Origin of the sequence: Arthrobacter sp. NPDC090010, from assembly GCF_044748305.1 — a bacterium.
GTDB lineage: Bacteria > Actinomycetota > Actinomycetes > Actinomycetales > Micrococcaceae > Arthrobacter_E.
Genome location: NZ_JBIVFT010000002.1, coordinates 252,332 through 308,437, shown reverse-complemented (window position 1 = coordinate 308,437; position 56,106 = coordinate 252,332). Strand labels below are relative to the sequence as shown.

Below are 56,106 nucleotides of genomic sequence, written 5' to 3'. Positions count from 1 at the left end.
TATCTGCCTCTCGATCCCGCACCCCGTCCGGTGGAGGTGCTCATCGCCTGGCCCCATCGTCCGATTCCGCCACGGGTATCCGCCGTCGTCACCTGCCTGAAGACGCTCCGGGGTGAGATCGTGACCAGTATGGAGTGACTTGAATTCCTAATATTCCGTGGTTTCTCCTCGGAAATATCCGCTTGAGTCGAGGTTTGGGCGGCTTCATCATGGCTGATGAGAGGTAGGCCACATCCGGTGGCTTCGCTGCAGAGGGAGTCATGCAATGGAGAGCGTCGTAGGATGGGCCGAGATGCCCGTGGCTGAGTGGTTCGATCCAGGGGCTGCCATGCAGGATCCGTATCCCCAGTTTGAGAGGCTCCGTGAGCTGGGACCAGTCGCGTATGTCCCGGCCGTCGACAGGGTCTTTCTGACTCGGCACGAGGTGATCAGCGACGCCGAGCGTAGGCCGGAGATTTTCAGTTCTCAGTCGGAGAGCAACCTGACAATGGTCCGAGCCCTGGGGAGCCGGCCGATGCTCCGCAAAGACGATCCGGGGCACGCCGAGGAACGTGCCGCGATCAACCCGACGCTCAGGCCCAAAGCGGTGAAGGGGCTGTGGTCACCTCGTTTCGCTCAGAATGTCGAGCGCTGGATCGACCATCTGCTGGAGATCGGCCCGCAAGAAGCAGATCTCAACCGCGATTTCGCGGCGCCGGTGGCCAGTCAGAACCTCATCGACCTCCTGGGGTTTCCCCAGGACGTCTCGGTGGACGCCATGGCTCGATGGTCCACCTCGTACATCGCAGGGATCGGCAATCTTCTCGACGATCCCGAAATCTGGCGTCGCTGCGAGGAGAGCCAGACGGAGGTCGATGCACTTCTCGATGATCTTCTCCCACAGCTGCGTCGCACGCCGAACGGATCGATCACCTCTCATCTCCTGGACGTCGGTCTGCCGGAGGAGTCCGTGCGAGCGAACGTGCACCTGACGATCTCGGGTGGCATGAATGAACCCCAGCACATGATCACCAATCTCGTGTGGGCCCTTTCCAACCACCCGGATCAGCGGACAGCAGTCCTATCCGGCGACGTTGCCTGGGGGGATGCTTTCGAAGAGACCGCGCGCTGGCAGTCGCCGATCGGCATGATCCCGCGCGAGGTCGTGAGAGATGCCGAGTTCCATGGTTTTCACCTGTCGTCCGGGACCAATGTCGGACTTCTGCTCGCGAGTGCGAATCGCGACGGCGTCGTCTTCGTGGATCCCGACAGATTCGACGTGCGGCGGACAGCGCGTGGGCATCTGGCCTTCGGCAGTGGAGTCCACATGTGTGCGGGACGCTGGGCCGCCAAGGCGGCCATCGCCGACCACTCGCTCCCGATGCTGTACTCACGGATTCCGGGGCTCGACCTCGACTTGAGCCGGGAAATCGTCTGGAACGGCTGGGTGTTCCGCGGCATCACCTCGTTGCCTGTCACCTGGTAGGCGACGACACAGAGTCCGGGCGGTACCCCGCTCTACTTTTCTCGCTAGATCTCAGACAAGGACGTCAGAACATGGCAGAGACCATCAGGGCAGCGGGGGAGACCTCCGCTGCCGAACGGCGCAAGGTCGTCGCAGCCTCGATCGTGGGCACCACGATCGAGTGGTACGACTTTTTCATCTATGCATTTGCAGCGAACCTCGTGCTCGCCCAACTTTTCTTCCAACCGGCCGGACCGGCCATGATGCAGATCATCTCTTTGGTGACGATCGGTCTGTCTTTCCTGTTCCGTCCACTCGGTGCTTTTCTTGCCGGGCACTTCGGCGACCGACTCGGGCGACGCCCCATGCTGGTCATCACCCTCTTGCTCATGGGCATAGCCACCACGGGTATCGGCCTCCTGCCCACATACGGCGACATCGGAGCGACTGCTCCCGTCGTCCTGATCCTGCTGCGTGTTCTGCAGGGTCTCTCCGCTGGAGGCGAATGGGGCGGGGCGGTGCTCATGGCTGTCGAACATGCTCCGGTCCGTCGGCGGGGACTCTACGGGATCTTTCCGCAGCTGGGGGTCCCGCTCGGCATGCTGCTGGCCTCGGCGATGCTGGCATTGGTCCAACAGCTGGCTCCTGGACCGGCCTTCGCCGCTTGGGGTTGGCGCGTGCCGTTCCTCTTCTCGTTCCTGCTCATCGTCGCCGGTTTCCTGATCCGGCGGTCTGTGGACGAATCCCCGGTATTCAGTGAGATCGCCAGGACACGTCAGCAGGAGTCGGCTCCGATTGCGCAGGTGTTCAGGCGGTGCACGCCGTTAGTTGTGCTGAGCGCCCTGTTCTTCGCCGGCAACAATTCGGTGGGGTACATGCTGACCGGCGGTTACGTTCAAGGACTCGCGTCGCGACCGGCCGGCCAGGGCGGACTCGGCTACGACCCGGTGCAGGTTCAGATGGCTGTTCTTGTGGCCGCCCTGGTGTGGGCGGCTTCGACGCTCGCCGCCGGCGCTCTCAGTGACCAGTTTGGCCGGAAACCGGTTGTCATGGTCGGTTGGGTGGTCCAGGCGGTGGGAGTCATCCCCCTGTTTCAGCTGGTGTTCACCGGTGGCGTGTCGGGCGTGCTTTTCGGTACGTGCCTTCTTTCGCTGGGTCTGGGGCTGACTTATGGACCGCAGGCGGTCTGGTACGCGGAGACCTTCCCGGCGTCCATCCGGTTCTCAGGGATTTCGATCAGCTATGCACTGGGCGGCGTGATCGGCGGAGCCTTCGCGCCTACGATTGCGCAGATCTTGCTGCAGTCCTACGGGAGTACCTGGGCGATCGTCGTCTACCTCCTGGTCATGACCGGAATCGGTGCCCTGGTGACTTCATTGCTCAAGGACCGGACCAGAGTTCCTCTCGATCTCGAATCCGAGAGGAACGGGACCTGGAAGGACTGGGACGTCAAAGGCGGCTCCCGCGCCGTCTGACCAGGTGAACGGCCCCTCATGGTCCGCGTGGGGCCGGCCCCTGCGGACCGTCTTGGAAATGACATAGTGGTGCCATGTCGACTCAGTCCGATCTCGCGGTTCTCTTCCGCACGCTTCATGTCCCCGGTACACCTCTGGTCCTGCCGAACGTGTGGGACGCCGTGTCGGCCCGTTTGGCGGAGGAAGCCGGAGCCAAGGCCATCGCCACGACGAGCGCCGGGCTCGCCTGGTCTCTGGGCGCTGCGGACGGGCACCGGCTGAGCCGCGATGACGCTCTTCTGGCGGCGGAGCGGATCATCACGGCCGTGGACGGACGGCTTCCGGTGACGCTCGACATCGAGGACGGCTTCGCCGCCACCTCGGACGAGCTCATGGTGACGATCCGCAGAGTGGTGGACCTCGGCGCCGTCGGCATCAATCTGGAGGACTCGCTGCGTCCCGTGGCTGAGCAGTGCGAACGGATCGCGGCGGCCCGCGCCGTCGCGGACGCCTCCGGAGTTGCGCTGTTCATCAACGCCCGCGTCGACACCCACCGACTGCTCGGGGACCGCGAACGCTGGCTCGCCGAGAGTCTTGAACGCGGCCGGAGGTATGCGGCGGCGGGTGCCGACGGCGTCTTCCTGCTCGGAACCCTCGACGCCGACGCGGTGCGCAGCGTCGCGAGTGGGCTGCCGGTTCCATTGAATGTCGCCGTGGACGAGCAGACGCTTGACGTCGGTGCGCTGGCCGCGGCCGGCGTCGCACGGGTGAGTGCCGGTTCGGCGATCGCGGAGGCGGCGTATGCGCTCGCGTCACGCGCGAGCCGTGAACTGGTGGAGCAGGGAACCTCCGCGACCTTGGCGGGCCGCACTTCCTGGTCCGCCCTGAACGGCCTGTTCGGCTGATCAGGACCTGGGCGACACCCAGGGGCCGGTCGAGCCGGCGGAGCGGGCGGCGAGAAGCGTCACTCCGAGCAGCAGGAGGGCGGAGCAGATCAGGACCCAGCGGCTGAGCCCGGCCTGAATGAGCAGGACGCCCACCAGCCCTCCGGCGAACATGGCCAGGACCGACAACATGCGTCGGCCCGCTCTGCTGTTCTTCCCGCCGGCCAGGGTGCTGTCCGAACCGATCCCCGTGATGGTGAGGGTCAGCACCGTCGTGGTGAGATCCGGGACGGCCAGGGTGCGGGCGGTTGCGTTCTGAAGGCCCATCGCGATTCCGAGCAGAAGGATCAGGACTCCCAGGAGGGCTCCCTGGTAGGACTGCCCGGTGGCGGGTGCGGGCACGACGAGGGTGAGAACGACGGCGAGGAGCAGCAAGCCGCATTGCGTTGCCGCGGCCGTGCGAAGATGCCGTCCACGGTGCTCGCCGGCCGCTGCTGTGATCCTGCCGCCGAGGAACGCTCCGAGGAAAAAGGCGGCGACGGCCAGCAGAGACGCCCACCAGATGAAGCCCGGGGCCCCGCCCAGGGCGAAGGAGAGGAACACGACGTTGCCCGTCATGTTCGCGACGAACACCCTGCCCAGTTCGAGGTAGCTGAAGGCGTCGACGAGCCCGGTCACGACTGTCAGGATCACGAGCATCGGAGCCAATGGCCCATGCGGGTCATCGGCCCGGGGTTTGAGCATCCGCCACGCTTCCAGCCAGTGGTACTTCATGGCATGGTCCGGGACGCCGGCGGCAAAGGGCGATGGGGGAGTGTCACGCTGCGATTGTACGCAGCGGAGAGGAATCGCCGGTGCCCCGGGGGCTGATCTCTTCAGCCCTGCTGGTATTGCCCCAAGCCGTCGCGATGAGATGGTGGTCTCATCACCAAAGGGAGGAGCAGAACATGGCGAAGCTCATCTACTCGATGATCACCTCGCTCGATGGCTATGCCGAGGCGACAGAGGGCGGTCTCGGAGACGGTGCCGAGGATCCGGAGGTGCACAGCTTCATCGGGGACCTCTTCCGCGACGTGGGCACCTACCTTTATGGGCGGCGGATGTACGAGACCATGGTCTTCTGGGAGACCGCCCACACCCTGCCGGATGCGCCGCCGCACATCGTGGAGTACGCGCGGGACTGGCAAGCCGCGGAGAAAGTGGTCTATTCGACGTCGCTGGAGTCCGTCTCGAGTGCGAAGACCCGCATCGAGCGCAGCTTTGACCCTGATGAGGTCCGGCGTCTGAAGGCCGAGTCGGATCACGACCTCACGGTGGACGGTCCCAACCTCGCAGCCCAAGCGATCAGGGCCGGTCTGGTGGACGAATACCACCTCTTCGTCACCACAAGCGTGGTCGGTGGCGGGAAGCGGTTCTTCCCGGAGAACGTCCGGCTGGACCTGATCCTCGACGGCACCCGTTCCTTCGACAACGGCCTGGTGTACCTGAAGTACCGGAAGCGCTGAGCATGCAATGCGGGCCCGGTCCACAGACCGGGCCCGCATTGCATATCCGGGTGCCCCTGGAGGGAATCGAACCCCCGACCGTCGGATTAGAAGGCCGCTGCTCTATCCTCTGAGCTACAGGGGCCTGCCGGGAAAGCCCGGCGGCGCATCGAGTCTACCCGAATCTGTGGATGGACGGCTCGGGACGTTGTCCACATGAGAGGTCCTCTTCGCTGCTGCGGTGGTTTTCTGCTCCAGGCTGGCTGTATCAGCCATTCGAGAGGAGAGAACATCATGGCGGACAGCATCACGATCCGGGGGTTCGTCGCCGGCGAGGTCAGGCCAGGGGTCACCAGCGGCGGCGTCAACACGGCGAGCTTCCGGATGGGGTCCACGGACCGGCACTATGACCGTGCGACCCAGCAGTGGGTGGACGGGGAGACCAATTGGTTCACCGTCCAGGCGTACCGGCAGCTTGCCGGGAACATCGCAGGCAGCGTCAGGAAAGGGCAGCGAGTGGTCGTCCTGGGGCGTCTGAAACTGCGCCAGTGGAGGAACGACGAGGGGAAGACGTTCCACGTCGCCCAGATCGAGGCGGAGAGCATCGGCCATGACCTCAGCTGGGGCACGGCCAACTACCAACGGAACTCGTCGTTGGCCGCCGTCGTAGCACTCGCCGCGGCGAAGGATCCCGGCGAGGACGGGCCGGATGAGGCTGTGGAACAGTCGGACGGTGCTGTCCTGGTCGACGGGATGCGCGTCGATCCGGCAACGGGCGAGGTCGCAGGGCATCGAGATGCGGAATCGGTTGGTGGGCCAGGCGGCGGAGACGGACCGGTGACGGATTCGTCCCGGGATGCGGTTACGTCGGAGCGCGGTGGTGAGGAGACGGAGTACAGCGACGCCGCCTGAACAGGCCGGCCGAGTCGGAGGTGACGCCGGGTGGTCACGGAGTGAGGGACAGCGGGCGTTCCCTCCGCCCGCTGTCTCTTCAGTCGAGGCCGCTGTCCCTGCAGCCGTGGCCACTGTCTCTTCAGCCGGACATGGCAGAATGGCGCATGATGCAGCGAGCTACTTTCCCCCAGCCCAGCGCCATGGCGGTCACAGGTGACGCCGTGGTCTCACGCCGGATGTCCCGTGCCATGGGCTCAGTGGGACTCGTCCTGGCTGCGTTGATGCTGGCCGCTTGCTCGTCGTCGCCGGTGGTCGCTTCGGATGGCGCCTCCGGCTCCTCCGAAGGAAGTTCTTCTGCGCAGTCGGTTCCGGCATCGCATCCCGTCGAACCCACCGCCACACCTCCAAGTGCGGCGGAACAGGCTCGTCGTGCGGTTCAGGAGGCCGTGCAGAAGAGCCTCGGAGGTGTCTCCAACCCGAGCTCCGACGCCCTGCGCGCCGCCATCTCCGGGGCCGCACCCAAGGGTGCTGCGGTCCAGGTCAGCCACTCCACCACACCGACAGGGCTGCAAGCGGACTCGCTGGTCGGGGCTGCAGTGGTGGCGAAGGGAAGCTGTGCTTTCGTCTACGTGAGGGATGGGAAGATCAGCTCGGCGTTGCTTCCGGTGCTCGCGGACGGAAGTTGCTTTATCGGGGACCAGCACTGACGATCCAGAGACTGCGCCGGCCGGTGCCTCAGAAACGAAATAGGACTTAGCCGGGCTGACGCACTAGATTTAAGGTCATGGCGGAATTCATTTACACGATGACCAAGGCCCGCAAGGCCGTTGGTGACAAGGTCATTCTCGATGACGTCAGCATGTCGTTCTTCCCCGGTGCCAAGATCGGCGTCGTGGGACCCAACGGTGCTGGCAAGTCGACCATCCTGAAGATCATGGCGGGTCTGGACACCCCCTCCAACGGCGAGGCCCGGCTGAGCCCCGGCTACTCCGTCGGCATCCTGCTCCAGGAGCCTCCCCTCAACGAAGACAAGACCGTTCTCGGAAACGTCCAGGAGGGCGTCGCTGAGATCTACTCCAAGGTCCAGCGTTTCAATGAGATCTCCGAGGAGATGGCCAACCCGGACGCCGACTACGACGCTCTTCTGGAGGAGATGGGCAAGCTCCAGGAAGCGATCGACGCCGCTAACGCCTGGGATCTCGATTCCCAGCTGGAACAGGCGATGGACGCACTCCGTTGCCCGCCCGCCGACGCTGACGTCAAGGTGCTCTCCGGTGGTGAACGCCGCCGCGTCGCGCTCTGCAAGCTGCTCCTCCAGAAACCCGACCTGCTGCTGCTCGACGAGCCCACCAACCACCTCGACGCCGAGAGCGTGCTCTGGCTGGAACAGCACCTGAGCAGCTACGAAGGTGCCGTCCTGGCCGTCACCCACGACCGTTACTTCCTGGATCACGTGGCCCAGTGGATTTGTGAGGTCGACCGCGGGCGCCTGTACCCCTACGAAGGCAACTACTCCACTTACCTGGAGAAGAAGCGCGCCCGTCTCGAAGTCCAGGGCAAGAAGGACGCCAAGCAGGCGAAGCGCCTGGCCGAGGAACTCGACTGGGTCCGATCCAACGCCAAGGGTCGCCAGACCAAGTCGAAGGCCCGTCTGGCCCGGTACGAGGAGATGGCGGCGGAGGCTGAACGGACCCGCAAGCTCGACTTCGAAGAGATCCAGATCCCGCCGGGACCGCGCCTGGGCAACCTGGTCATCGAAGCGGATAAGCTCCGCAAGGGTTTCGATGACCGCGTCCTGATCGACGGCCTGTCCTTCTCCCTGCCCCGCAACGGGATCGTGGGTGTCATCGGCCCCAACGGCGTCGGCAAGTCCACGCTCTTCAAGACCATCGTCGGCCTCGAACCCCTCGACGGTGGCGATCTGAAGATCGGCGAGACCGTCAAGATCTCCTACGTCGATCAGAGCCGTGGTGGCATCGACCCCGAGAAGACCCTTTTCCAGGTCGTCTCCGACGGCCTGGACTTCATCCAGGTCGGCCAGGTCGAAATGCCCTCCCGCGCCTACGTCGCAGCCTTCGGTTTCAAGGGCCCGGACCAGCAGAAGAAGGCCGGAGTGCTCTCCGGTGGTGAGCGAAACCGCCTCAACCTGGCGCTGACTCTCAAGCAGGGCGGCAACGTGCTGCTGCTCGATGAGCCCACCAACGACCTCGACGTCGAGACGCTCAGCAGCCTTGAGAACGCGCTGCTCGAGTTCCCGGGCTGCGCCGTCGTGGTCAGCCACGACCGCTGGTTCCTGGACCGAGTGGCCACGCACATCCTGGCCTACGAAGGCACCGAGGAAGACCCGGCGAACTGGTACTGGTTCGAGGGCAACTTCGAGTCCTACGAAGAGAACAAGATCGAGCGCCTGGGCGCAGAAGCGGCCCGTCCGCATCGCGTCACGCACCGTCGTCTGACCCGCGACTGAGCGCATCACGCACAGCACAAGGGCCGGTGACCACGGGAACCCCGTGGTCACCGGCCCTTGTGCTGTGCGTTCTTGGATGCAGGACAGTCCTGAGAGCCTCAGAGCTCCGGAATGCGCACCATGCCCTCCTGCGCCACGGATGCCACCAGAAGCCCCTGACGGTCATAAATCCGTCCCTGGGCCAGACCACGCGAATTCTGGGCGCTGGGGGAGTCCTGGACATACAGGAGCCACTCGTCGGCGCGCACCGGGCGGTGCCACCACATGGCGTGATCCAGGCTCGCCACGCTCATCCCCGGCTTGCTCCAGGCGAGCGAGTGGCGGCGCAGGATCGGTTCCAGAAGGGTGTAATCGCTCGCGTAGGCCAACGCGGCGCGGTGAAGGGCGGGATCGTCGGGCAGCCGGTCGAAGGTCCTCATCCACACGGCGTTGCGGCTGCTGACCTCAGGGTCTGCGGAGAGGTAGAGCGGCGCGTCGATATGCCGGATGTCGAAAGCGCGTTCCAAGGCCCAGTAGCGCGCCACCGGGTGATCGATGCCGGCCAGCAGATCTGCGGTGGTCGGCAGCGACTCGGGCTCGGGCAACCCCGCCGGCATCGCCTCGGAATGCTCCACGCCGTCGTCTGGCGTCTGGAACGACGCGATCATCGAAAGGATCGGGACCCCGCCCTGATAGGCGTGGACACGCCGCGCCGAGAAGGACTTTCCGTCCCGTAGCCGCTGCACACCGAAGGTGATGGTCTCGTGAGAGTCCCCGGCTCGGAGGAAGTAACCGTGCATGGAGTGGACAGCACGCTCCGGGTCCACCGTCCGCCCCGCCGCCATGAGCGACTGGGCCAGGACCTGACCGCCGAACACCCTGCTGCGAGGCTGCTCGTGCACAGGCCCTACGAAGATGTCCTCGTCAGTGCGGATGCCGTTGAAATCGTCCAGTTTCAGGAGCTTGAGCAGCTCCTGGGTCGCCTTACGGCCGGCCTCCATCGGCCTGTCGCCGGGGACGGAGGAATTCAGGGTCTCGCCACTCATGCTGCTGACTCTACTCAGTGCAATCGGAGCCCATCAAGCGAGCCGACGCAGCCCCGGCAACCGTCACGGAACCGGACGAAGCCGTCGCTGAGGTGCGTCGACACGGTGTCCGAGGACGCATCTGGAAGAATGCCATGACATGAGTGCACGTGCCGGTTTGAGTTTCCCTGTCCAGATCCGCTTCGGAGACATCGACAGCTACGGTCACGTCAACAACGTGGTCTACCTCTCCTATCTCGAGGACGCCCGCGTCCAGCTGATCCACCGAACCCTGGGCGGAGATGCCGGCGCCGGTGCCGTGGAGGAGGACACGTTCCATGATCTGGTGGGCGTGGAGAATTTCACCCTCGTGGCCCGGCATGAGATCGAGTACGTGCGCCCCTTGCTGTTCCGTACCGAACCCGTCCAGGTGAACATCTGGGTCACGGGCATCGGCGGTTCCAGCTTCGACTTCGGCTATGAAGTGGCCGAGCCCGATGGTTCTGCCGTGTACGCGCTGGCGGCGTCCGCAATGGTCCTGGTCGGCCGTGAGAGCGGAGCGCCTGTTCGGCTCAGTCAGGCGCAGCGCCACGCCCTGGAACGGTGGAGCGGAGAACCGGTGCCATTCCGGCGTCGCGCAGCGGCGACCCGCCGGTGACCGGCTCAGACTGAGATGTATGACACGGGCCGCCCCGCAGAGCGGTGCGCGACGGTAAAGTCCTTGGGGTGCAAGCACCCACCGTCTCCGTCCCGGAACAGCTCGAATTCAGTGATGCCCGCGACCTCGCGGACCTGAAGAACTTCGTCACCCGTGCGAAATCGATTCAGGATTCAGGGGTGCGTCTGCAAGCCTCCGGGCCGGTGCTCCTGGCATCGGTCTGCGTGTTGCGCCCAGCGCTCCTCGGGGAGGCCACTCCGACGGTTCTGGGGCTGCGAACCATTGCCCTGACGACCGGCGTCGAACTCGACGTGACCGTCCCGCTTTCGGCAGTCCTGGACCGGATCGCCCGTGACCCGGAGGCTTCGCATCTGGACGTCCCCCCGACCACCGTCCGGGAATCGTGGGCCGGTGTGAGCGTCCCCAAGGGGCCCTGGGAGCCGGTTGCCTCGATCGGGGCCGCCGCCCTGCGCACCGCGGCGGAGGACGGAATCTCTCGTGTCGCAGGCGTCCTGCCGGACAGTCCGGGTGCCTTGATCGTCAACAACGCCCGGGCGACGGTCTGGGGCGAGGAGTTCGACGGCGCGTGGAGCCTCGCACCGGGCGCGGATCCGACGGCGTATCGAGGCTTTCCCAGGGGTGCGGCCTTCGCGGCTCACACGCTCGGTTTCCTCACCGAGGGGAGCGCGGCCCTGCTCTTCCGCCACGGAACCTGGTGGCGGCTGAGCACTCCGGCCGGGCACGTTCTGGTACGCCGCGCAGCGCTCCTGCAGGACTGAAACGTGCGGGACTGAAACCTGCAGAACCGAGACAGAACAGGAAACGGTCCTGGCCCAGGGGCCAGGACCGTTTCCTGTGAAGAGATCCGCCAGGACTCAGCTGGGGGTGTTGAGCAGCGAATGCGCCGCCCGCTCCATGTAGTCCCAGAGTGTCGCTTCGTGCAGGGGAGGCAGCTCCAGCGCATCCACCGCCTTGCGCATGTGAAGCAGCCAACGGTCCCTGGCCTCCGCCGTGACGGCGAACGGCATGTGCCGCATGCGCAGCCGGGGATGGCCGCGCTCTTCGCTGTAAGTGCCCGGGCCGCCCCAGTACTGTTCGAAGAACATGGTCAGCCGGCGCTTGGCCGGGCCCAGGTCCTCCTCGGGGTACATCGGCCGGAGGAGTTCGTCCTCAGCCACACCCTCGTAGAAGACATCCACGAGTCTGACGAATGTTTCATGGCCGCCGATCAGCGCATAGAAGCTGTCCGTGTAATCGGGCTGGGAGAACGGATCATTGCGCATGAGCTGCGGGCGTCCTTCCGGGGTGAGCATGGAGCGTCAGTTCCCTTCCTGCGTCGCGGGGTCCTCCTGCGGCGGGACATAGTTGCCCTGGGAGCGATTCCCCACCCTCATGATCTCACCATTGCGCAGGTACCAGATGGTGCCGTCCTCCGCCTCGACCTTGGTGATGCGCAGGCCGACCGCCTTGACGGTCCCTTCCACCTCACTGGTGACGATGTGATCGCCGATCCCGTACTGGTCCTCCAGGCTGATGAAGATACCCGCCAGGTAGTCGCGGATCAGCTGCTGCGATCCGAAACCGATGGCGATGCCGACCACTCCGACGCTGGCGAGCAGGGGCGCGATGTCGACCCCGAAGGCCTTCAGCACGTAGAAGATGACGATCACAGTGATGACCACGGTCACCACGCTCGTCAGGAGAGAGCCGATGGTGCGGGCGCGCTGCTCCCGGCGCTGACTCTCCAGGGCTTGGAGCGCGGGCGCCACCCAGCGGAACCGGCCCTTGTTGAGAACCCCGATGCCCTTGGCGATCCGCCGGCTCACCCTGCGGATCAGAAAGGTCGAGAGCGCCCAGACCAGCACTCCGACAAGGATGACGGTCCCCACCTCCCAGAAGTTGACGGGTGCTCCCGTCATGACGATCGCCGCCTCTCCTCCGGAACCTGTCCTGACTGTCATGAAGTCCTTCCTGCTGCTGATACTGCTGATCCGCCGTGGGCTGAACCCATGGCTCCCACAACCCTAGCGTCGTAGCCTGAACGCATGCGCATAGCCATTCTGGGAGGAACCGCATTCCTGTCCGCGGAGCTGGTACGCCAGGCCGTGGAGGCAGGACACGAGACGCACGTCCTGGCGCGAGGAGCCAGTGGTGCCGTGCCGGACGGTGCCCGGTGGCACCGGGGCGACCGGGACTCCGGACCGGCCGCCTTCGACACGCTGCACGGTGAGTTCGACGCCGTCGTCGATGTCACCAGGCAGCCCCATCACGCGGCCTGGGCGCTTGAGGCCGTGGGGGCGAGAGCGGCCCATTGGACCCTGGTGTCGAGTTGTTCGGTTTACGCCGAGCATGACCGGCCCGGCGGGGACGAGTCCGAAGAACTCCTGGAGCCGCTCGCCGCAGGGCAGCCGATGACATCCATGGAGGAGTACGGGGCTGCCAAGGTCCGGTGTGAACTGGAGGTCCTGCAGTCGCTCGGTGAGCGGGCGCATGTGAGCCGCCCGGGTCTCCTCGTGGGTCCGGGCGACCCGAGCGACCGCTTCGGCTACTGGCCTGCGCGGCTGTCCCAGGGCGGACGGCTCCTCCTGCCGCGTGGAGAAGTGTCCAGCGTGCAGTACCTCGATGTGAGGGACTATGCGGCTTTCCTCCTCCGGGCGGCGGAACAGAAGCTCACAGGAATCCTCAATGCCTCCGGGGTCTCGCGTCCCTGGGTGGACGAGGTGGCCGAATGGCTGCGGCTCTCCGGCTTCGACGGCGAGCTGACGGTGGCCGAGGACTCCTGGCTCGAACAGCACGAGGTGCAGCCCTGGGCGGGCCCGGACTCGCTGCCGGTGTGGCTCCCTGCCGGGTACGAAGGTTTCATGACACGCACCGCGGACGGTGCCTTCGCAGGCGGCCTGCATCAGAGGCCGCTGGCGGAGACCTGGGCGGACACCTTGGCGTGGGAGCGTTCCCAAGGCTTGGAACGGACCCGGAAGGCCGGGCTGAGCCGGGACGCGGAGGAGCGGCTTCTCGGCCTTCTGGACTGAAACGCGCCGGCCCCGTCAGGCGCGCGACGCCGGACGGTGGTGCACGGGGAAGTTCACGCTGTTGGCGATGAAGCACAACCGGTTCGCTTCATGGTGCAACTCGTCCGCGAGAGCCAGCTGAGAGGGGTCGGAGACGGTCACCTGGGGGTTCAGCGTGACTTCTTCGAACTGCCCGCTTCCGTCCCGGTTGAGCCGCATCGTTCCCGTGGCGTGATCCCGGTATGCGGTGACCACCACCCCGCGCTGAACCGCGACGTGAAGGTAGGACAGCATGTGGCACTGTGCCAGGGCCGTGAGGAGGAACTGCTCGGGGTTGTACCGTTCCGGATCCCCGTGGAACGTGGGATCCGCTGACCCGGGCAACTCGGGCAGGCCCGGCAACTGCACCACGTGATTGCGCGAGTAGCCCCGGTAACTTTCGGTCCCCGTTCCCAGGTTCCCGGTCCAGTCGACGGTCACGTCGTAGTGATGAAGATCGATCGCCATGCACTCAGCCTAGACGCCGGGCCGGAACGACGGCGGGTGGCCACCCCGTCTGAGGTGACCACCCGCCGTCGTCGAGCCGTTTCAGTTGCCGTGGGCAGGCTCAGAGGTCCGCAGCCTGAGCGCGCAGAGCGCGTTCCACGGCGTCACGGCTCTCCAGCAAGGTCCTGCGCAGAGCGGCGTTGTCGCCGTTGAGACCGTCGAGGAACTCGTTCGTCCGGTCCACGGTGCCCTGGACCGTCTGGTACGACGGGTAGAGCCCCACGAGGATCTGCTGGGCGAGGGCGAGCGTTCGGTCCTTCACCACGGACGGAACCGCGTCGAAGAACTTCTCGGCGTAGGGTTCCAGCAGGGCGGAGTCGTGCACCCGGGTGAAGCCGCTGACCGCGGATCCCTGCAGCGCATTCGAAAGCGAGCCCTCCACCACGATCTGCTGCCACGCCTCGGCCTTGGCTTCGGGCGTCGCGATGGCGGCCTTGGCCAGAGCTGCCGCGTTCTGGCCACTCGCGGTGTTGTCCCGCTCCAGTTCCGCGTCGATCTCGGCGCGTCCGGCTCGGCCGCCGACCACCAGCGAGGTGAGGAGCTCCCAGCGCAGATCCTGTTCGACGGCGAGTCCCGGGATCTCCCGGCTGCCGTCCAGGATCTCCGCGACGCCGTCGAGCTGTGCCTGGCTGCGGGCATGCAAGGCGAAGGCCTTGGTGAACTGAAGCTGGTTGTCGCTGCCGGCTGCGGCGTTCTCGGCCAGGACCAGTAGAGCGTCCGCTGCGTCGATGATGCTCTGCTCCCGGTGCTCGGGAGCGACATAGAAGCCCAGCGTGGTCGCCAGCTGCCGGAGCTGGACCAGGATCACCGAGGAGTCCGTCTCCGCTCCGATGTTGTTCAGGATGAGCTTGAGGTACTCGCGTGCCGGGGCTTCGGCATCCCGGGCCGCATCCCAGGCGGAGGCCCATACGAGGGTCCGGGGGAGCGACTCGGAGAAGGCGGAGAGGTGCTCCTGGGCGTAGGCCCAGGACGCGGGATCGAGGCGGACCTTCGTGTAGGCCAGGTCATCATCGTTGATGAGAATCAGGCCCTCGTGGCGGTGCCCCACCAGTTCGGGCACCTCGGTGCGTTCGCCGTCGACGTCGAGTTCGAGGCGACGGGTGCGCTTCAGGCGGCCGTCTTCATCCTGACCGTAGACGCCGATGGCCAGGCGGTGCGGGCGCAGGGTCGGGTGCTGCTCCGGAGAAGTCTGCAGGAGGGTGAAGGACTCGATGGTGCCGTCCTCGGTGAGCGTGAGCTCGGGGCGGATGGTGTTGACTCCTGCCGTCTCCAGCCAGAGCTTCCCCCAGGTGCCGAGATCGCGGCCGCTGGCCGCCTCAAGTTCCACCATGAGGTCATCCAGCACGGTGTTCTTCCACGCGTGCTTGGCGAAGTAGGCACGGACACCTGCCATGAACTCCTCCTGGCCCACCCAGGCGACGAGCTGACGCAGGACGGAGGCGCCCTTGGCGTAGGTGATCCCGTCGAAGTTGACCTCGACATCCGCCAGATCGTTGATCTGAGCGAAGATCGGGTGCGTGCTGGGCAGCTGGTCCTGACGGTAGGCCCACGACTTCTCCACGGAGGCGAAAGTGGTCCAGGCGTGGGTGAAGGATGTGTTCTCCACTGCAGCGAGGTGCGACATGTACTCGGCGAAGGACTCATTGAGCCAGAGATCGTTCCACCAGCGCATGGTCACGAGGTCACCGAACCACATGTGGGCGAGCTCATGGAGTACCGTGATCGCACGGCGCTCCACCTGGGCCTGCGGAACCTGGCCGCGGAAGACGTAGCCTTCCAGGATGGTGACGGCTCCCGCGTTCTCCATGGCACCGGCATTGAACTCCGGGACGAAGAGCTGGTCGTACTTCTCGAACGGATACGCGATGCCGAACTGCTTCTCGAAGAACTCGAAGCCCTGGCGGGTCAGTTCGAAGATGTTCTCCGCATCCAGATACTGCATGAGGGACTTCCGGGCGAAGACACCCAGAGGGACAGTGCGGCCCTCAGCGTTGACGAGCTCGCTGCGGACCGACTGATAAGGCCCGGCGATCAAAGCTGTGACGTACGAGGAAAGGCGCGGGGTCGGCGCGAAGCTCCACCTTGCGCGGGCCCCGCCGTCCTCGCCGGCCGGCTGGGGCTCGGGCTCAGGGGTGGGGGAGTTGGACACCACGTCCCAGTGGGCCGGGGTCGTCACCGTGAAGGTGAACGTCGCTTTCAGATCCGGCTGCTCGAACACGGCGAACATGCGGCGGGAGTCCGGGACCTCGAACTGCGTGTACAGGTAGACCTCGCCGTCCACCGGATCCACGAAACGGTGCAGCCCCTCTCCGGTGTTCATGTACGGGGCCTCGGCCACCACCGTGAGTTCGTTCTGGGTGGCCAGCCCGGGAAGCTGGATGCGGATGCCGTCGGAGACCTCGGCAGGGTCCAGCTCACGGCCGTTCAGGGAGATCCTGGAGACTGAATCGGTCACCGCGTCGATGAAGCTGCTGCTTCCCTCGACGGCACTGAAGCGCACGGTGGTGGTGCTCCCGAAGACCCGCTCGCCTCGTGTGAGATCGAGATCGACGGCGTAAGAGTCGACCGAAAGCACGGAGGAGCGCTCCTGTGCCTCGGCCCGGGTGAGGTTCATTCCTGGCAAGATGTGCGCCTTTCCTTGCATTCCTGGGGAGAAGCGGCCCGAGGCCACCGTGAAACTAGTGTTTCACAACTATGCCCGCTGACCGCTCGTCTCCGCCAGAGGGTAGCGTGAAGAACTATGGAGAACCCAGGCGAGGACGAAACGAGACGCCGTCGTGACGGCTCCGTGGACTGGAAGACGCTGCGCTTCGCCCTGGGCTTCCCCCTGCTGGTGGCGGCAGCGTTCGCGCTCGCGTCCGGTACCTTGACCGCTCGTCTGCCCTCCGCCGTCGCATTCCGCTGGGAAGCCTCCGGAGGGGTCGCCTTCACGGACTTCGCGTCCTACCGGCTCGTGTCCGCGCTGCTCATCGTCGTCCCGCCATTGCCGTTCCTCCTCCTGGCCGCCATCACGACCTTCCCTGTCCTGATGCGCAGGATCATGCTTTCCATCGGCATCTCCCTGAGTCTTTTCCTCTGCACCGCTGCGGCTGCGGGGCTGGCCGGGCAGCTGGATGTCCCGGACGCCCACGCGTCGCATGTCGACGAACTCGTGCTCCTCCTGGGTACTGGTGGTGCCGTGGCTCTCGGGCTGCTGGTGCACTACGTCTATGCCCCGGCAGCTCAGTGGGACCCCAAGGATGACAGGGCGCTGCGCGAGGAACTGGAAGCCCTCGCGTATCCAGAGCTCGCCGCGGCCGCCCGTCCGGTCTGGGCCAGGCCTCGTAGTTCCGTCCTCGTCATGGCCGCCTTGCTCGGCGTTTTCCCGGCGGCCTTCCTGAGCATTCTGAGTCCGTGGATCGGCCTCGCCGTGCTCGTGCTGGATCTCCTCTGCTGCATTCTGCTGCTCCTGAGAATCACCGTGACCCGGAAGGGTCTCGGGATCAGGGTCGGTGGATTGGCTCCGGCGGCGTGGGTTCCTGCTGAGCGGATCTTCACAGCGGAAGCGTTGCGCGCCAAGGCTTCGGACTACGGCGGCTGGGGCCCCAGAAGCGGGCCATGGGGCCGGAGTCTTCTGGTCACGAGCGGTCCCGCTGTCATGGTGCGTCTGCTCCCAGTGGAGCAGGGGGAGAAACTGGTCTTCTCCGCCCCGAGTGACGAGACTGCGGAACGGCTCGCGGCCGCCCTCCGCAGCCTGAACCGCCCCGCGTAACGCAGCCGGCCGACGGGTAGGCTTGGAGGCGACAAGTTCCCCTCGAAATCCACCGGAGCCCCACGTGACCGACACCGCCGTCAAGCCCCGCGTCCACATCGCCACAGACCACGCCGGAATGGAGCTGAGCGCCCACTTGGTCGAGCACCTCTCGGCGCAGGGCTACGAGGTGATCGATCATGGCCCGGCCGAATACGACGCACTGGATGACTACCCGGGCTTCTGCATCAACGCGGCTCTTGGCGTCATCGCCGATCAGGAGGCGGGCGTGCATGCCCTGGGCATCGTGCTGGGCGGTTCCGGCAATGGCGAACAGATAGCAGCCAACAAGGTCAAGGGCATCCGCGCGGCTCTGGCGTGGAACGATGCGACGGCGCGGCTGGCCCGCGAGCATAACGACGCCAACGTCGTCGCCGTCGGCGGCCGTCAGCACAGCGTCGAGGAGGCGACCGCTCTCATCGAGGCATTCCTCACTGAGCCGTTCAGCCACGACGAGCGCCATGTCCGCCGTATCGGAAAGATCGCCGACTACGAGCAGACCGGGCAGGTTCCGGCCTAGTGCCCGAAGGGCATTCGGTCAGGCGACTGGCCATCCAGTTCAATGATGTCTTCTCCGGCAGGCGTTTGGCGGTGAGCAGTCCTCAGGGGCGCTTCGCCGCCGGCGCCGCGCTCTTGGACGGCCGCACCTTGGAACAGGCACAGGCGCACGGCAAACAGCTCTTCCTCGGTTTCGAGGGTGGGCTGTGGCTGCATGTCCACCTCGGGCTCTACGGCGCCTGGGAGTTCGGCGGGGACGGCACATTCCGTGGCGCTTCCAGCATCGGCGCTCCTCGCCGTATCGGCGAACGGGAGAGCCGCGACGACGGCGGTGGCGACTACTCGGGCCCTCCGGTCCCGGTGGGGGCGGTTCGCGTGCGGCTGGTCAGTGATCATGGCTGGGCGGATCTGCGGGGCGCGAGCCGTTGCGATGCCATCACGGAAGCCGAAGCCGCGGCGGCGCGGGCCAAGCTGGGCCCGGATCCACTGCACAGGGGCTTGCCGGGCCACGAGCAGGATGGCCCGGAGTTCGGACGTCGGCTCCGTTCGCGACGCACCGCGGTAGGCCAGTTGCTGATGGACCAGTCCGTGGTCGCCGGAATCGGAAACATTTACCGTGCTGAGCTGTTGTACCGGGCGGGGATCGATCCCTTGAGGCCCGGGACGGCCCTGACTGCCGCTGAAGCGGAGGCTCTCTGGGTGGATGCGGAAGATCTGCTGGCCGACGGCGTCCGGGACGGCCGGATCATCACGACCGCGCCGGACAGCTGGGCCGGGGAGAACCCAAGAGATGACGAGGCATTCCACGTCTATCAGAAGCAGGGAATGTCCTGCCTTCGCTGTGGGACCGCCATCGCGCTAAAGGAAATGGCGGGCCGAAAGCTCTATTGGTGCCCTGGCTGCCAGCTCTGATCTGAGAACACGGGGTCACTTAGGGCCCAATAATCCCATCCGATCGGGCCCTAAGTGACCCCGCGTTCCGCGATTAACAACGAAACCCTCCGGTCCTGAGACCGAAGGGTTCGCTGTAACGGAGAGGGGACGACGGGAATCGAACCCGCGTAATCAGTTTGGAAGACTGAGGCTCTACCATTGAGCTACGTCCCCGTTGCGGGTTTGAGCTTAACAGCCGACGGGGCCGATGGCAAAACGGACGCTCCCGGGGTGCGGTGATCCCGATTTAGGGATTGACCGCCCGAGGCCTATAGACTGTCCTCTGCACTACCGGGGTGTAGCTCAGCTTGGCTAGAGCGCCTGCTTTGGGAGCAGGAAGTCGCAGGTTCAAATCCTGTCACCCCGACTCTGCGCACACATGAGCCATCGGTGCGTTCTACAGCAATCCGGCGGCGCAGAACTGAATCCAGACACCAAATCAGGAGAACGAACGCCGTGAAGAGCGCTGTCGAGAACCTCACGCCCACCCGGGTCAAGCTCACCGTCGAGGTCCCTTTCGAGGAACTCAAGCCCAGCATCGACGAGGCTTACAAGACCATCGCCACCCAGATCCAGGTCCCGGGTTTCCGTAAGGGCAAGGTTCCGTCCAAGCTGATCGACCAGCGCGTCGGCCGCGGCTACGTCCTGGAGACCGCCATCAACGACGGCCTCAATGGCTGGTACCAGCAGGCGGTCACTCAGACGGAGATCAACCCGCTGAGCCGTCCCGAGGTCGAGATCACCGAGGTTCCGGATCCGTCCGCAACCGACGGCGAGCTGAAGTTCCAGGTCGAGGTCGACATCCGTCCTCAGGTCGAGCTGCCGGATTACGCAGGCCTCAAGGTCGAGGTCGCCGCCGCAGAGGCCGGCGAGGACGACGTGGTCAAGGCTCTGGACGAGCTTCGTGGCCGCTTCGGCACCCTCGTCGCCGCCGACCGCCCGGCCGCCGACAAGGACTTCATCACCATCGACATCACCGCCAGCATTGACGGCGAAGAGGTGGACACCGCCAGCGGCCTGTCCTACCAGGTGGGTTCCGGCACCATGCTCGACGGCCTGGATGAGGCTGTCACCGGCCTGTCCGCCGACGAGGACGCCGTGTTCGACACCAAGCTGGTCGGCGGCGAGCACGCAGGCAAGGATGCCCAGGTTAAGGTCCTCCTCACCGCTGTCAAGGAGCGCGAGCTCCCCAAGGCTGACGACGACTTCGCTCAGCTGGCTTCCGAGTTCGACACCATCGAGGAGCTCCGCGCCGACCTGGCGACCAAGGCCTCTGAGGGCAAGCTCGTCGAGCAGGGCGTGGAAGCTCGTGACAAGGTCCTGGACAAGCTCGTTGAGCTGATCGAGGTCCCGGTTCCCGAGTCCGTCATCACCGAGCAGGTCGAGCAGCACTTCTCCGCAGAGAACAACTCGGGTGAGGATCACGACACCGAGGAGCACCGTGCCGAGGTGACGGCCAACTCGGAGCGCGCCTTCAAGAACGAGATCATCCTGGACGCCATCGCGGACAAGGAAGAGGTCGGTGTTTCCCAGAACGAGCTCATCGACTACCTGGTGAGCACCTCTGCCCAGTACGGCATGGACCCGAACCAGTTCGCCCAGATCATCGACCAGGCCGGCCAGGTGCCGCTGATGGTCGCCGAGGTCCGCCGCCGCAAGGCGCTGGCCGTCGTTCTGGGCCAGGCGGAGGTCGTCGATTCCGAGGGCAAGGCCGTCGATCTGAGCGATTTCGTCAAGAGCCGTGACGAGCTGGCCGCCGAAGCCGCCGAGGTGGCTGCTGAGGAAGCCGAAGACGCCAAGGCCTGACTGAGCACGACGTCGACTGTTCAGCGTCGTCGGACGCTGAGAGCCTGTGAAAGCCGCCGGGGAGACCCCGGCGGCTTTCGGCGTTCCTGGCGGCCCGGTGCGCCTAAAGCGAACAGGGCCGTTTTGGCGAACAACAGGCCGTGGAAAACGGTTAGTGTCCAAGTAACCGAAATCCGTTTGCAGCCATCCACGAAAGAGGTAGGCAATCATGTCACAGCAAACACCGGCACCGCGCATGGCGAGCGTTGACCCTGCAGGGCAGGACAACTACATCTACAACCGCCTGCTCAAGGAGCGCATCATCTGGCTCGGATCCGAGGTGCGTGACGAGAACGCCAATGCGATCTGCTCCCAGCTCCTGCTCCTCTCCGCTGAAGACCCGGAGAAGGACATCTACCTCTACATCAACTCCCCGGGTGGTTCGGTGACGGCCGGCATGGCCATCTACGACACCATGCAGTTCATCCCGAACGATGTGGTCACCGTGGCAACCGGCCTGGCCGCCTCGATGGGACAGTTCCTGCTCTCCTCCGGCACCAAGGGAAAGCGTTATGCCACCCCGAATGCCCGGATCCTCATGCACCAGCCGTCCGGCGGGATCGGCGGCACCGCCTCCGACATCAAGATCCAGGCCGAGCTGATCCTCCACATGAAGAAGGTCATGGCCGAGCTGACCGCCGACCAGACCGGTCAGAGCGTGGAGACCATCCTCAAGGACAACGACCGCGACAAGTGGTTCACGGCGAAGGAGGGCCTGGAGTACGGCTTCTTCGACAAGATCGCCGAGCACGCGGCCTCGGTCCCCGGTGGCGGCGGAACCAACAAGTAACGGACAGATTCTCAAGGAGACACTGCAATGAACTACAACTTCGGTTGGTCCGCCGGGAACCTGCCCAACAACCGCTACGTGCTGCCTCAGTTCGAAGAGCGCACGCCGTACGGCTTCAAGCGCCAGGACCCCTACACCAAGCTCTTCGAGGACCGCATCATCTTCCTGGGCGTCCAGGTCGACGACGCGTCCGCCGATGACATCATGGCCCAGCTGCTGGTCCTTGAGTCCACGGATCCAGAGCGTGACATCACGCTGTACATCAACTCCCCGGGTGGTTCGTTCACCGCCATGACGGCGATCTACGACACGATGCAGTACATCCGTCCGGAGATCCAGACGGTCTGCCTCGGCCAGGCTGCCAGCGCCGCCGCGGTCCTTCTGGCAGCCGGCACGCCGGGTAAACGGCTCGCCCTGCCGAACGCCAGGGTCCTCATCCACCAGCCCGCCCTCTCCGGCGGTCAGGGCGGACAGGCGTCGGATCTGGAGATCCAGGCGAATGAGGTCATGCGGATGCGTTCCTGGCTCGAAGAGACGCTTGCTCAGCACTCGGGACGCAACGCCGATCAGGTCAACCAGGACATCGAGCGCGACAAGATCCTGACCGCAGCGGAAGCCGTTGAATACGGTCTGGTGGACCAGGTTCTGGATTCCCGCAAGGTGAAGCGCAGCGCGATCGCCCGCTGATCCGGCACGCCGTCGGGGCCGAGATCCTGCCGTCGAGGAACCTGTCACGAAGACGATTCGTGACAGGTTCCGGCGGGGGACTCGCCCCGGCGGCGTTCGTCTTGGGCCAAACTGTCGGGCCCCTGGCATAGAGTGGAAAGACATAGAGAACCCGGTGAGGATCGTCACCGGGCGCGCGACGAAGGGATTGCCCTGATGGCCCGGATTGGTGAGAGCACGGATCTGCTCAAGTGCTCTTTCTGTGGCAAGAGCCAGAAGCAGGTGCGCAAACTGATCGCAGGACCCGGTGTCTACATCTGCGACGAGTGCATCGAGCTCTGCAACGAGATCATCGAAGAGGAGCTTTCGGAGGTCAAGGACCTCGGGCCCATGGAGCTGCCGAAACCCCTTGAGATCTTCGATTTCCTCCAGCAGTTCGTGATCGGGCAGGAACCCGCAAAGCGTGCGCTCTCCGTAGCGGTCTACAACCACTACAAGCGCATCCGTTCCGGGGGAGCGGCCAGCGGCCTGGGCGAAGGGCTCGAGGACGTCGAGGTCGCAAAGTCCAACGTCCTCCTTGTCGGCCCCACCGGTTGCGGCAAGACATACCTTGCGCAGACGCTTGCGAAGCGTCTGAACGTCCCGTTCGCCGTGGCCGACGCCACGGCCCTGACCGAGGCCGGCTACGTCGGTGAGGACGTCGAGAACATTCTGCTCAAGCTCATCCAGGCTGCTGACTACGACGTCAAGAAGGCTGAGCAGGGCATCATTTACATCGACGAGATCGACAAGATCTCGCGGAAGAGCGAGAACCCTTCCATCACCCGCGACGTTTCGGGTGAGGGTGTGCAGCAGGCTCTCCTGAAGATCCTCGAAGGAACCGTCGCCAGCGTTCCTCCGCAGGGCGGGCGGAAGCACCCCCACCAGGAATTCATCCAGATCGACACCACGAATGTCCTCTTCATCGTCGCCGGTGCCTTCGCCGGTCTTGAGGAGATCATCGGCTCCCGTGCGGGCAAGAAGGGCATCGGTTTCGGTGCCCCGCTGCACTCGGCTGAGGATCATACGGACAATTACGCCGATGTCCTGCCTGAGGACCTGCTGAAGTTCGGCCTCATCCCCGAGTTCATCGGGCGGCTTCCCGTCATCACGAGTGTGTCCAATCTGGACCGTCCGGCACTCATCCGGATCCTCACGGAACCGCGTAATGCGCTGAGCAAGCAGTACCAGAAGATGTTCCAGTTGGACGGTGTCGAGCTGGAGTTCGAGACCGAAGCGCTGGAGGCCATCGCGGATCAGGCTCTGGAACGCGGCACCGGTGCCCGCGGCCTGAGGGCGATCCTGGAAGAGGTGCTCCTGCCGATCATGTTCGAGCTTCCGAGCCGTGAGGACGTGGCGACCGTGGTGATCACCAAGGAGGTCGTCACGGACAAGGCGGAACCCACGGTCATCAGCCATGAGGTACGCAGCAAGCGCAGGAACAAGTCGGCCTGATCAGGGGTTCCCCTTTCAGGCCCTTTGGGCGACGCCACATCGCAAGGAGAAACATGAGCACCGAACAGCAGCGCGCCGATTTCTGGTTCGACCCGGCCTGTCCTTTCGCCTGGGTGACCAGCCGATGGATCGGCGAGGTCGAGCAGGTGCGTCCGATCAGCGCCCAGTGGCACGTCATGAGTCTGTCGGTGTTGAATGAGGGGCGCGAGCTCTCCGCTGACTACCGGGCCTTCGTGGACCGTGCGTGGGGCCCGGTCCGGGTGATCATCGCAGCCGCTCAGCAACACGGTGAGCAGTACATCAAGCCCCTGTATGACGCGATGGGCACCCTGATTCACCACGACGGGAACAAGGACTACCCGGACGTCATCGCCAAGGCGCTGGCGGAGGTGGGTCTTCCGGCTGAGCTGGCGGCTGCGGCCGATACGGACGAGTTCGATGGCGCCCTCCGTGCTTCCCACGAGGATGGCATTTCGCGTGTCGGCCAGGACGTGGGGACGCCTGTGGTGGCCTTCAACGGGACTGCGTTCTTCGGCCCCGTGCTGACCCGTATCCCGCGAGGCGAGGAAGCCGGCAGGATCTGGGACGCTTCGGTGACCCTGGGCGAATACCCGTACTTCTTCGAATTGAAGCGCAGCCGCACGGAGAGCCCGCGTTTCGACTGACTCGGTGAGAAGCGGGACCATACGACGGCGGCGCACCCTCCAAGGTGCGCCGTCGTCGTCGTATGGATGCCGGGCTACTTGAGGAAGCGGGAGGTGCGCCGGTCTGCGAGGATCTTGCCCTTCGTCTGGCACCCGGGGCAGTACTGGAAGGCGGTATCGGCGAACGACACTTCCCGCACGATGTCTCCGCACACCGGGCACGTCTGTCCGGCCCGGCCGTGGACCCGCATGCCGCCGCGTTTCGCGTCTTTGAGCTTTTCCGGGGGCTTGCCATCCGCTTCAGCAACGGCCCCACCCAGGATCTCGTGAATGGACCCGAAGATCCGGACCCGGGTATCCTCGTCCAGCGACTTGGCGATCGCGAAAGGGGAGACCCGGGCGGCGTGGAGGATCTCATCGCTGTAGGCGTTGCCGATTCCGGCGATCACCCGCTGGCTGCGCAGCAAGCCCTTGATCTGCTTGGAACTTCCGCTGAGGAGGCCATCGAAGACCGCCTGGGTGAAGGAAGAGCCCAAAGGGTCCGGTCCCAGGGTCGCGATCGCTTCGATCTCCTGAGGATCCCGGACGACGTAGATCGCCAGGCTCTTCCTGGTGCCCGCCTCGGTCAGATCGAACCCCACCTGGTTCTCCGCGTTCTCCGGAGTGAAGGTCAGGCGGGCGGCGATCGGCCCGGAACCGGGGCGGATCGGTTTGTCCGAGGGCTTCTCGGTGAATCTCAGCCAGCCCGCTTTCGCCAGGTGAAACACGAAGTGAATGCCGTCGGCGTCCAGATCGATGAACTTGCCGAAACGCCCGACCGCTGTGACAGTTCGTCCTTCGAGCGCGGAGAACGACGGTTCAGCCGTCTTGAGAACCGCGAACGAGGTGATACGGACCGCATCGATCCGGGCACCGCGGAGCCGCCTTTCGAGGAAGGCCCGCAGCCCTGCGACTTCTGGCATTTCCGGCATGTCACTACTGTGCCATATGGCCGGCGGCCTAGTCCCCAGGCGGCGAAAAAGGGCTTCCGGAATCACAGCAGAGTAGTTCGCGGCGGGGCCTTGTGGACCGGCGAGAGCAGGCGCAGACTGGAGGGACCTTCCGTCCCCACAGTCGGAAGGACGCGGAAACCAGAGATCCAGTGACAGGACGCTGAAACGGCCATCGGCACGACAGGAACCGGTCGCCTGTGACGAGGCGGGACGACCTGGACATCCGAGGATTCCGCCAGACTGCCACGATCGTCACCAGGCAGCCGAGAGTCGAAGCCCCACCGACGGCAATACGCCGATGGGGCTTCCCCTCTGTCCAAGGCCATGCTCTCAGCGGTGCCGGGCCCTCTCCTTGGACCACGCGCGCTGCTCGTGCGCCCGGGTCTTCAACTCGGAGACTCTTTGCGCCCGCAATCGGGCATCCGTCCTGGCGGCCAGTCGCTGGGCCTCACGCTGGAGCTTGCGATAGCTCGTGAGGCGGCGCTCCGTGAGCACACCTGAGCGGATGGCGTCTTGCACGGCACAGTCCGGCTCGCCGTCGTGCGTGCAGTCGGCGAACCGGCACTGTCCCGCGAGCTCTTCGAGATCCGCAAACGCTTCGCCGATCCCTTCCTCGGAGCTCGTCACGCCGACCGACCGCAGACCAGGGGTGTCCAGCAGGACGCCGCCGCCGGGAATCGGAAGCAGCTCGCGCCACGCGGTGGTGTGCCGGCCCTTGCCGTCAACCGCCCTGACCTCTCCGGTCGCGAGGAGCTCGGCGCCCAGAATACGGTTGCCGAGACTGGACTTGCCCGCGCCGGATGGGCCGATGACCGCCACCGTCCCCTGGATCGTGGACTTAAGCGCTTCGATGCCCTCCTCGGTGTGAGAGCTCGTGGCGATGACAGGCACGCCGGGCGCCAGTGCGGAGACCTCGATGACGGCGCTCTCCGGAAGCGGGTGGGCGTCGGCCTTGGTGAGGGCGATGACCGGCATGGCTCCGGAAGCCCAGGCAAGGGCGATGAGCCGTTCGGTCCGGGTGTGCCGCAAGGGGCCGGCCAAGGAGACCGTCACGATGACGGTGTCCACATTGCTCGCAAGGACCTGCTCCTCGGACGTCCCGCCCGCGCTGGCTCGGGACAGAACCGTCCGGCGCGGCAGCACTGAACCGAAGACTCCGGGCTCCGTTCCTGTGGAGGGGAACATGGAGATCCAGTCTCCCGTGCTGGGGGAGAGGTCCGCTGATGTGTGATGAACCCGCTGGAGCACTGCCCGCTCCTGGCCCTGAGATGTGACGACGTCGCAGAGGCCGCGTTCGGAGCGGAGGACACGGGCCGGCACGGTGCCCGGCTCGGCATGGGAAGCGAAAAGCTCCTGCCATTGAGCGTCCCAGCCGTGCTCGTCGAGCGGAGTGATTTCTGAAAATGAAGAAGACAAGATGGAGACTCTTTCGAACAGGTCTCCTGAGGGCGGGTTGCGGTGCCGTACGCGGTCCTATGGACCGGGGCTCGTCAGGGCCGCTCAGCTGGAGACGCGGAAGGTGCGTGATGTCGTATCGTCGCCGCGCAGGGCGACGGTCAGGAAGACAGTCATGGTCACACCTCCTCACGTCTCGAGACGGCGCATTGCGCCGTCATTGTTCCGCAACGATAGCACGAACCCCGTGGGGCTGGTCCAGGAAATTCCTGGACCAGCCCCACGGGGTTCTCAGTTGACGTGCGCGGTCAGCTCTGGGCAGGCACGTCCGCAGGAGCGAGCTCCACGTCGCCGACGCTCAGCTCGCCGTCGAAGGCCACGAGCGAGAGGTCCTTTGCGTTGGCAGCGGCCTTGAGGTCGGCGAGCCCTGCACTGAGCTGGGCGATCCTCGACTCCGGCGCCGAAACCGTGGCCGCGAGCACCTCCGTGCGCTGCTTGACCTTGGCTTCCGACTTCGCCTTGCGCAGCCCCGACAAGGCCTCGCCGAGCGTGTTGAGCAGCGTGGGGTCGCCATCCACGGTGAGGGACGAAGGCCACGGGGCCCGGTGCACGGAACCGGACCGCCACCAGCTCCACACTTCCTCGGTGGCGAAGGGCAGGAACGGCGCGAAGAGGCGCAGCAGGGCGTCCAGCGTGGTGGCCAGGGCTGCCAGCACGGAAGCCTGGCCTTCCTCACCCTGTGCGCCGTATGCGCGGTCCTTGATCAGCTCCACATAGTCATCCGTGAACTGCCAGAAGAAGGACTCGCTCACCTGCAGGGCACGGGCGTAGTCATACTTCTCGAACGCCTCGGTGGCCTGGCGCACGACGTCGGCCAGCTGGTTCAGCAGGCCGCGGTCCAGCGGGTTGGACAGCACGGCGTTGTCCGCGCTCAGCACGGACTCTTCAGTGGCGCCCAGGTTCAGGACGAACTTCGAGGCGTTGAGCAGCTTAATGGCCAGGCGGCGGCCGATCTTCATCTGCGCGATCTCGTAGGCGGTGTCCGCGCCAAGCTTCGCGGAGGAGGCCCAGTAGCGCACGGCATCGGAACCGAACTCCTCGAGCACGGCAGTGGGGACCACCACATTGCCCTTGGACTTGGACATCTTCTTGCGGTCCGGGTCCAGGATCCAACCGGAGATGGCTGCGTGCTTCCACGGAGCCACGTCCTGCAGGGCGTCCGCACGGACCACGGAGGAGAACAGCCAGGTACGGATGATGTCGTGGCCCTGCGGGCGCAGATCGAACGGGAAGACCTTGGCGAAGAGGTCCTCGTTCCGGCTCCAGCCGCCCACGATCTGCGGAGTCAGCGCGGAGGTGGCCCAGGTGTCCAGCACATCGGCGTCGCCGATGAAGCCGCCGGCCACGCCGCGCTGGTCCTCGGAGTAGCCCGGGGCGACGTCGGCGGCCGGATCCACGGGCAGCATCTCGTCGGTGGGGACGATGGGGGTCTCGTAGTCCGGGTTGCCCTCGGCGTCCAGCGCATACCAGACCGGCACGGGCACGCCGAAGAAGCGCTGACGGGACACCAGCCAGTCACCGTTGAGTCCTTCGATCCAGTTCTCATAGCGGGAACGCATGAAGGCCGGGTGGAAGTCGATGTCGTGGCCGCGCTGGATGAGGCGTTCGCGGCGGTCCTGATCACGCCCACCGTTGCGGATGTACCACTGGCGGCTGGTGACCACTTCGAGCGGCTTGTCGCCCTTTTCGAAGAAGTTCACCGCGTGCATGATCTTCTTCGGCTCACCGTCCAGGAGATCCTGCTCGCGCAGCATCTCCACCACACCCTCCTTGGCGGAGAAGGAGGTCTTGCCGGCGATCCGGGCGTAGGCTTCGCGGCCGGCCTCCGTGGTGATCCACTCGGGGGTCTCGGAGATGATGCGGCCGTCGCGGCCGATGATCGCCCGGGTGGGGAGCTGGAGCTCACGCCACCAGGTCACGTCGGTCAGGTCGCCGAAGGTGCAGACCATGGCGATGCCGGATCCCTTGTCGGCCTTCGCCAGGTGGTGGGCCTTGACCTCCACCTCGACGCCGAAGAGCGGGGAGGTGACCTTCTTGCCGAAGAGCGGTTGGTAGCGCTCGTCGTCGGGGTTCGCGACGAGGGCGGCACAGGCGGCGAGCAGCTCGGGACGGGTGGTCTCGATGAAGATCTTCTCGCCGTCCTCCGTGAAGAAGGGGTAGCGATGGTAGGCGCCGGCCACCTCGCGGTCCTCCAGCTCGGCCTGGGCCACGGCGGTGCGGAAGGTCACATCCCAGAGCGTGGGGGCCTCGGAGAGGTAGGCGTCGCCGGCCGCGTGGTTGGCCAGGAAGGCGCGCTGGGAGACGGCGCGGGAGGCGTCGTCGATGGTCCGGTAGGTCATGTCCCAGTCCACGGACAGGCCGAGGGTCTTGAACAGGTGCTCGAAGACCTTCTCGTCCTCCACGGCCAGGCGTTCACACAGCTCGATGAAGTTGCGGCGGGACACCACGTCCCAGTCGCGCTGATTCTTGGCGGGCTCGGCGGGGGGCTGGTAGCCCTCCTGGTACGGGATGGCCGGATCGCAGCGGACCCCGTAGTAGTTCTGGACGCGGCGCTCGGTGGGCAGGCCGTTGTCGTCCCAGCCCATCGGGTAGAAGACGTTCTTGCCCTGCATGCGCTGGTAGCGCGCCAGGACGTCCGTCTGGGTGAAGGAGAACATGTGCCCCACGTGCAGCGAGCCGGACGCCGTGGGAGGGGGCGTGTCGATCGAGTAGACCTCGGCCCGGGTGGTGTCCTGTTGGAACTTGTAGGTCCCGTCCGCCAGCCAGCGCTCGGTGAGCTTGGCCTCAAGGCCTTCCAGGGCGGGCTTGTCGGGAACGGTGATTTCGGGCGTGTCTGTACCCTGCGTCGCGTCAGTCATGGCTCAATTCTTTCATGCCTGGCGGGTCGGTCCGGTTTCAGCTCAGTGTGCCGCTGAACACCCAAGGATTGCGGGGGAGCGACGCGGGTTCGAAGGCCGTCAGAGCGCGCTCCAGCGGTCCTTCCGGCAACCCCAATGAGCGGAGCAGCGAATCCCGTACCCGCTCTGCGGTCCAGCCGGCTGTCGCGAGATCCTCAAGCGTCACAGCACCGTCACGCTTGGCGAGGCGTCTGCCGTCCGGCCCCAGCACCAGTGGCACGTGCACGTACGACGGTGGCGCGAAGCCGAGCACGTGCCCCAGGCGCAGTTGGGTGGGGGTCGAGGGAAGGAGATCGTCACCCCGTACCACCTGGTCGATTCCCTGGGCCGCATCGTCGACGACGACGGCCAGGTTGTAGGCGACGGCACCGTCGTTGCGGCGGAGCACGACGTCGTCCACGGGGCCCACGCGGTCGCCCGCCACGGCGTCGGTGAAGTGTTCCGTCCCGCCACCGGAAAGGAAGCGCAGCGCGGCGGGCCGCTCGCGACGGCGTTCCTCGCGTTGTTCGTCACTCAGCTGACGGCAGGTGCCAGGGTAGAGCGAGACCGGGCCGTGGGCGGCGGACGAGGCTTCCGCGATGTCGCGGCGGGTGCAGAAGCATTCGAACGTCCGGCCCGCACCGATCAGCGACTCCAGGGCGGCAGCGTGGAGCCGGCCGCGCTCCGATTGGCGGACGGGGGTTTCGTCCCAATCGATGCCGATCGCTGCGAGGTCACGCAGCTGGGACTCCTCCGCACGTGCGCGGACCCGGTCCAGGTCCTCCACCCGGAGCAGGAAGCGGCGCCCGGTATTGCGGGCGAAGAGCCAGGCGAGGATGGCGGTCCGCAGATTGCCCAGATGCAGATCGCCGCTGGGGGACGGGGCGTAGCGGCCGGCGCCGGGGTTTTCCACATGGCTACTGTAGCCGTCGTCGTTCCTGATGCACCGTGCCTAGCATGGGATATGGAAAGTCAGCAGCACGGGGTTCTGTCCATTGCGAGAATCTACGACGAGCCCGGTGAAGGCCTCTACCGGGTTCTGGTGGACCGTCTCTGGCCCCGGGGCGTGACGAAGGAACGGGCCGCTCTGGACGAGTGGCTCAAGGACATCTCCCCGTCGGCACCTTTGCGTACCGAATTCGCGCACATGGCATCCAGGTTCCCGGATTTCACCAAGGCCTACCGGGCCGAACTCGATCAGCGACAGGAAGCGGTCGAGCATGTGCTGGAACTTTTGAGAAGAGGTCTGAACGTGGTCCTGCTCTATGGCGCTAAGGACCGCGAGATCAACCACGCTCAGGTGCTGCGAAGCTATCTGCTGGAACGCCTGCTGGACTGATCGGTGGCCGCGACCAGGTCAGGTACCCGATGTTTCTGTTGGGTCTGCGGGGAAGAGGTCCATCACCATGACCGTACGGGTCTGAGCCGTCCCGGACCGGTCATCTTCCCGGTGCTCCATCCCGAGCTTCCGGGCCACTCGCTGAGAGGGGAGGTTGGCGGGATGGATGATGGCCACCAGCTCTGGCGAGCGCAGCGTGTCCCTGGCAAAATCCCGGCAAGCCTGAGCCGCCTCGGTCGCGAACCCACGTCTCTGGAACTCGGGCAGGATGTGATAGCCCACTTCGAGTCGTGGCTGTCCGTTGACGCGTTGCCAGGTGAGGCCGCACTCTCCGAGGAACGTACCGTCGAAGGCCTCCACGATCCAGAGGCCGTGGCCGTGTTCCTGGTAGTTCCGCAGATTCCACTCGATCCACCCAAGCGCCTCTGACCGGGTCTTCGGGCGCGGGTAGTACTCCATGACAGCGGGATCGCCGAGAAGACGGGCCAGATCATCAAGATCGTCAACGGTCATCTCCCGGAAGCCCAGGCGAGAAGTCGGCTGAGGGAACATCTCTTCACCCTAACTGCTGAACAGTGGGACCTCTTGAAGGGTCTGCGGCTCGGCTGCCTCACCCGGAGACAGGCACAAGCAGCCGAGCCGCAGAAGCTCACGGTTTCGGCACGAATGCCATCGGAGTTCCCCTAGCGTGCGGGGATCTTGTCCGGGTGGAGCTGTCGAGCCAACTCGTGTGTGAGTTCATTCGTTTCCGCCACGAGCGGAGGCTCTGCGCTGCGCAGGGTCCTTCCGCTGTACGGCTTGCCCTTGCTGCCGACCGTCAAGCTGAAGCTCTGCAGATCGTTGGGGGCGGCCAGGGTGGTCACATTCTTGTCGTTGTTGATGTCCTGCTGAACAGCTCCGGGGTTGATCGTGCCGCTCCAGTTCCAGTCGATCGGACCGTCTGCTCGCGCCTGATGACGCGTGCCGTTGGTCCACCAGTAGAGCTGACTTCCGGCCGCGGCGGGCCCCAGGCCGCTGCCTTCCGTCAGAGAGGATTCATCAAGGGTGGGCACGTTCCTGGTCGAGTAACCGAAATACGGGTCACCCGCGGTCTGCGGGATTCCCGACATCTGATACGCGTAATTCATGATGCTCAGATAGTTCGGTTTGTTGTTGACTTCATCGGTTCCGCCGTGATGCAGCCCGAGATTGTGTCCGAGCTCGTGGATGAACGTCCCCACCCGGATATCGCTGCTGGCGGCTCCCCAGTAACGGGGCCCGACAGTCACCAGGAGTTCAAGCCCGTTGATCCACGCCTGGCCGGAGGAGGAGCCCGTCCCGTAGCTGTCACCGAATACGGCGTAGTGGAAGACATTGGCGCGTTTCGGGTCGGAGTACGTTTGCCGCAGCTGCCTGACCTCGCTTACGCCGCTCAGGTTCTGCTTGTAAGGAATCTCGTTCCCGCCACCCAGGTCGTATGCGGCACCTCCAGCAGGTCCTGCATCGAGATGGATGGTGATTCCGGTGCTTCCGTCGGGATTGTTCACCGGTAGACCGGCAAAGCTCTGCCGGATTCGATCCAGTTCCGCTGAGGACGGGAGAAGCCCCTTCATATAGTCCAGCTCGACGAAGAGGTCCGCCCTCCTGGGGTCGGCTCCCAGGGCGGGCAGATCGAGGTCGATGACTCCGTCTCCGTCAGTATCGACTCCCTGGGTCTCCCATGTGTCAGGAGGCCCGTCTCCATCGGAGTCCGTGGTGGTGGGGGAAATGGTGGCGTCAGCAGGCGGTGCGGTGAAGAGGGTGCTGGAAAGCCCCAAAGCCAAGGTCAGGAGGCCTGCGGATGTGGCTCCTATGAGTGATTTTCTCAAGGTGGTTACCTTTCAGAGTGCGTGTGAAGGTGGTCATGACCACCTCGATCTGTCTCACCGCGGCGCCATGACCACCTTCACCACAGCAGCTGAGCTCCATGAACACAACGAATATGACTGAATAAGTTAAACCGTTAACCGAAATTTCACATGAGAGTTTTGCCGGTTGATCCATACTCTGGACGAGGACATCGCCCTGTCGCATCAGGCCCCCTGATCGTGTTTCAGCCGGTCGACCCCAGGTGGTCGCCGGTCGCGTTCCGTCGCCGTTCTGCGGAGCGGTGAGACACTGGGTTCATCCAGCTCAGGCGTTCCGGACGTGGACCTGCAGGGCTGGGGTGGGGCACCGGACACGAAGGGGAGAGCATGGCACGGCACTGGATCGCTCGGGCCTGGGGAAGCCCAGACCATTGGGAATTCGTCGACTACGTCCCGGAGGCACCTGGCCCAGGCGAGGTGACCATCGCGGTGCGCGCCGCAGGCGTGAACCCGGCTGACGCCAAGCACGTCGCCGCACCGCGGACGGGCAAGGAGCTTCCGGTCGCCATCGGTTACGAGGTCTCGGGAACGGTGACCGCCGTCGGACCACGGGCGACAGCCGTCACCGGGCCGCTCTCCGTCGGGGACGAGGTGCTGGCTTTCCGTGTCCAGGGCGGCTACGCCACGGAGCTCACCGTCTCTGCCGAGAAGGTGCTCCACAAGCCTTCCTCGCTGGCGTATGAGGAAGCAGCGAACCTCCTGCTGGCGGGTACGACCGCGGCGGAGATGCTTCACGCGGTCGGCGCGAGCAGTGGCGACGTCGTCCTGCTTCATGCCGCATCCGGTGCGGTCGGGGTGATCGTGCTGCAATTGGCCGCGCTGCGTGGGATCACGGTGATCGGCACGGCGAGTGAGGCTCGTTTTGAGGAGATACGGGGTTTCGGAGGTATCCCGGTCCGCTATGGACCGGGCCTGCAAGACCGCGTGGAGGAAGCCGTGCGCACGCTGGGCCGCGTCGGGGTGGATGCCGCGCTCGACGCAGCGGGAACGGACGAAGCCGTTGACGTCTCCCTCGCCTTGGTCGCCGACCGGACCCGCATCGTGACGGTCGCCGCGCCAGGCCGGGCAGTGGAGGACGGCTTCCAGGCCCTGGCGGGAACCCAAGCGGAGAGCGCTGAATTCCGTGACGCCGCACGCCAGGATCTCGTCACGCTGGCCGGGCGGGGGCTCCTCAGAGTGCCCCTGAGTCGCAGCTACCCGCTCCCGCAGGCCCGGGACGCCCTCGGATTCCTCGCCGACGGGCACCCGGGAGGCAAAATCACCCTCGTTCCCGACGCCGGTTAATAGGGGAAACCCAAGCTCATGCGGCGTCACATGGCTGAGCGATGGATGACCTGGCGAGTCCTTTTCTTAGCCTGCGTGTCCCGGAGTTGAGCCGCGTGTCCGGGAGCTTTCCGTCGCGCGGCGAAGCCCGGTAGACACGGGGTACGAGCCCGTGGAACTGCGGGCCTCGTCGCCATCAAACGACGGAAAGGACAGCATGTGATGAGCACTGTCACCGCTACGAAACTCGAATTCACTCGCTTGGGCTCACGGATCGGGGCTGAAATCAGTGGCCTGGATCTGAGCGCGGAACTCCACCCTGAGACCGTGACGCAGATCCGGGATGCACTCAATCGGTACAAGGCCCTGGTCTTTCGCGAGGCAGGCATCCGCACCGATGAAGAACAAGTGCGATTCGCACGTCGCTTCGGACCGCTCACCACCGCACATCCCACGGTGGCATCGGTGGCGGGAGCGGAGAACGTCCTCCCGGTGGACAGCGAGAACGGATCAGCGAACACCTGGCATACCGATGTCACCTTCGTGCTGAACCCGCCCCAGGCCTCGACCCTGCGCAGCATCGAGCTTCCGCCGTATGGCGGGGAGACGCTGATCGCTTCGGCGGCGGGCGCCTATCGGGACCTGCCTGAGGAACTGAGGACCTTCGCAGACTCCTTGTGGGCGGTGCACACGAACGACTACGACTATTCGGTGCCCAAGAACCTCGAACATGCCAATGCCGAAGAACGACGGAAGGAATTCACCCGGGTTCGCTACGAGACCGCCCATCCGGTGGTGCGCGTGCATCCGCTGACCGGCGAACGTGGGCTGTTCATCGGCGGTTTTGCTCAGCGGCTCCGGATCGTCGGGCTCTCGAACACCGAATCCCGTGACATCCTCCGGCTCCTCCAAAGCTATGTGACACGACCGGAGAACGTGGTGCGGGTCGCTTGGAAGCCAGACCAGCTGGTGCTCTTCGACAACCGGATCACCCAGCACTACGCCCCGGACAACTACGACGGACTCCCGCGCAGGCTCAACCGCGTGACCATAGCAGGGGAGGTGCCTATGTCGATCGAGGGTAAGCCCAGCCAGTCCTTGCAGGGCGACTCATCCCTCTATTCGGTGGTCGCCACTGTAGAGGATCCGGCTCAGACGAGCGTCGAAGGCTGAGCTCTGTGGACTGTGCCGGCCACTGTCGGGGCCTGAATGCTGGAATGTGGAGGTGGAGGCCTCGCCCACCCGCCTCCACGTCTCCAGGCCGGACATCCCGGGGTCATGCGTCGGCGCGCCCGGCCCGGCTCATAGACTGATCCCATGACCTCGCAGAACTCCCCAGCATCCCGCGCCGCACTCGTCACCGGAGCCAGCACCGGTATCGGAGAAGCAACCGTCCGGGCGCTCCGTGCCGACGGCTGGACCGTGTTCGCCGTCGCCCGCCGTGCCGAGCGTCTGGAGGCCCTCGCCGCGGAGACAGGTGCGGTGGCACTCCCGGCGGACATCAGCGAGGACGCCGACGTCGAGCGCCTGCTCAGCGCCGTGACGGAGGCGGGCGGCATCGACACCCTGATCAACGTCGCGGGCGGCGCTCGGGGTGCGGACCGCATCGCGGACGCCTCGGTCGACGACTGGGAGTGGATGTACCGGGTGAACGTCCTCGGCACGCTCAAACTCACCCGGGCCTTCCTCCCGATGCTGCGGGCCCACGGCCGCGGCACGGTGCTCAATGTCACCTCCACCGCAGGTCATGTGGCATATGAGGGCGGTGCGGGCTACAACGCCGCGAAGTTCGGTCAGGCGGCGCTCAACGATGCTTTGCGTCTGGAGGAAGCCGAACACAACGTCCGTGTCATCGAGATCGCCCCGGGACTGGTGCAGACGGAGGAGTTCGCGCTCCGTCGGCTGGGCGACGCCGGTGCTGCCGCCAAGGTCTACGAGGGCGTCGCCGAGCCTCTCCAGGCGGGAGATGTCGCGGACGTCATCGCCTACGCGGTGCGGGCGCCGCATCACGTGAATCTCGCTCACGTCACCATTCGGCCGGTGGCTCAGCCGGCGGCCCACAAACTGTTGCGCGGACCGTTGGAGGGAACGCGATGAAACTCGCGCTGTACGCCGTCTGGGTGTTGTTCTCTCTGGCCGCGATCTTCAATCTGGTCAAGCTTTTCGGAAGCCAGGCGCGACGCGCAGGCATCGTGGCGTCCTGGCCCCGGGTCGGTGCCGTCGTGACGGGAAACGCCGAGGCATGGTCCACCATCAGCGGGGACAACAACCCTGTACGCCGCTACTTCGCGCTGTACCAGTTCAGCGGCCCGGATGGTGCGGTTCACCAGGGCCGATCGGAGCTGGGCCTCGCCGCGCCCACGGCCCCAGGCACCGCTCTGGAGGTCGCGTACAACCCGCTCAACGCGGACCAGTCCTTCCATCAGAGCGTTCAGATCAAGCGAGTGGCCTGGCTGGTGGCCGTGGTCTTCGCGGTCATTCTGGTGCTGGCCTTCCTGATGATCACGGCGCTTCCCCTGCCGTTCCTGGTGGAGCTGCACACGGAGCGAACGCTGGATCCGATTCTGCGGATCTTCCTCCTGGTGCCCGGGGCCTTCCTGGCCGTGGGGCTGGTGCTCGCAGTGATCGGAATCCTGCGGTGCGCGGTGCGCTGGGCCACAGTGGGGCGCTGGGTCCGGACCAGGGGAGTGGTGGTGTCCACGGGTGCGAACCAGAGCCCGGCGTCCGGATCCGGTCGGAGCGTCCAGTACCGTCCGGAGTACCGTTTCCCGGATGCCTTGGGTCAGGAGATCGCCGGGCGGGCCGACGTCGCGCTCGCCGAGGAGCCCATCATCGGGCAACCGCTTGAAGTGGCCTACGACCCCGCGGCGCCCCAGCGCTCGGCCTTGCCGGTCTTTCTCGCCTACCGGACGCTGTTCGGGGTCGGGCTGGTCCTCTCGTTCTTCGGAGCCGCCGGCCTCACGATGTTCTCCTTTGCTTTCCTCGGCTGAACTCTCAGGGCCTGTACGTATCCGTTAGACTGGATGACAAAGCACAGACCCGGCCATCACCGGTGAGCTTCCGGAAGAAAACCCGCCTCCGACGTCGTCGTTCGGAGAAGGAGGTGGGTTAGTAGAACCGGACGGGCGCGCCCGTCACAGCGTTTCAATGAGCGGCCGTCGGCCCGCGCAAGCGGACCGGAGGCAAGCGGGGTGGTACCGCGCCACCTGTCCCCAGCGGCAGGGAAGCGTCCTCGCGCAGTTGGATGCAGCGAACCAGGATGCCACAGATGTCGATCTACCCCAAGGTCTCCACCAGCGAGGACCGCACTGTCTCCGCCTCCGTCCGTTTCCCCGAGATCGAGAAGCGGATCCTCAAATACTGGGACGAGGACGGAACCTTCCAGGCCAGCATCGACGCGCGTGACGCCGGCGTGGATGGCAGCAACGAGTTCGTCTTCTACGACGGGCCGCCCTTCGCCAATGGCCTGCCGCACTACGGCCACCTGCTCACCGGATATGCCAAGGATCTGGTGGGCCGCTACCAGACCCAGCGCGGCAAGCGCGTGGAGCGCCGCTTCGGCTGGGACACCCATGGTCTGCCGGCGGAACTCGAAGCCATGAAGCAGCTGGGCATGACGGACAAGACTCAGATCGCCGCCATGGGCATCGACAAGTTCAACGACGCCTGCCGCGCCTCCGTCATGAAGTACGCGGACGAGTGGAAGGACTACGTTCGCGCTCAGGCCCGCTGGGTCGACTTCGAGAACGACTACAAGACGCTCAATGTCGAGTACATGGAGTCCGTCATCTGGGCCTTCAAGCAGCTCCACGAGAAGGGCCTGACCTATAACGGTTACCGCGTCCTGCCGTACTGCTGGAAGGACGAGACGCCGCTGTCCAACCATGAGCTCCGCATGGATGACGACGTCTACAAGAACCGCCAGGACCAGACCGTCACGGTCACCTTCCCGATCCTGGCCGGTGAGAACCCGCTGTCGCTGGAACTGGAAGGCGTGCTCGCGCTCGCCTGGACCACCACGCCCTGGACCCTGCCCACCAACGCCGCGCTCGCCGTCGGGCCGCAGATCCAGTACGCCGTGGTTCCGGTGGGTCCGAACGGTGTCAAGGCCTCTGAGGTGCCCGCCGATGCGCGCTTCCTGATCGCTCAGGATCTGCTGGGCGGTTACGCCAAGGATCTGGGCTACGACGACGCCGCGGCGGCTGCCGCCGCGGTCACCGCCACTCATGCGGGCTCCGAGCTGGAGGGCATCGGCTACCAGCGTCTCTGGAACGACTTCGCCGACGCCGAGAAGTACGGCACCCAGAACGCCTGGCGCATCCTGGTTGCCGACTACGTGACCACCACCGACGGCACCGGCCTGGTCCACCAGGCGCCCGCCTACGGTGAGGACGACCAGAAGGTCTGCGAGGCGGCGGGCATCCCCGTGGTGCTCTCCGTCGACGAGGGCGCGAAGTTCCTGCCGCTTTTCAAGCACGGCGAGCTGGCCGACATCGCCGGGCTCCAGGTCTTCGAGGCGAACAAGCCGATCACGCAGCACCTCAAGGCCGCGGGCCGTCTGGTCCGCCAGGCCAGCTATGAGCACAGCTACCCGCACTGCTGGCGCTGCCGGAACCCCCTGATCTACCGTGCGGTGTCCTCCTGGTACGTCTCCGTGACCACCTTCAAGGACCGGATGCTGGAGCTGAACCAGGAGATCAACTGGATCCCCGGCAACGTCAAGGATGGCCAGTTCGGCAAGTGGCTGGCGAACGCCCGTGACTGGTCGATCTCCCGCAATCGCTTCTGGGGCAGCCCCATCCCGGTCTGGGAGTGCGACGGTGAGGAATGCGAGCACCGTGAGGTCTACGGTTCCCTGGCCGAGATGCAGGAGGCGTTCGGCCGGCTGCCCGTCAACCACGCAGGTGAGACGGATCTGCACCGTCCTTTCATCGATGAGCTGACACGCGTCCACGAGGGCTGCGGCGGCACCTTGCACCGCGTGGAGGACGTGCTGGACGTCTGGTTCGACTCCGGGTCGATGCCGTACGGCCAGGTTCATTACCCCTTCGAGAACGAGCAGTGGTTCGACACCCACAACCCGGCGGACTTCATCGTCGAGTACATCGGGCAGACCCGCGGCTGGTTCTACATGCTGCACATCCTGTCCACGGCGCTGTTCGACCGCCCGGCTTTCCGCAATGTCATCAGTCACGGCATCGTGCTGGGCTCGGACGGGCAGAAGATGTCCAAGAGCCTGCGCAACTACCCCGACGTCTCCGAGGTTCTGGACCGCGACGGTTCCGACGCCATGCGCTGGTTCCTCATGTCCAGCCCCATTCTGCGCGGCGGCAATCTGGTCGTCACCGAACAGGGCATCCGTGACGGTGTGCGTCAGGTTCTCCTGCCGCTCTGGAACGTCTACAGCTTCTTCACCCTTTACACCAACACCGCGAACGGCGGTGCCGGCTACGACGCGAAGCTGCGCTATGACGGGTACACCGAGGAACTGGATCGCTACCTCATGGCGAACACCGGGGTCCTGGTGAAGAACGTCAAGGAGTCACTGGACGCGTATGACATCTCCGATGCCTGCGATGCGCTGCGCGAATACCTGGACATGCTGACGAACTGGTACGTCCGCCGGAGCCGCCAGCGCTTCTTCGACGAGAACACCGATGCCTTCGATGCGCTCCACACCGCACTGGAGGCGGTCACGCGGGCCGCCGCGCCTCTGCTGCCCCTGGTGGCGGAGGAGATCTGGCGTGGTCTGACCGGTGGCCGGTCGGTGCACCTGACGGACTACCCGGACGCTTCGCTGTTCCCGCAGGACGATGATCTCGTGGCGGCCATGGACCGGGTTCAGCAGATCTGCTCCACGGGCTCTTCGCTGCGCAAGGCAGCCAAGCTGCGTGTCCGCCTGCCGTTGCAGGAGCTCACCGTGGTGGCACCCGCCGGCGCCGCACTGGAGCCGTTCGCCGGCGTCGTCGCCGACGAACTCAACGTGCGCAAGGTTCGCGTCCTGGATGCCGAATCGGCGTCCCCGGAGGAATTCGGCATCGAGCAGAAACTCGTGGTCAATGCCCGCGCCGCCGGCCCGCGCCTGGGCAAGAACGTCCAGCAGGCCATCAAGGCGAGCAAGTCGGGCGATTGGTCCGTGGGCGACGACGGCGTGGTCACTGCGGGCGGCCTCGCCCTGGAAGCACACGAGTACTCCCTGGAGACCGTGGTGGCCGAGTCGGAGGACGCAGGCTCCCGCGCCGCCGCAGTGCTGCCGGGCGGTGGCTTCGTGGTGCTCAACACCGAGGTCACGCCGGAACTGGAAGCCGAAGGCGTGGCACGTGACATGATCCGTGCCATCCAGCAGGCCCGCAAGGACGCCGGACTGGAGGTCTCGGACCGCATCCGCACCCGCGTCGGCGCCGATCAGGCGACCGTGGACGCCCTGGAGGCGCACTGCGAACTGGTCAAGGGTGAGACCCTGAGCCTGGAACTGGACCTGGCGACCGCTGATGAGCTGACCGTGACCGTGGAAAAGGTGGAAGCATGAGCGACGAATTCTCGGTGGAGAGCGTCTACGCCGAACTGCTGGGGCGGGCTCCGGAGAACAAGATGGAACCGCGCCTGGCCCCACTGTTCCGGGCCATGGAGGTGCTCGGCGAGCCGAACAAGGCGTGTCCGATCATCCACATCACCGGAACCAACGGGAAGACCAGCACCGCGCGCATGATCGAGCGTGGGCTCATGGCGCATGGCCTTTCGACCGGCCGGTACACCAGCCCGCACCTCTCCCGCGTCACGGAGCGCATCAGCATCAACGGTGAGCCCGTGGATGACGCCACCTTCGTGCGCATCTGGGATGAGATCCGGCCCTACCTGGCCATCGTTGACGCGGAACTGGAAGAGCAGGCGGAGCCGCGCCTGACCTACTTCGAGTGCCTCACGATCCTGGCATTCGCGGTGTTCGCGGACCAGCCGGTGGACGTCGCCGTCATCGAAGTGGGCCTCGGAGGCATCACGGACGCCACCAATGTCGGCGACGGCGCAGTGTCGGTCGTCACTCCGATCTCCCTGGACCACACCGATCTGCTGGGGGACACCACGGGGGAAATCGCCGTGGAAAAGGCCGGGATCATCAAGCCCGGAGGCTTCCTCATCAGTGCGGTGCAGCCTCGCGATGCCGCGCAGGTCCTGTTGGAGAAGGCCCGCGAGGTCGAGGTCCCGTACCGTTTCGAAGGCGTCGAGTTCGGCGTCGATTCCCGGGCCGTCGCGGTAGGGGGCCAGCTCGTGACCGTTCAGGGTCTGGCGGGCCGCTACGAGGACCTTTTCGTCCCGCTGCACGGCGCCCACCAGGCGGAGAACGTCGCCGTCGCGATCGCCGCTCTGGAAGCGTTCTTCGGCGGTGGCGAACGCGAACTGGACCGGGATGTGCTCGTGCAGACTTTCACGGAGGTTTCCTCGCCGGGACGTCTCGAGGTGGTCCGCTCCGCGCCCACCATCATCGTCGACGCCGCCCACAACCCCGACGGCATCCGGGTCTCCGCGGAGGCGATCCAGGAGGCCTTCAACTTCAGCAAGCTCGTGGTGGTGCTCGGCGTCCTGCGGGAGAAGGACGCTGAGGAGATCCTGACGCAGCTCAAGGAGTCCTTGGGTGATCTGGCCGAAGAGATCTGCCTGACGCAGTCGACCTCGCCGCGGGCGATCCCCGCCGCGGAGCTGGCGGAGCTGGCCGTGGACCTCGGCTGGGGCGAGGAGAACGTGCACATCGCCGAGAAGCTGGACGACGCGATCGAATGGGCTGTGGAGCGCTCGGAATCCAACGTTGATCTGGCCGGGGGAGTACTCATCACCGGTTCGATCACCGTGGTGGCCGAAGCACGTGTCCTCCTGCAAGCGAAAGAGGCATGAGCATGGCGAAGCTGACTCGCGCACAGCAGGAATGGCGCCCGGGAACCCCCAAGAAGGCACGGTCCGTCAAGGTGACCTTCGCCTCCACGGTGCTGGTGCTGGAAGCGTTCGTGATGTTCTTCGCAGCCTTGGTGATCTTCGGCCTGCGTAAGAGCGACCCGTCCGCTCCCGTCCTGCTGTGGGTGGGGATCGGTCTCAGCATCCTCATGATCCTGGCCTGCGCCTTCCTGCGGAAAGCCTGGGGAGTCGGTCTTGGCTGGATCATCCAGATCCTGCTGATCGCCACCGGTTTCCTGGAACCGATGATGTTCCTGATCGGGGTCCTTTTCGCCATCGCGTGGTGGTACGGACTGCGGGCCGGAAGCCGGATCGATGCGGAGCAGCGCCAGCGTGATATGGAACAGGCACGCTGGGAAGCGGAACACCCGGACGAGGCCTAGTCCGGGGAGTGGGCTGGGCGCTGACACCTGGGCCGGGACCTCTGCGGCCGTGAACCGGCGGGCGCGGCTCGCCCACTAGAATTACCGATGACAACAAACCATCTCAACCGGGAGCAGACGTGAGCACTGAGCGCACCCTTGTACTCATCAAGCCCGACGGCGTCCGCCGTCAGCTGACCGGAGCCATCCTGGCCCGTATCGAAGCCAAGGGCTACGTCCTGGCCGAGCTGAAGAAGCTCACCGCGGGCCGCGAACTGCTGGAGCAGCACTACGCGGAGCACGAAGGCAAGCCCTTCTATGAGCCGCTGCTGGAGTTCATGCAGTCCGGCCCCGTCGTAGCCGCAATTTTCGAGGGGCACCGTGTGATCGAGGGCTTCCGTTCTCTGGCCGGTGCCACGGACCCGACGGCTGCCGCCCCCGGCACCATCCGTGGTGACTTCGGCCGCGACTGGGGTGTGGCGGTTCAGCAGAATCTGGTGCACGGATCCGACTCTGTAGAGTCCGCCGAACGTGAGATCGCCATCTGGTTCTGAGACGCGATGGATACTGAAGGGGCCGGCCGGGAATCAATCCCGGCCGGCCCCTTTCGTCGTGCCCTGTCTACCGCTGGGGTGAGCTCACATGGTGGATCCGAAGAAGACCCCGCTGAAGCGGAAGAGGATGGAGGCGATGACGCCGATGTACAGCAGAGCGATGAGTGGCCAGGCGAAATCCCCTACAGAGCGCCGGAACTTCTCGGGGACCGGGATCACGCCGTGGACGATGTTCCGCACTGTCACCCAGACGAACATGGGGATCATCATCGCCCAGACCACCATGCAGAACGGGCAGAGAATGCCGATCGAGTAGAGGGCCTGGGACCAGAGCCAGCAGACGAATGCGAATCCCAGGGTGACGCCGGTCTGAAGGCCGATCCAGTACCAGCGTGCGAACCGGGCCCCGGAGAACAGCGCCATCGCCGTGGTGATGATCACCGGGAATGCAACGATACCGATGAACATATTGGGGAAACCGAAGGCCGAACTCTGCCAGGTCTGCATGACCTGGCCGCAGGAGATCCACGGGTTGATGTCGCAGATGGTGGCGTGATGGGAATCCTGAAGCACCTGGATCTTCTCGATGACCAGCCACCACGATGCGACGAAACCGAGCGCTCCGGTGATCAGCAGGAGCCATGCGAACGGCCGATGGCGGGTCATGAGCGGCAGCTTCGTTTCGTCTGAAGCAGCGGTCGCGGAGTCCGGGGCCTTGCTCATGTCTTGGGGGTTCCTTTCCATCGGCCTCATGCCGCTGATTGTAACCATGCCTTCCTCGGGAAAGGCTGAGCAGCGTGCCTGGTGAGCCGCGCCACCGTGTCCGGGCTTTTGTGGGATGATGGGGGAGGTTGGATCCGGACCACACCCGGAATCCCAGTCCAGTGTGAAGCCCGCAAGATCCACGTGATGCGTCGGGCGCCCGGAAGCCAGGTGGACAACATGGTCCGTCTTGAACCCGGGAGCCCTGAAGCCACTGTGGCACCTGGCCGTAATTCAGTACGGCGGGTTCCAGGCTCCACTGGCCCGCTTCGGCCGGAGGCGCGCATCCAGCGCGAGAGTTCCGAAACCGGCGGGTACTGATGACTTTCGCCGGTGTCTGAGGATGCCGGCTTCGTGAAACGCTTCGCGAGGGGTCTGGTGTGGAGACTCCCGTGAAGCGGGAATGTTGTTGACAGATGGATAACGAAAACAACCCGGCAGGGGAGAACTCCGCAGCTGAACAGGCGCCCGCCCAGGGTGCCCGGAAGCCCGCACGGACTCGTCGTCGCGCCACAGCGCCCGTCGGTGCGCCGATGGTGAACGAGGCGGCCGCCCCGAGCGTCGCGCCGTCGGAACCTCAGGAACTCAGCGCCGAAGAGAAGGCCCAGCAGCGCAAGGCGAAGGCCGCCGCGACGCGTGCTGCCAACAAGGCGAAGAAGGAAGCGGAGCTCGCCGCAGCGGCACCGCAGGAACAGGCACCCGTCGAGAAGGCTCCGACCCGTCCTGCGACGAAGCGTCCCAGCCGCCGTAAGTCCGCCCCGCAGCAGGCTCCTGAGGCAGCCGCCGCTGTTGCCGAGCCCCGGACCGAAACGCCCGTGACCGAGACCCTGTCGCAGGAACCCGCCGAAGCATCCGCCCCCGCCGAAACCTCCGCCTCGGGCACCGGTCGTCAGCGTGCCAAGAGCGCTCCGCGCCGTCGCAAGAAGACCCCTGCCGTTCCCGCCGCTGAGAAGACGGCGGCCGAAGTGGTCGAGACCGCACCGGCGGAAGCCGCCCCCGTGGAGCGTCGTCGTCGGAACAGCAAGTACAAGTCTGCGGTTCAGGTGGCCGAGGAAGCGGCCGCGACAACCGAGAGCACCGTGGAGGACGTCGCCGCCGCCCCGGTCGTAGAGGAGTCCCCGGCACCTCGTCGGACCTCCCGGAAGAGGGCGGAGAAGCCTGCGCAGTCCGAGCCCGCTCCCGTGGTGGAGGAACCTGAAGCCGTGTCGGAGGAGGAGCCGTCCGTTGAGGACGGTGAAGCCGCTGCCGGTCTCTTCCTGACTCCGACAGACGCCACCTCGCTGCTCTTCCACGCCCCCGATCTTTCCCGGGCTTTCCCCGAGACTCCGGCTGCCGAGGAAGAGGCCGAGGACTCCGAGGACGAAGAAGAAGAGCTCAGCGAAGGAGGCGGCAGCCGCTCGCGCCGTCGCCGTCGTGGTCGTTCCCGTGGACGGACGTCCCAGGCCGCCGAAGAGCAGGATGCTCCGGAAGAGGAGAGCGAGGAGAACGACGGCGTGACGTCTCGCCGTCGCCGTCGCCGTCGTCGTGGAGAGGTCGACCTCGAACTCACGGGTGGATTGGACGACGATCCGCCCAACACGGTCACCCGGGTGCGCGCCCCGCGCACGCCCGCCGAAAACGTCTCCAACAAGGTTGCCAGCGTCAAGGGCTCGACCCGCTTGGAAGCCAAGAAGCAGCGCCGCCGCGAGTCGCGTGAGTCCGGTCGCCGCCGCCAGGTGATCACCGAGGCCGAGTTCCTGGCCCGCCGCGAGTCCGTGGACCGCCAGATGGTGGTCCGCCAGAAGGACGACCGCATTCAGATCGCAGTCCTTGAGGACGGTGTGCTCGCCGAACACTTCGTCTCCAAGACCCAGCAGGACTCCCTGATCGGCAACGTGTACCTGGGCAAGGTCCAGAACGTCCTCCCGAGCATGGAGGCCGCCTTCGTCGACATCGGACGTGGCCGCAACGCGGTGCTGTATGCGGGTGAGGTCAACTGGGACAGCGTGTCTCTGGAGGGCAAGCCCCGCCGCATCGAGAACGCGCTGAAGTCCGGTGACTCGGTGCTGGTTCAGGTCTCCAAAGACCCGATCGGCCACAAGGGTGCACGGCTGACCAGCCAGATCTCCCTCCCGGGCCGTTACCTGGTGTACGTGCCGGGCGGATCGATGACAGGCATCTCACGCAAGCTGCCGGATGTCGAGCGCAACCGGCTCAAGAAGATCCTCAAGGACCGTCTCCCGGACAATGCCGGCGTGATCGTGCGTACCGCTGCGGAAGGCGCCTCCGAAGAAGAGCTGACCAACGACATCAACCGCCTCCGGGCGCTCTGGGAGTCCATCGAATCCCAGACGGGCTCCACGAAGGTCCTGGCTCCCGAACTGCTCTACGGTGAGCCTGATCTGACCATCAAGGTGGTCCGTGACGTCTTCAACGAGGACTTCTCCAAGCTCATCGTCTCCGGGGAAGAGGCATGGGACACCATCGAGGCTTACGTGACCTACGTGGCGCCGGACCTGGTGAGCCGCCTTGAGAAGTGGAGCGAGGAGAAGGACATCTTCTCCGCATGGCGGATCGATGAGCAGCTGCACAAGGCGCTGGACCGCAAGGTGTTCCTGCCTTCGGGTGGTTCGCTGGTGATCGACCGGACCGAAGCCATGACCGTGGTCGACGTCAACACCGGCAAGTTCACCGGCAGTGGCGGAAACCTCGAAGAGACGGTCACCAAGAACAACCTTGAGGCCGCGGAGGAGGTGGTCCGTCAGCTGCGGTTGCGGGACATCGGCGGCATCATCGTCATCGACTTCATCGACATGGTCCTGGAATCCAACCGTGATCTGGTGCTCCGTCGCCTGGTCGAGTGCTTGGGCCGCGACCGGACCAAGCATCAGGTGGCTGAGGTGACGTCCTTGGGTCTGGTGCAGATGACGCGTAAGCGCATGGGCACGGGGCTGCTGGAGGTCTTCGGTGAGCAGTGCGAAGCGTGCGCCGGCCGCGGTGTGATCACCCACGATGAGCCGTTGGAGAACCGCCGCCCGTCCGGGAACCTTGAACACCAGCACGGCGTCCGCACGGAAAGCCAGCCGAGTGGCCGTTCCGAGCGCAAGCGCCGTCGTGGACGCTCCGGAAACGGCGCTGGGGAGGACAACAACGGTGCCGCCGCTCCGGCTTCCGCTCCCGCCCAGGCTCCGCAGCCCGAGCATGAGGATGTCGACAAGGCGGCCAAGGCAGCTGCCAACCGGGCAGTCCTCGCCAACATCGCAGCCGCCGCGCATGCCGCGCACGTGCACGACGGCGAAGAGCACGACGATGAAGAGCGCCACGCCGCGGTGCTCACGATCGGTGGCGAAGAAGTGATCCTGCCGGTCGGCACTGCCGAACCGGCTCCCGAGGTCGAGATTCCCGTCCTGAGCCTGGATGCCCTGGCGGCGGCGTTTGAAGGCCTCGGTGAATCGACGGAACCGGTAGCACCGGCGACTCCGGCGACTCCCGATGAGGTGGCGCCTGCGGTGACCCGCAAGCCGGCCCGCCGGACCCGCGGATCCCGCCGGGCTCAGAGCGCGGCGGGTGCTTCCGAAGTGCAGCAGGTGGAGGCCACCGCGACGGAGGACAACGGGTCGGTGCGTCGCGCTTCGGTCAAGCAGGCTGCGGAGGCGAAGGGCCCCAGTGGTGAAGAGCCTCTGGTGCTGGGCGTCGGAGTCCCGGCTTCGGAACTCTGACGGCGCGGCGCGGGTGCGTGAAGCGCTGAGACGCCGGATGTGACAGACAGCGGGGAGTGCGGCTGAGGCCGGGCTCCCCGCTGTATTACATTGGTGGCACATCCCCGATTGGAGTTCGCCCATGACCCGTGTGCCCGCCACCTCTCCACTGCAGCCTCCTGCGGGCCGGCCGCGGCCCCGCGTCCTCAGCATCGCAGGTTCCGATCCCAGCGGAGGGGCGGGTATCCAGGCCGATCTGAAGAGCATTGCGGCGCTGGGCGGCTACGGCATGGCGGCGATCACCGCACTCACGGCCCAGAACACGCACGGAGTGACCGACGTCCACGTGCCTCCGGCGGACTTCCTGGCCCGTCAGCTGGACAGCCTGAGCTCGGACATCACCATCGACGCGGTCAAGATCGGCATGCTGGGCAACTCCGAGGTCATCGCTGTGGTCGCGGACTGGCTGGAGGAACACCGCCCTGCCGTCGTGGTTCTGGACCCGGTGATGGTGGCCAGCAGTGGTGACCGTCTCCTCGATGCAGAGGCCGAATCCGCCCTCGGCAGACTCATGAGGATCGCCGACGTCGTGACACCGAATGTGCCGGAACTGGCTGCGCTGCTGGACGAGGCCCCGGCCACCGACTGGGAGGACGCCCTGGAGCAGGGCAAGCGACTGGCCGCCGCCTACGGCGTGTCCGTATTGGTCAAGGGCGGCCATCTTGAGGGGGATACGTCCTGGGACGCCCTCGTGGACCTCAGCGGTGCGTCGGCGTCGGACGTCACCGTTTTCGAGGCGTCGCGCGTGGTGACCGAGAACACCCACGGGACAGGCTGCTCGCTGTCCTCCGCGCTGGCGACGTTGCTCGGCGGGGGAGCCGGACCGGCGGAGGCCGTGGGCCGGGCCAAGCAGTGGCTCCTGAAGGCCCTCGGAACCTCTGATGAGCTTCAGGTGGGTTCGGGCCACGGGCCGGTGAACCACTTCCATCATGGAGTGCTGCCATTCGCACGTGACGCAGACGGTTACGCCGCGGAGCTGTGGGCCGTCGCAGCCGCGGATTTGGAGCGGATCTATGCATTGCCGTTCATCGCCGCACTGGGCGACGGGACCCTGGGGGAGGCGGACTTCGCCTATTACCTGGCCCAGGATGCGCTGTACCTGAACACGTACTCCAGGGCGCTGGCCATGGCCAGCGCCCTGGCCCCCACGGAGGAGGAGCAGGCATTCTGGGCCAAGGGTGCCAGGGAGTGCCTGGAGGTGGAGGCCGAGCTGCACCGGACCTGGCTGGTCGGACGTGCAGCGTCGAAGACTCAGGGGCCGGAGACCAAGCAGTATGTGGACCATCTGCTGGCTCGCGCCGCTGAGGGGGGATACGCGGTGCTCGTGGCGGCGGTTCTACCCTGTTACTGGCTCTACGCCGAGGTCGGCGCGGTGCTGTTCCGCGAATTCCAGGACGCGGGTGCGCCCGGCTCGCACCCGTACGCAGCCTGGTTGCGGAGTTATTCGGATCCGGCCTTCGCCGAATCCACCCGGCAGGCGATCGGCTACGCTGCCCGGGCCGCACAGCGGGCCACCCCGTCCCAGTGGGAGGCGATGCAGGACGCGTTCGCTCAGTCCTCGGGCTTCGAAGTGGACTTCTTTGACGCGCCGAATCGCAGGGTCCATCGGTCGGTGCGGTGATCAGCTAGAATTGAATGTCGAAAGAAGCGCCTGTGTGGCATACCACGCAGTGCACTCTATGGACCAGCCTCATTTGCAGCAACGGTGAGCATTAGCGTAAGCTAGACCTTCGGTGCTAACGCCAACTTGTGGGTATTGCGGGAAAGATCCTCGTCAGGAATCTCCCGGACTCCTTTTTCCAGGCTCGTAGTGAGCCTGGCGGCGCAGAGGCACAGCAAGAACCGGTCGGGTCATCCGGCAGGGTTCTGCACGCAAACGTAGTTAGATTCGTCGAGAGAAGTGAGTTCCCAAGTGGTGTACGCGATTGTCCGCGCCGGCGGCCGTCAAGAAAAGGTCTCGGTTGGAGACTTCGTAACCCTGAACCGCGTCGCCGGTGAAGTGGGTGGCACCATCGAGCTGCCTGCCCTCCTGCTGGTGGATGGTGACAAGCTCACCACGAAGGCTGCCGATCTGGCCAAGGTCAAGGTCACTGCCGAAATCCTGGAAGACCTGCGCGGCAAGAAGATCGTCATCCAGAAGTACAAGAACAAGACCGGTTACAAGAAGCGTCAGGGTCACCGTCAGGAACTGACCCGCGTCAAGATCACCGGCATCAAGTAAGACCCTTCACGGGATTACTTCTACCTAGAAGGCAGGCATAAGGCATGGCACATAAGAAGGGCGCGAGCTCCACTCGCAACGGTCGCGATTCGAACGCTCAGTACCTCGGCGTCAAGCGCTTCGGTGGTCAGGTTGTCTCCGCTGGTGAGATTCTGGTCCGCCAGCGTGGGACCCACTTCCACCCGGGCAACGGCGTCGGCCGTGGCAAGGACGACACCCTGTTCGCCCTCACGGCCGGTGCGGTCGAGTTCGGCACCCGCCGTGGCCGCCGCGTGGTCAACGTGGTCGGCGCTGCTGCTGAGTAATCAGACGCACATCTTTTCGATGGGGCGGGCCTCGGGCCCGCCCCATCGGCGTTTAACATCCCGGTCAGGCTCTGGCCGGGACCATAGAATCATTGTGGAAGCCGCGCGACGACGCGGATCTTCGGCAGCAGAACAAAGGAGAACCAGTGGCGAGCTTTGTGGACCGCGTGGTCCTGCACGTCTCCGGCGGCAATGGCGGGCACGGTTGTGTCTCGGTCCATCGGGAGAAGTTCAAGCCACTGGGCGGACCGGACGGTGGTAACGGCGGCAACGGCGGCGACGTCATCCTCCGGGTCGATCCCCAGGTGACCACGCTGCTCGAGTACCACCACTCGCCGCACCGGCACGCCGGCAACGGCGGCCCGGGCATGGGCGACTGGCGCGGCGGAAAGGCTGGCGAGACGCTGGTGCTCTCCGTGCCCGAGGGGACCGTGGTCAAGGACCGCGACGGCGCGCTGCTGGCTGACCTGGTCGAGCCCGGCGCGGAGTTCATTGCGGCGGCCGGCGGTATCGGCGGCCTGGGCAACTCCTCGCTCGCTTCTCAGCGGCGCAAAGCCCCTGGCTTCGCACTGCTCGGCGTCGAAGGCGACCAGCGGGACATCGTCCTGGAACTGAAGTCGATCGCCGACGTCGCTCTGGTCGGCTTCCCGTCGGCCGGCAAGTCCAGTCTGATCGCAGCGATGTCGGCCGCCCGGCCGAAGATCGCAGACTACCCCTTCACCACGCTGGTCCCGAACCTGGGCGTCGTCCAGGCCGGGGACGTGCGATTCACCATCGCCGATGTGCCCGGACTGATCGAAGGTGCGAGCGAAGGCAAGGGGCTGGGGCATCACTTCCTTCGGCATGTCGAGCGCTGCGCGGCGATCGTGCACGTGCTGGACTGCGGCTCCTTGGAGAGCGATCGGGATCCGCTGAGCGATCTGGACATCATCGAGGGCGAACTCGAGCGTTACGCGGTGGACATGGCCTATGGGGATGGCGAGGTCATTCCGCTCAATGAGCGGCCCAAGATCATCGCTCTGAACAAGGTGGACCTGCCTGATGGCAAGGACATGGCTGAGTTCGTCCGTCCGGACCTCGAAGCACGGGGCTACCGGGTCTTCGAAGTCTCTGCCACCAGCCATGAGGGTCTGCGGCCCCTGGGTTTCGCCATGGCGGAGCTGGTGCAGCAGGCCCGCGAGAAGATCGAGGTGTCCGCCCCGACCGTCGCTCCCACGGTGTTGCGTCCGTGTGCTGTCAACGAGAGCGGTTTCACGATCCGCCGGGAGGAGCGCAACCTGGAGCCCCTCTTCCGGGTGCGCGGTGAGAAGCCCGAGCGATGGGTCAAGCAGACCGACTTCGAGAACGAGGAAGCCATCGGCTACCTGGCGGATCGTCTGGCGAAGCTGGGTGTGGAGACCGAACTGTTCAAGATGGGCGCCAAGCCCGGGGACACGGTCGTGATCGGCGACGACGGCGGCGTGGTCTTCGATTGGGAACCGACCATGGCTGCCGGTGCCGAACTGCTCGCATCACCGCGCGGCACCGACATCCGTATCGCCGACACGGGGGCCCGGCCCACCCGCGCCCAGAAGCGTGAGGAGCAGCAGGACCGCCGGGATGCCCGTGCGGCCACCCGGGCTGAACTGGAAGCGGAGCGCAAGGCCGGCATCTGGACCGATTCCAGTCAGCGCCGTCAGGAGGAACGCCTGGGCGCCGTGGAGCGCGACTTCGGAGACGACGAGGACCTCGTATGAGTCTGGACTCGCTCGCCCCTGGCGGACGGGAGGTCCTGCGGGACGCCAAACGTGTGGTGGTCAAGGTCGGGTCCTCCTCCCTGACGAGCATCAAGGGAGGCATCTCCGAGGAGGCGGTGCTCTCTCTCGTGGAGGCCCTGGCCGGTCGGCGCAACGCCGGGACCGAGGTCATCCTGGTGTCCTCGGGTGCCATCGCGGCTGGGCTTGCACCTCTTGGGCTGGCACGCCGGCCCAGGGATCTGGCGACCCAGCAGGCCGCGGCGAGCGTGGGGCAGGGGCGGCTGATGTCCCGCTACACGCAGGCCTTCTCAGTCCACGGGATCACGGTGAGTCAGGTGCTCCTGACGGCTGACGATCTGGTCCGGCGTACCCAGCACACCAACGCCTTCCGCGCTTTGGACCGCCTGTTGAACCTGGGGGTCGTGCCGATCGTCAACGAGAACGACACCGTCGCGACCCACGAGATCCGCTTCGGCGACAACGACCGGCTCGCGGCCCTGGTGGCCCACCTCGTGCGCGCGGATGCGCTACTGCTGCTCTCGGATGTCGATTCGGTCTACGACGGCCCGCCCAAGGACGGCGCCCAGCGCATCGCCGAGGTGCGGCATGCGGATGACCTGGCCGGCGTCGTCGTCGGGAGCGCAGGCAAAGCGGGAGTCGGGACCGGCGGCATGGCTACGAAGGTCCAGGCCGCGAGCATCGCGGCCACCTCAGGGATCCCCGCACTGGTCACCTCCACGGCTCGCGCGCAGGAGGCTCTTCGGGGTGACGATGTGGGCACGTGGTTCGCCGTGCAAGGGGAACGCAAACCCATCAGACTGCTCTGGCTGGCTCATCTGGCCACCTCGCGCGGCGAGATCGTGCTCGACGCCGGTGCTGTCCGCGCCGTGACGCGGAACCACCGCTCCCTGCTGCCTGCGGGTATCACGGGCGTGCGGGGTGATTTCGAATCAGGCGACCCGGTCGATCTCGTCTCGCCGGACGGCGAACCGGTGGCGCGTGGCCTGGTCAACTATTCCGCTCACGAGCTGCCGAAGATGCTGGGACGGTCCACCAAGGAACTGGCACAGGAACTCGGCCACGAATATGAACGCGAAGTCGTCCATGTTGACGACCTCGTGGTCTTGTGAACGGTCGCCTGACCTAAACTTGTGTCATGACTGACACTTCCATCTCCGCAGGGCTCGTCAGCGAGCGTGCGGACGACGTCGAGCACGCCGTCCATGCGATCGCAGACCGGGCCCGCCTGGCCTCCCGCCGTATTGCACGCGCCACCCGCGCACGCAAGGACGAGGCACTGCGAGCGATCGCCGCAGCGCTGGTGGAACACACCCCACGGATTCTGACGGCGAATGCCGATGATCTGGCCCGTGGCCGTGAAGCCGGCACATCGAAGGCGATGCTGGACCGTCTGAGTCTTTCACCGGCCCGGATCCAGGGTCTCGCCGATGCTTTGGAGAATCTGGCCTCCCAGCCCGATCCGGTCGGCACGGTGGTCCGCGGTCAGACACTGCCGAACGGGCTGCGCCTGCGTCAGGTGAGCGTACCCATGGGCGTGGTGGCCGCCATTTACGAGGCCCGCCCCAATGTGACCGTGGACATCGCAGGCCTCGCATTGAAGGCGGGCAACGCCGTGATCCTGCGCGGGGGCTCAGCCGCTGCGACGACGAACGAGACGCTCGTGGAGATTCTCCGCGATGCTCTGGATTCCGTCGGTCTGCCCGCCGATGCCGTGCAGAGCGTCGACGCCTTCGGCCGTGAGGGCGCCAATGTTCTGATGCGGGCCTACGGCAAGGTGGATGTCCTGATCCCTCGCGGCGGACGGGAACTCATCCAGACGGTCGTGAGGAACTCCACGGTGCCGGTCATCGAGACGGGTGAGGGCAACGTCCATGTCTACCTCGATGAGTCCGCATCCGAGGACATGGCCGTGAACATCCTGCTGAACGCCAAGACTCAGCGTCCGAGTGTGTGCAACACCGTGGAGACCCTTCTGGTGAACTCACGCTCGACGGTGCTTCCTGCCGTCGCCCGCGCGCTCCGCGAGGCCGGGGTGCGGCTGCATGTCGACGGCCGGGTCGCGGCACTGCTGCCTCCGGGGGAGGACGTTCTCGCCGCCACGGACACCGATTGGGCCACCGAGTACCTGGACCTGGATCTTGCGGTCGCGATGGTCGACAGCATGGACGAGGCCCTGGAACACATCAGGGCCTGGAGCACGGGGCATACCGAGGCGATCCTGACCAATGACCTGCGGAACGCGGAGAAGTTCATCGCCGAGATCGATTCGGCCGCGGTGATCGTGAACGCTTCCACGCGTTTCACCGACGGCGGTGAGTTCGGGCTCGGTGCGGAGGTCGGCATCTCGACGCAGAAGCTGCACGCGCGGGGTCCCATGGGTCTCGGCGAGCTGACCACCACGAAGTGGATCGTTCAGGGCGAGGGGCAGACGCGTCCCTGAGACGCGAGTGCGCGGCGCGCTGAATCCGGCTGTGGCCGGAACAGACTAGGATTGAAGGAAGTCACGGTGGACGGCCCAGCCGCCCGCCACCGGAGCGATCCGGGCTGGAACACTTTGAAGGGAACACCATGCTGGCTCAGTTGGCCACCACTGTCATCAACGCAAGCGCCGAGGGCGGTCACGAGGAGCTGGCTCCGCTGATCGCCCCGCCGTTCGTGATCGGCGGCGTCATGCTCGGTTTCCTGATCGTTCTGCTGCTGGTCACGCTGTCCTTCCTGAACCTGGGCAATCGTCACGAGGCCGTGGAAGAGCACGCTGATCCGCACCGGCAGCACACCAACAAGCACGATCACGGTCAGGGTCACTGACATTCCAGGCCCCGGCCAGGAGCCGCGTCGTCACCGACTGGGAGTGATGGGCGGCACCTTCGATCCGATCCACCACGGACACTTGGTGGCCGCCAGCGAGGTGGCCGCCAAGTTCCATCTGGACGAAGTGGTCTTCGTCCCCACAGGTGAGCCATGGCAGAAAGCCAAGAAGCGCGTCAGCCCTGCGGAGCACCGTTATCTCATGACGGTCATCGCCACGGCTTCGAACCCGCGCTTCACAGTCAGTCGCGTGGACATCGACCGTCCTGGTCTGACCTACACGATCGACACCCTGCGGGATCTGCGCGCACAGCGCCCCGATTCGGATCTGTTCTTCATCACGGGGGCCGATGCCATGGCTCAGATCGTGTCCTGGAAAGACTCGGAGCAGATGTGGGATTTGGCACATTTCGTGGGGGTCTCGCGCCCGGGGCACGAGCTGCCTCACCTGGACCGCGAGAACGTGAGCGTGCTGGAGGTGCCCGCCATGGCGATCTCCTCCACCGACTGCCGGGCTCGGGTCGCCGCGGGAAATCCGGTCTGGTACCTCGTGCCGGATGGCGTGGTGCAGTACATTGCGAAGTACGGGCTCTACGAAAACGGTATGTCGCCCACCCTTCCGGGGAACCTTGCGAACACCCCGGTCGTTCCTTCACAGGGACAGTAGGATTGAAACCTTGGGGGTACTCCTGCAGCAGGAATGCCCGGACACTCTGAACGGCACTGGATGATGAACTGATGAGTCAGGAAGAACAACCTTTCCGTACACGACGCCAGATACGCGAAGCGCGGGAGCGTGCCACGGCAGATGCTGTGGGCGCTGCGCAGGTGTCCCCGGAGGAGGAACTTCCCGACTCGGCGGACGCCACGTCAGGGCCAGCGTCTGAGGCCCAGGAACAGCTGATCCAGGATGTCCCTCGACCGGAGGAACAGTCCGGCCCGGTCACCGCGCGCACTCGCAGGGTCGCCGGAGGGCCGGTGGACGCCCTGCCGGACCGTCCTGAGCGAAGCTCCCAGCTGCGTGCGAGGGATCGTGCTGCGCTGCGCACCATCAAGGACCTCGCTGCCAAGGAAGAGCAGCTCAGCGGCGGCACTCCGACGCGCCGCCAGCGACGGCTCCAGGAGCTGGCCGCTGAGACCACGCAGCGGCCCGTGGTGCCCCCGGCACAGGGGAGCGGCACGCCCGGGGCTTCGGGCGAACGCCCGAACATGGGCGTCTCCGTCGGCCCAGGAGCCCTCACCGAACCACTGAAGGTCACCTCCAAGGATGCCGGGGAGCCGCTCCCGGACGGAATGAGCGTTGAGGATGCTCTCGCTGCGCGGCAGCAGTTCACGGTGCAGG

The 56,106-nt window shown here is 65.6% G+C and carries 51 protein-coding genes and 3 tRNA genes (2 of these 54 only partly in view); 39 read left to right on the top strand and 15 right to left on the bottom strand.

All coding sequences use genetic code 11. The features are described 5' to 3' along the window. The 4 genes from ACIPXZ_RS04265 to ACIPXZ_RS04250 form a co-directional block, all read left to right on the top strand. Window positions 1-138: the end of a LysR family transcriptional regulator gene (locus ACIPXZ_RS04265; protein WP_400590888.1), read on the top strand. Its footprint begins 825 nt before the window's first position; only the last 138 of its 963 coding nucleotides appear in the window; its start codon lies off the left edge, out of view; it ends in the stop codon at window positions 136-138. A 127-nt stretch (window positions 139-265) separates the two neighbouring features. Next, entirely contained in the window at window positions 266-1,465 is a 1,200-nt protein-coding gene (locus ACIPXZ_RS04260; RefSeq protein WP_400590887.1) for a cytochrome P450, read from the top strand. Between the two features lie 71 nt (window positions 1,466-1,536). Continuing rightward, window positions 1,537-2,919, top strand: a complete 1,383-nt coding sequence (locus ACIPXZ_RS04255) for an MFS transporter (protein WP_400590886.1) — start codon at window positions 1,537-1,539, stop codon at window positions 2,917-2,919. Between the two features lie 74 nt (window positions 2,920-2,993). Next, on the top strand, window positions 2,994-3,803 hold the full coding sequence (locus tag ACIPXZ_RS04250) for an isocitrate lyase/phosphoenolpyruvate mutase family protein (RefSeq protein WP_400590885.1): 810 nt from the start codon (window positions 2,994-2,996) through the stop codon (window positions 3,801-3,803). On the opposite strand, the gene ACIPXZ_RS04245 is transcribed toward ACIPXZ_RS04250, so the two are convergent. Then, window positions 3,804-4,556 carry a YoaK family protein gene (locus ACIPXZ_RS04245; protein WP_400590884.1) on the bottom strand — a complete coding sequence of 251 codons (753 nt, stop codon included), beginning with the start codon at window positions 4,554-4,556 and terminating at the stop codon, window positions 3,804-3,806. A 173-nt stretch (window positions 4,557-4,729) separates the two neighbouring features. On the opposite strand from ACIPXZ_RS04245, the gene ACIPXZ_RS04240 reads away from it, so the two are divergent. Then, entirely contained in the window at window positions 4,730-5,287 is a 558-nt protein-coding gene (locus ACIPXZ_RS04240; protein WP_400590883.1) for a dihydrofolate reductase family protein, read from the top strand. A 51-nt stretch (window positions 5,288-5,338) separates the two neighbouring features. Here the strand turns inward: ACIPXZ_RS04240 and ACIPXZ_RS04235 are convergent. Next, window positions 5,339-5,411: transfer RNA gene (locus ACIPXZ_RS04235), tRNA-Arg, on the bottom strand. A gap of 149 nt (window positions 5,412-5,560) precedes the next feature. On the opposite strand from ACIPXZ_RS04235, the gene ACIPXZ_RS04230 reads away from it, so the two are divergent. From ACIPXZ_RS04230 to ettA, 3 genes are all read left to right on the top strand, one after another. Beyond that, the gene (locus tag ACIPXZ_RS04230) at window positions 5,561-6,178 is read left to right on the top strand and encodes a single-stranded DNA-binding protein (protein ID WP_400590882.1); all 618 of its coding nucleotides are present in this window, start codon (window positions 5,561-5,563) and stop codon (window positions 6,176-6,178) included. Window positions 6,179-6,324: 146 nt separating this feature from the next. Next, window positions 6,325-6,867 carry a DUF6993 domain-containing protein gene (locus ACIPXZ_RS04225; RefSeq protein WP_400590881.1) on the top strand — a complete coding sequence of 181 codons (543 nt, stop codon included), beginning with the start codon at window positions 6,325-6,327 and terminating at the stop codon, window positions 6,865-6,867. A 77-nt stretch (window positions 6,868-6,944) separates the two neighbouring features. Then, complete coding sequence (ettA, locus tag ACIPXZ_RS04220) at window positions 6,945-8,627, top strand: energy-dependent translational throttle protein EttA (protein WP_400590880.1); 1,683 nt, start codon at window positions 6,945-6,947, stop codon at window positions 8,625-8,627. Window positions 8,628-8,725: 98 nt separating this feature from the next. Here ettA and ACIPXZ_RS04215 read toward each other — a convergent pair whose 3' ends face one another. Next, on the bottom strand, window positions 8,726-9,607 hold the full coding sequence (locus ACIPXZ_RS04215) for an acyl-CoA thioesterase (RefSeq protein WP_400591091.1): 882 nt from the start codon (window positions 9,605-9,607) through the stop codon (window positions 8,726-8,728). A 184-nt stretch (window positions 9,608-9,791) separates the two neighbouring features. Between ACIPXZ_RS04215 and ACIPXZ_RS04210 the strand changes: the two genes are divergently transcribed. Together ACIPXZ_RS04210 and ACIPXZ_RS04205 are read left to right on the top strand one after the other, a co-directional pair. Continuing rightward, a complete protein-coding gene (locus ACIPXZ_RS04210) occupies window positions 9,792-10,289 on the top strand; it encodes an acyl-CoA thioesterase (RefSeq protein WP_400590879.1) in 498 nt (165 codons plus the stop codon). Between the two features lie 68 nt (window positions 10,290-10,357). Next, window positions 10,358-11,068 (top strand): hypothetical protein, encoded by a 711-nt coding sequence (locus ACIPXZ_RS04205; protein WP_400590878.1) that lies wholly within the window; start codon window positions 10,358-10,360, stop codon window positions 11,066-11,068. 96 nt (window positions 11,069-11,164) lie between these two features. Here ACIPXZ_RS04205 and ACIPXZ_RS04200 read toward each other — a convergent pair whose 3' ends face one another. Together ACIPXZ_RS04200 and ACIPXZ_RS04195 are read right to left on the bottom strand one after the other, a co-directional pair. Beyond that, window positions 11,165-11,602 (bottom strand): globin, encoded by a 438-nt coding sequence (locus ACIPXZ_RS04200; protein WP_400590877.1) that lies wholly within the window; start codon window positions 11,600-11,602, stop codon window positions 11,165-11,167. Window positions 11,603-11,608: 6 nt separating this feature from the next. Beyond that, window positions 11,609-12,208, bottom strand: a complete 600-nt coding sequence (locus ACIPXZ_RS04195; protein ID WP_400591089.1) for a mechanosensitive ion channel family protein — start codon at window positions 12,206-12,208, stop codon at window positions 11,609-11,611. Window positions 12,209-12,334: 126 nt separating this feature from the next. Here ACIPXZ_RS04195 and ACIPXZ_RS04190 point away from each other — a divergent pair, with 126 nt between their 5' ends. Next, a complete protein-coding gene (locus tag ACIPXZ_RS04190; protein WP_400590876.1) occupies window positions 12,335-13,318 on the top strand; it encodes an NAD-dependent epimerase/dehydratase family protein in 984 nt (327 codons plus the stop codon). A 15-nt stretch (window positions 13,319-13,333) separates the two neighbouring features. Here the strand turns inward: ACIPXZ_RS04190 and ACIPXZ_RS04185 are convergent, their stop codons facing one another. Beyond that, on the bottom strand, window positions 13,334-13,804 hold the full coding sequence (locus tag ACIPXZ_RS04185; protein WP_400590875.1) for an OsmC family protein: 471 nt from the start codon (window positions 13,802-13,804) through the stop codon (window positions 13,334-13,336). Between the two features lie 100 nt (window positions 13,805-13,904). Beyond that, on the bottom strand, window positions 13,905-16,457 hold the full coding sequence (gene pepN, locus ACIPXZ_RS04180; protein WP_400590874.1) for an aminopeptidase N: 2,553 nt from the start codon (window positions 16,455-16,457) through the stop codon (window positions 13,905-13,907). Window positions 16,458-16,583: 126 nt separating this feature from the next. Between pepN and ACIPXZ_RS04175 the strand changes: the two genes are divergently transcribed. From ACIPXZ_RS04175 to ACIPXZ_RS04165, 3 genes are all read left to right on the top strand, one after another. Next, entirely contained in the window at window positions 16,584-17,594 is a 1,011-nt protein-coding gene (locus tag ACIPXZ_RS04175; protein ID WP_400590873.1) for a hypothetical protein, read from the top strand. A gap of 64 nt (window positions 17,595-17,658) precedes the next feature. Continuing rightward, entirely contained in the window at window positions 17,659-18,153 is a 495-nt protein-coding gene (locus ACIPXZ_RS04170) for a ribose-5-phosphate isomerase (RefSeq protein WP_400590872.1), read from the top strand. Then, window positions 18,153-19,043, top strand: a complete 891-nt coding sequence (locus tag ACIPXZ_RS04165; RefSeq protein ID WP_400590871.1) for an Fpg/Nei family DNA glycosylase — start codon at window positions 18,153-18,155, stop codon at window positions 19,041-19,043. Before ACIPXZ_RS04170 ends, ACIPXZ_RS04165 begins: the two co-directional genes overlap by 1 nt. Window positions 19,044-19,167: 124 nt before the next feature. Here the strand turns inward: ACIPXZ_RS04165 and ACIPXZ_RS04160 are convergent. Further along, window positions 19,168-19,238: transfer RNA gene (locus ACIPXZ_RS04160), tRNA-Gly, on the bottom strand. A 118-nt stretch (window positions 19,239-19,356) separates the two neighbouring features. Between ACIPXZ_RS04160 and ACIPXZ_RS04155 the strand changes: the two genes are divergently transcribed. The 6 genes from ACIPXZ_RS04155 (at window position 19,357) to ACIPXZ_RS04130 (ending at window position 24,524) form a co-directional block, all read left to right on the top strand. Next, window positions 19,357-19,431: transfer RNA gene (locus ACIPXZ_RS04155), tRNA-Pro, on the top strand. Window positions 19,432-19,520: 89 nt separating this feature from the next. Continuing rightward, the gene (gene tig / locus ACIPXZ_RS04150; RefSeq protein WP_400590870.1) at window positions 19,521-20,870 is read left to right on the top strand and encodes a trigger factor; all 1,350 of its coding nucleotides are present in this window, start codon (window positions 19,521-19,523) and stop codon (window positions 20,868-20,870) included. 235 nt (window positions 20,871-21,105) lie between these two features. After that, window positions 21,106-21,699, top strand: a complete 594-nt coding sequence (locus ACIPXZ_RS04145) for an ATP-dependent Clp protease proteolytic subunit (protein WP_400591088.1) — start codon at window positions 21,106-21,108, stop codon at window positions 21,697-21,699. 27 nt (window positions 21,700-21,726) lie between these two features. Beyond that, window positions 21,727-22,386, top strand: a complete 660-nt coding sequence (locus tag ACIPXZ_RS04140; RefSeq protein ID WP_400590869.1) for an ATP-dependent Clp protease proteolytic subunit — start codon at window positions 21,727-21,729, stop codon at window positions 22,384-22,386. A 195-nt stretch (window positions 22,387-22,581) separates the two neighbouring features. Then, the gene (clpX, locus tag ACIPXZ_RS04135; protein WP_400590868.1) at window positions 22,582-23,859 is read left to right on the top strand and encodes an ATP-dependent Clp protease ATP-binding subunit ClpX; all 1,278 of its coding nucleotides are present in this window, start codon (window positions 22,582-22,584) and stop codon (window positions 23,857-23,859) included. Between the two features lie 53 nt (window positions 23,860-23,912). Beyond that, window positions 23,913-24,524, top strand: a complete 612-nt coding sequence (locus ACIPXZ_RS04130; RefSeq protein WP_400590867.1) for a disulfide bond formation protein DsbA — start codon at window positions 23,913-23,915, stop codon at window positions 24,522-24,524. 74 nt (window positions 24,525-24,598) lie between these two features. Here the strand turns inward: ACIPXZ_RS04130 and ACIPXZ_RS04125 are convergent, their stop codons facing one another. The 4 genes from ACIPXZ_RS04125 to gluQRS form a co-directional block, all read right to left on the bottom strand. Continuing rightward, a complete protein-coding gene (locus tag ACIPXZ_RS04125) occupies window positions 24,599-25,474 on the bottom strand; it encodes a DNA-formamidopyrimidine glycosylase family protein (RefSeq protein WP_400590866.1) in 876 nt (291 codons plus the stop codon). A 351-nt stretch (window positions 25,475-25,825) separates the two neighbouring features. Next, a complete protein-coding gene (gene rsgA / locus ACIPXZ_RS04120; protein WP_400590865.1) occupies window positions 25,826-26,911 on the bottom strand; it encodes a ribosome small subunit-dependent GTPase A in 1,086 nt (361 codons plus the stop codon). A gap of 287 nt (window positions 26,912-27,198) precedes the next feature. Further along, window positions 27,199-29,808, bottom strand: coding sequence for a valine--tRNA ligase (valS, locus tag ACIPXZ_RS04115; RefSeq protein WP_400590864.1), 2,610 nt, complete (start codon window positions 29,806-29,808; stop codon window positions 27,199-27,201). A gap of 37 nt (window positions 29,809-29,845) precedes the next feature. Continuing rightward, on the bottom strand, window positions 29,846-30,739 hold the full coding sequence (gene gluQRS, locus ACIPXZ_RS04110; RefSeq protein ID WP_400590863.1) for a tRNA glutamyl-Q(34) synthetase GluQRS: 894 nt from the start codon (window positions 30,737-30,739) through the stop codon (window positions 29,846-29,848). 51 nt (window positions 30,740-30,790) lie between these two features. Here gluQRS and ACIPXZ_RS04105 point away from each other — a divergent pair, with 51 nt between their 5' ends. After that, complete coding sequence (locus ACIPXZ_RS04105) at window positions 30,791-31,165, top strand: DUF488 domain-containing protein (RefSeq protein ID WP_400590862.1); 375 nt, start codon at window positions 30,791-30,793, stop codon at window positions 31,163-31,165. Between the two features lie 18 nt (window positions 31,166-31,183). Here ACIPXZ_RS04105 and ACIPXZ_RS04100 read toward each other — a convergent pair whose 3' ends face one another. Together ACIPXZ_RS04100 and ACIPXZ_RS04095 are read right to left on the bottom strand one after the other, a co-directional pair. Next, the gene (locus tag ACIPXZ_RS04100; protein ID WP_400590861.1) at window positions 31,184-31,717 is read right to left on the bottom strand and encodes a GNAT family N-acetyltransferase; all 534 of its coding nucleotides are present in this window, start codon (window positions 31,715-31,717) and stop codon (window positions 31,184-31,186) included. A gap of 131 nt (window positions 31,718-31,848) precedes the next feature. Further along, window positions 31,849-33,012, bottom strand: a complete 1,164-nt coding sequence (locus ACIPXZ_RS04095) for a zinc-dependent metalloprotease family protein (protein ID WP_400590860.1) — start codon at window positions 33,010-33,012, stop codon at window positions 31,849-31,851. Window positions 33,013-33,378: 366 nt separating this feature from the next. On the opposite strand from ACIPXZ_RS04095, the gene ACIPXZ_RS04090 reads away from it, so the two are divergent. From ACIPXZ_RS04090 to ndk, 8 genes are all read left to right on the top strand, one after another. After that, entirely contained in the window at window positions 33,379-34,335 is a 957-nt protein-coding gene (locus ACIPXZ_RS04090; protein ID WP_400590859.1) for an NADP-dependent oxidoreductase, read from the top strand. A 201-nt stretch (window positions 34,336-34,536) separates the two neighbouring features. Beyond that, on the top strand, window positions 34,537-35,487 hold the full coding sequence (locus tag ACIPXZ_RS04085) for a TauD/TfdA dioxygenase family protein (RefSeq protein ID WP_400590858.1): 951 nt from the start codon (window positions 34,537-34,539) through the stop codon (window positions 35,485-35,487). Between the two features lie 144 nt (window positions 35,488-35,631). Beyond that, window positions 35,632-36,411, top strand: coding sequence for an SDR family oxidoreductase (locus ACIPXZ_RS04080; RefSeq protein WP_400590857.1), 780 nt, complete (start codon window positions 35,632-35,634; stop codon window positions 36,409-36,411). Then, window positions 36,408-37,304, top strand: a complete 897-nt coding sequence (locus tag ACIPXZ_RS04075; RefSeq protein ID WP_400590856.1) for a DUF3592 domain-containing protein — start codon at window positions 36,408-36,410, stop codon at window positions 37,302-37,304. Before ACIPXZ_RS04080 ends, ACIPXZ_RS04075 begins: the two co-directional genes overlap by 4 nt. A 278-nt stretch (window positions 37,305-37,582) precedes the next feature. Beyond that, window positions 37,583-40,843, top strand: a complete 3,261-nt coding sequence (gene ileS / locus ACIPXZ_RS04070; RefSeq protein WP_400590855.1) for an isoleucine--tRNA ligase — start codon at window positions 37,583-37,585, stop codon at window positions 40,841-40,843. Further along, entirely contained in the window at window positions 40,840-42,201 is a 1,362-nt protein-coding gene (locus ACIPXZ_RS04065) for a bifunctional folylpolyglutamate synthase/dihydrofolate synthase (protein ID WP_400590854.1), read from the top strand. The genes ileS and ACIPXZ_RS04065 overlap by 4 nt, the downstream gene beginning before the upstream one ends. 2 nt (window positions 42,202-42,203) lie before the next feature. Next, entirely contained in the window at window positions 42,204-42,641 is a 438-nt protein-coding gene (locus tag ACIPXZ_RS04060; RefSeq protein ID WP_400590853.1) for a DUF4233 domain-containing protein, read from the top strand. Between the two features lie 119 nt (window positions 42,642-42,760). Next, on the top strand, window positions 42,761-43,174 hold the full coding sequence (gene ndk, locus ACIPXZ_RS04055; protein ID WP_400590852.1) for a nucleoside-diphosphate kinase: 414 nt from the start codon (window positions 42,761-42,763) through the stop codon (window positions 43,172-43,174). A gap of 84 nt (window positions 43,175-43,258) precedes the next feature. Here the strand turns inward: ndk and ACIPXZ_RS04050 are convergent, their stop codons facing one another. After that, complete coding sequence (locus ACIPXZ_RS04050) at window positions 43,259-43,897, bottom strand: vitamin K epoxide reductase family protein (protein WP_400590851.1); 639 nt, start codon at window positions 43,895-43,897, stop codon at window positions 43,259-43,261. Window positions 43,898-44,352: 455 nt separating this feature from the next. On the opposite strand from ACIPXZ_RS04050, the gene ACIPXZ_RS04045 reads away from it, so the two are divergent. The 10 genes from ACIPXZ_RS04045 to ACIPXZ_RS04000 all read left to right on the top strand — a co-directional run. After that, window positions 44,353-47,634 (top strand): Rne/Rng family ribonuclease, encoded by a 3,282-nt coding sequence (locus tag ACIPXZ_RS04045; RefSeq protein ID WP_400590850.1) that lies wholly within the window; start codon window positions 44,353-44,355, stop codon window positions 47,632-47,634. A 121-nt stretch (window positions 47,635-47,755) separates the two neighbouring features. After that, entirely contained in the window at window positions 47,756-49,294 is a 1,539-nt protein-coding gene (gene thiD / locus ACIPXZ_RS04040) for a bifunctional hydroxymethylpyrimidine kinase/phosphomethylpyrimidine kinase (protein ID WP_400590849.1), read from the top strand. A gap of 291 nt (window positions 49,295-49,585) precedes the next feature. Then, entirely contained in the window at window positions 49,586-49,894 is a 309-nt protein-coding gene (gene rplU / locus ACIPXZ_RS04035; protein ID WP_066210498.1) for a 50S ribosomal protein L21, read from the top strand. A gap of 44 nt (window positions 49,895-49,938) precedes the next feature. Then, window positions 49,939-50,199, top strand: coding sequence for a 50S ribosomal protein L27 (gene rpmA, locus ACIPXZ_RS04030; protein WP_400590848.1), 261 nt, complete (start codon window positions 49,939-49,941; stop codon window positions 50,197-50,199). 146 nt (window positions 50,200-50,345) lie between these two features. Continuing rightward, complete coding sequence (gene obgE, locus ACIPXZ_RS04025) at window positions 50,346-51,935, top strand: GTPase ObgE (RefSeq protein WP_400590847.1); 1,590 nt, start codon at window positions 50,346-50,348, stop codon at window positions 51,933-51,935. Next, window positions 51,932-53,065, top strand: coding sequence for a glutamate 5-kinase (gene proB / locus ACIPXZ_RS04020; protein ID WP_400590846.1), 1,134 nt, complete (start codon window positions 51,932-51,934; stop codon window positions 53,063-53,065). Before obgE ends, proB begins: the two co-directional genes overlap by 4 nt. 26 nt (window positions 53,066-53,091) lie before the next feature. Beyond that, window positions 53,092-54,396: a glutamate-5-semialdehyde dehydrogenase gene (locus tag ACIPXZ_RS04015; protein WP_400590845.1), complete on the top strand. Its 1,305-nt coding sequence runs from the start codon at window positions 53,092-53,094 to the stop codon at window positions 54,394-54,396. A gap of 128 nt (window positions 54,397-54,524) precedes the next feature. Further along, the gene (locus ACIPXZ_RS04010) at window positions 54,525-54,764 is read left to right on the top strand and encodes a hypothetical protein (RefSeq protein WP_400590844.1); all 240 of its coding nucleotides are present in this window, start codon (window positions 54,525-54,527) and stop codon (window positions 54,762-54,764) included. 1 nt (window position 54,765) lies between these two features. Then, window positions 54,766-55,431: a nicotinate-nucleotide adenylyltransferase gene (gene nadD, locus ACIPXZ_RS04005; RefSeq protein WP_400591087.1), complete on the top strand. Its 666-nt coding sequence runs from the start codon at window positions 54,766-54,768 to the stop codon at window positions 55,429-55,431. 71 nt (window positions 55,432-55,502) lie between these two features. Next, window positions 55,503-56,106: the start of a hypothetical protein gene (locus ACIPXZ_RS04000; protein WP_400590843.1), read on the top strand. 860 nt of this gene lie beyond the right edge of the window; 604 of the gene's 1,464 nt are visible here — the first part of the coding sequence; the start codon lies at window positions 55,503-55,505; its stop codon lies beyond the right edge, outside the window.

Excerpts from the sequence above, each read along its gene's own strand:
- ACIPXZ_RS04260 (WP_400590887.1), top strand. The coding sequence starts at position 266 with ATGGAGAGCGTCGTAGGATGGGCCGAGATGCCCGTGGCTGAGTGGTTC.
- ACIPXZ_RS04255 (WP_400590886.1), top strand. The coding sequence starts at position 1,537 with ATGGCAGAGACCATCAGGGCAGCGGGGGAGACCTCCGCTGCCGAACGG.
- ACIPXZ_RS04250 (WP_400590885.1), top strand. The coding sequence starts at position 2,994 with ATGTCGACTCAGTCCGATCTCGCGGTTCTCTTCCGCACGCTTCATGTC.
- ACIPXZ_RS04245 (WP_400590884.1), bottom strand. The coding sequence starts at position 4,556 with ATGAAGTACCACTGGCTGGAAGCGTGGCGGATGCTCAAACCCCGGGCC.
- ACIPXZ_RS04240 (WP_400590883.1), top strand. The coding sequence starts at position 4,730 with ATGGCGAAGCTCATCTACTCGATGATCACCTCGCTCGATGGCTATGCC.
- ACIPXZ_RS04230 (WP_400590882.1), top strand. The coding sequence starts at position 5,561 with ATGGCGGACAGCATCACGATCCGGGGGTTCGTCGCCGGCGAGGTCAGG.
- ACIPXZ_RS04225 (WP_400590881.1), top strand. The coding sequence starts at position 6,325 with ATGATGCAGCGAGCTACTTTCCCCCAGCCCAGCGCCATGGCGGTCACA.
- ettA (WP_400590880.1), top strand. The coding sequence starts at position 6,945 with ATGGCGGAATTCATTTACACGATGACCAAGGCCCGCAAGGCCGTTGGT.
- ACIPXZ_RS04215 (WP_400591091.1), bottom strand. The coding sequence starts at position 9,607 with ATGGAGGCCGGCCGTAAGGCGACCCAGGAGCTGCTCAAGCTCCTGAAA.
- ACIPXZ_RS04210 (WP_400590879.1), top strand. The coding sequence starts at position 9,792 with ATGAGTGCACGTGCCGGTTTGAGTTTCCCTGTCCAGATCCGCTTCGGA.
- ACIPXZ_RS04200 (WP_400590877.1), bottom strand. The coding sequence starts at position 11,602 with ATGCTCACCCCGGAAGGACGCCCGCAGCTCATGCGCAATGATCCGTTC.
- ACIPXZ_RS04195 (WP_400591089.1), bottom strand. The coding sequence starts at position 12,208 with ATGACGGGAGCACCCGTCAACTTCTGGGAGGTGGGGACCGTCATCCTT.
- ACIPXZ_RS04190 (WP_400590876.1), top strand. The coding sequence starts at position 12,335 with ATGCGCATAGCCATTCTGGGAGGAACCGCATTCCTGTCCGCGGAGCTG.
- ACIPXZ_RS04185 (WP_400590875.1), bottom strand. The coding sequence starts at position 13,804 with ATGGCGATCGATCTTCATCACTACGACGTGACCGTCGACTGGACCGGG.
- pepN (WP_400590874.1), bottom strand. The coding sequence starts at position 16,457 with ATGAACCTCACCCGGGCCGAGGCACAGGAGCGCTCCTCCGTGCTTTCG.
- ACIPXZ_RS04175 (WP_400590873.1), top strand. The coding sequence starts at position 16,584 with ATGGAGAACCCAGGCGAGGACGAAACGAGACGCCGTCGTGACGGCTCC.
- ACIPXZ_RS04145 (WP_400591088.1), top strand. The coding sequence starts at position 21,106 with ATGGCGAGCGTTGACCCTGCAGGGCAGGACAACTACATCTACAACCGC.
- ACIPXZ_RS04140 (WP_400590869.1), top strand. The coding sequence starts at position 21,727 with ATGAACTACAACTTCGGTTGGTCCGCCGGGAACCTGCCCAACAACCGC.
- clpX (WP_400590868.1), top strand. The coding sequence starts at position 22,582 with ATGGCCCGGATTGGTGAGAGCACGGATCTGCTCAAGTGCTCTTTCTGT.
- ACIPXZ_RS04130 (WP_400590867.1), top strand. The coding sequence starts at position 23,913 with ATGAGCACCGAACAGCAGCGCGCCGATTTCTGGTTCGACCCGGCCTGT.
- ACIPXZ_RS04125 (WP_400590866.1), bottom strand. The coding sequence starts at position 25,474 with ATGCCGGAAATGCCAGAAGTCGCAGGGCTGCGGGCCTTCCTCGAAAGG.
- valS (WP_400590864.1), bottom strand. The coding sequence starts at position 29,808 with ATGACTGACGCGACGCAGGGTACAGACACGCCCGAAATCACCGTTCCC.
- ACIPXZ_RS04105 (WP_400590862.1), top strand. The coding sequence starts at position 30,791 with ATGGAAAGTCAGCAGCACGGGGTTCTGTCCATTGCGAGAATCTACGAC.
- ACIPXZ_RS04100 (WP_400590861.1), bottom strand. The coding sequence starts at position 31,717 with ATGTTCCCTCAGCCGACTTCTCGCCTGGGCTTCCGGGAGATGACCGTT.
- ACIPXZ_RS04090 (WP_400590859.1), top strand. The coding sequence starts at position 33,379 with ATGGCACGGCACTGGATCGCTCGGGCCTGGGGAAGCCCAGACCATTGG.
- ACIPXZ_RS04085 (WP_400590858.1), top strand. The coding sequence starts at position 34,537 with ATGAGCACTGTCACCGCTACGAAACTCGAATTCACTCGCTTGGGCTCA.
- ACIPXZ_RS04080 (WP_400590857.1), top strand. The coding sequence starts at position 35,632 with ATGACCTCGCAGAACTCCCCAGCATCCCGCGCCGCACTCGTCACCGGA.
- ACIPXZ_RS04075 (WP_400590856.1), top strand. The coding sequence starts at position 36,408 with ATGAAACTCGCGCTGTACGCCGTCTGGGTGTTGTTCTCTCTGGCCGCG.
- ileS (WP_400590855.1), top strand. The coding sequence starts at position 37,583 with ATGTCGATCTACCCCAAGGTCTCCACCAGCGAGGACCGCACTGTCTCC.
- ACIPXZ_RS04065 (WP_400590854.1), top strand. The coding sequence starts at position 40,840 with ATGAGCGACGAATTCTCGGTGGAGAGCGTCTACGCCGAACTGCTGGGG.
- ACIPXZ_RS04060 (WP_400590853.1), top strand. The coding sequence starts at position 42,204 with ATGGCGAAGCTGACTCGCGCACAGCAGGAATGGCGCCCGGGAACCCCC.
- ACIPXZ_RS04050 (WP_400590851.1), bottom strand. The coding sequence starts at position 43,897 with ATGAGCAAGGCCCCGGACTCCGCGACCGCTGCTTCAGACGAAACGAAG.
- ACIPXZ_RS04045 (WP_400590850.1), top strand. The coding sequence starts at position 44,353 with ATGGATAACGAAAACAACCCGGCAGGGGAGAACTCCGCAGCTGAACAG.
- thiD (WP_400590849.1), top strand. The coding sequence starts at position 47,756 with ATGACCCGTGTGCCCGCCACCTCTCCACTGCAGCCTCCTGCGGGCCGG.
- rpmA (WP_400590848.1), top strand. The coding sequence starts at position 49,939 with ATGGCACATAAGAAGGGCGCGAGCTCCACTCGCAACGGTCGCGATTCG.
- proB (WP_400590846.1), top strand. The coding sequence starts at position 51,932 with ATGAGTCTGGACTCGCTCGCCCCTGGCGGACGGGAGGTCCTGCGGGAC.
- ACIPXZ_RS04015 (WP_400590845.1), top strand. The coding sequence starts at position 53,092 with ATGACTGACACTTCCATCTCCGCAGGGCTCGTCAGCGAGCGTGCGGAC.
- ACIPXZ_RS04010 (WP_400590844.1), top strand. The coding sequence starts at position 54,525 with ATGCTGGCTCAGTTGGCCACCACTGTCATCAACGCAAGCGCCGAGGGC.